The 56,718-nt window shown below is 59.2% G+C and carries 50 protein-coding genes (1 of these 50 only partly in view); 31 read left to right on the plus strand and 19 right to left on the minus strand.

Annotation, left to right across the window (positions count from 1 at the left end):
• The 9 genes from AC19YQ_RS06840 to AC19YQ_RS06880 all read left to right on the plus strand — a co-directional run.
• Positions 1-606, plus strand: a 606-nt coding sequence (locus tag AC19YQ_RS06840; protein WP_500594851.1) for a tellurite resistance TerB family protein, incomplete at its 5' end; no start/stop codon positions are given.
• 209 nt (positions 607-815) lie between these two features.
• Complete coding sequence (locus AC19YQ_RS06845; RefSeq protein ID WP_326397420.1) at positions 816-2,486, plus strand: acid phosphatase; 1,671 nt, start codon at positions 816-818, stop codon at positions 2,484-2,486.
• 278 nt (positions 2,487-2,764) lie between these two features.
• The gene (locus AC19YQ_RS06850) at positions 2,765-4,387 is read left to right on the plus strand and encodes a methyl-accepting chemotaxis protein (RefSeq protein ID WP_133077767.1); all 1,623 of its coding nucleotides are present in this window, start codon (positions 2,765-2,767) and stop codon (positions 4,385-4,387) included.
• Positions 4,387-4,902, plus strand: coding sequence for a chemotaxis protein CheW (locus AC19YQ_RS06855; protein ID WP_133077766.1), 516 nt, complete (start codon positions 4,387-4,389; stop codon positions 4,900-4,902). The genes AC19YQ_RS06850 and AC19YQ_RS06855 overlap by 1 nt, the downstream gene beginning before the upstream one ends.
• Positions 4,899-6,173 carry a CheR family methyltransferase gene (locus AC19YQ_RS06860; protein WP_133077765.1) on the plus strand — a complete coding sequence of 425 codons (1,275 nt, stop codon included), beginning with the start codon at positions 4,899-4,901 and terminating at the stop codon, positions 6,171-6,173. The genes AC19YQ_RS06855 and AC19YQ_RS06860 overlap by 4 nt, the downstream gene beginning before the upstream one ends.
• Positions 6,170-6,856 (plus strand): chemotaxis protein CheW, encoded by a 687-nt coding sequence (locus AC19YQ_RS06865; protein ID WP_133077764.1) that lies wholly within the window; start codon positions 6,170-6,172, stop codon positions 6,854-6,856. Before AC19YQ_RS06860 ends, AC19YQ_RS06865 begins: the two co-directional genes overlap by 4 nt.
• Entirely contained in the window at positions 6,853-9,165 is a 2,313-nt protein-coding gene (locus AC19YQ_RS06870) for a hybrid sensor histidine kinase/response regulator (RefSeq protein ID WP_133077763.1), read from the plus strand. Before AC19YQ_RS06865 ends, AC19YQ_RS06870 begins: the two co-directional genes overlap by 4 nt.
• Positions 9,162-10,172, plus strand: coding sequence for a chemotaxis response regulator protein-glutamate methylesterase (locus tag AC19YQ_RS06875; protein WP_500594852.1), 1,011 nt, complete (start codon positions 9,162-9,164; stop codon positions 10,170-10,172). The genes AC19YQ_RS06870 and AC19YQ_RS06875 overlap by 4 nt, the downstream gene beginning before the upstream one ends.
• A gap of 52 nt (positions 10,173-10,224) precedes the next feature.
• The gene (locus AC19YQ_RS06880; RefSeq protein WP_133077761.1) at positions 10,225-11,226 is read left to right on the plus strand and encodes a response regulator; all 1,002 of its coding nucleotides are present in this window, start codon (positions 10,225-10,227) and stop codon (positions 11,224-11,226) included.
• A gap of 313 nt (positions 11,227-11,539) precedes the next feature.
• Here the strand turns inward: AC19YQ_RS06880 and AC19YQ_RS06885 are convergent, their stop codons facing one another.
• Entirely contained in the window at positions 11,540-11,875 is a 336-nt protein-coding gene (locus AC19YQ_RS06885; RefSeq protein ID WP_326397424.1) for a DUF3077 domain-containing protein, read from the minus strand.
• A 377-nt stretch (positions 11,876-12,252) separates the two neighbouring features.
• Between AC19YQ_RS06885 and prfB the strand changes: the two genes are divergently transcribed.
• The 7 genes from prfB to AC19YQ_RS06920 all read left to right on the plus strand — a co-directional run bounded on the left by prfB (position 12,253) and on the right by AC19YQ_RS06920 (position 19,081).
• Positions 12,253-13,348, plus strand: a protein-coding gene (gene prfB / locus AC19YQ_RS06890; protein ID WP_133077759.1) for a peptide chain release factor 2 whose coding sequence is annotated in 2 segments (ribosomal slippage) — positions 12,253-12,324 and positions 12,326-13,348 — 1,095 coding nt in all. Because the reading frame shifts where the segments join, the coding sequence is not laid out codon by codon here.
• Between the two features lie 113 nt (positions 13,349-13,461).
• Positions 13,462-14,964, plus strand: coding sequence for a lysine--tRNA ligase (lysS, locus tag AC19YQ_RS06895; protein ID WP_133077758.1), 1,503 nt, complete (start codon positions 13,462-13,464; stop codon positions 14,962-14,964).
• Between the two features lie 178 nt (positions 14,965-15,142).
• Entirely contained in the window at positions 15,143-15,859 is a 717-nt protein-coding gene (locus tag AC19YQ_RS06900; RefSeq protein ID WP_326397426.1) for a TetR/AcrR family transcriptional regulator, read from the plus strand.
• Between the two features lie 12 nt (positions 15,860-15,871).
• The gene (locus AC19YQ_RS06905) at positions 15,872-16,420 is read left to right on the plus strand and encodes a hypothetical protein (RefSeq protein WP_326397428.1); all 549 of its coding nucleotides are present in this window, start codon (positions 15,872-15,874) and stop codon (positions 16,418-16,420) included.
• Positions 16,421-16,445: 25 nt separating this feature from the next.
• Positions 16,446-17,723: a flavohemoglobin expression-modulating QEGLA motif protein gene (locus AC19YQ_RS06910; RefSeq protein WP_133077755.1), complete on the plus strand. Its 1,278-nt coding sequence runs from the start codon at positions 16,446-16,448 to the stop codon at positions 17,721-17,723.
• 123 nt (positions 17,724-17,846) lie between these two features.
• Positions 17,847-18,758 (plus strand): alpha/beta hydrolase, encoded by a 912-nt coding sequence (locus AC19YQ_RS06915; RefSeq protein ID WP_326397430.1) that lies wholly within the window; start codon positions 17,847-17,849, stop codon positions 18,756-18,758.
• The gene (locus tag AC19YQ_RS06920) at positions 18,755-19,081 is read left to right on the plus strand and encodes a PA3694 family proteiin (protein ID WP_019822129.1); all 327 of its coding nucleotides are present in this window, start codon (positions 18,755-18,757) and stop codon (positions 19,079-19,081) included. The genes AC19YQ_RS06915 and AC19YQ_RS06920 overlap by 4 nt, the downstream gene beginning before the upstream one ends.
• 78 nt (positions 19,082-19,159) lie before the next feature.
• On the opposite strand, the gene lptF is transcribed toward AC19YQ_RS06920, so the two are convergent.
• Positions 19,160-19,939, minus strand: coding sequence for a lipotoxin F family OmpA-related lipoprotein LptF (gene lptF, locus AC19YQ_RS06925; RefSeq protein ID WP_326397431.1), 780 nt, complete (start codon positions 19,937-19,939; stop codon positions 19,160-19,162).
• 66 nt (positions 19,940-20,005) lie between these two features.
• A complete protein-coding gene (locus AC19YQ_RS06930) occupies positions 20,006-20,419 on the minus strand; it encodes a DUF4398 domain-containing protein (protein WP_019822131.1) in 414 nt (137 codons plus the stop codon).
• A gap of 270 nt (positions 20,420-20,689) precedes the next feature.
• On the opposite strand from AC19YQ_RS06930, the gene ppc reads away from it, so the two are divergent.
• From ppc to AC19YQ_RS06955, 5 genes are all read left to right on the plus strand, one after another.
• Positions 20,690-23,320, plus strand: coding sequence for a phosphoenolpyruvate carboxylase (gene ppc, locus AC19YQ_RS06935; protein WP_219261643.1), 2,631 nt, complete (start codon positions 20,690-20,692; stop codon positions 23,318-23,320).
• 287 nt (positions 23,321-23,607) lie between these two features.
• A complete protein-coding gene (gene adk / locus AC19YQ_RS06940; protein ID WP_095001284.1) occupies positions 23,608-24,255 on the plus strand; it encodes an adenylate kinase in 648 nt (215 codons plus the stop codon).
• Positions 24,256-24,350: 95 nt separating this feature from the next.
• On the plus strand, positions 24,351-25,034 hold the full coding sequence (gene tsaB / locus AC19YQ_RS06945; RefSeq protein WP_133077751.1) for a tRNA (adenosine(37)-N6)-threonylcarbamoyltransferase complex dimerization subunit type 1 TsaB: 684 nt from the start codon (positions 24,351-24,353) through the stop codon (positions 25,032-25,034).
• A 125-nt stretch (positions 25,035-25,159) separates the two neighbouring features.
• Positions 25,160-25,456 carry a hypothetical protein gene (locus AC19YQ_RS06950; protein ID WP_019822138.1) on the plus strand — a complete coding sequence of 99 codons (297 nt, stop codon included), beginning with the start codon at positions 25,160-25,162 and terminating at the stop codon, positions 25,454-25,456.
• Between the two features lie 3 nt (positions 25,457-25,459).
• The gene (locus AC19YQ_RS06955; protein WP_133077750.1) at positions 25,460-26,329 is read left to right on the plus strand and encodes a DUF72 domain-containing protein; all 870 of its coding nucleotides are present in this window, start codon (positions 25,460-25,462) and stop codon (positions 26,327-26,329) included.
• Here AC19YQ_RS06955 and AC19YQ_RS06960 read toward each other — a convergent pair.
• The gene (locus AC19YQ_RS06960) at positions 26,326-26,946 is read right to left on the minus strand and encodes an energy transducer TonB (RefSeq protein WP_326397433.1); all 621 of its coding nucleotides are present in this window, start codon (positions 26,944-26,946) and stop codon (positions 26,326-26,328) included. The genes AC19YQ_RS06955 and AC19YQ_RS06960 overlap by 4 nt on opposite strands.
• 93 nt (positions 26,947-27,039) lie before the next feature.
• Between AC19YQ_RS06960 and AC19YQ_RS06965 the strand changes: the two genes are divergently transcribed.
• Complete coding sequence (locus AC19YQ_RS06965; RefSeq protein ID WP_219261638.1) at positions 27,040-27,822, plus strand: class I SAM-dependent methyltransferase; 783 nt, start codon at positions 27,040-27,042, stop codon at positions 27,820-27,822.
• Positions 27,823-27,841: 19 nt separating this feature from the next.
• Here the strand turns inward: AC19YQ_RS06965 and AC19YQ_RS06970 are convergent, their stop codons facing one another.
• Complete coding sequence (locus tag AC19YQ_RS06970) at positions 27,842-28,480, minus strand: TetR/AcrR family transcriptional regulator (protein WP_133077747.1); 639 nt, start codon at positions 28,478-28,480, stop codon at positions 27,842-27,844.
• Positions 28,481-28,569: 89 nt separating this feature from the next.
• Between AC19YQ_RS06970 and AC19YQ_RS06975 the strand changes: the two genes are divergently transcribed.
• A complete protein-coding gene (locus AC19YQ_RS06975) occupies positions 28,570-29,670 on the plus strand; it encodes an efflux RND transporter periplasmic adaptor subunit (RefSeq protein WP_326427317.1) in 1,101 nt (366 codons plus the stop codon).
• A 5-nt stretch (positions 29,671-29,675) separates the two neighbouring features.
• Positions 29,676-32,750 carry an efflux RND transporter permease subunit gene (locus tag AC19YQ_RS06980; RefSeq protein WP_326397437.1) on the plus strand — a complete coding sequence of 1,025 codons (3,075 nt, stop codon included), beginning with the start codon at positions 29,676-29,678 and terminating at the stop codon, positions 32,748-32,750.
• 110 nt (positions 32,751-32,860) lie between these two features.
• On the opposite strand, the gene AC19YQ_RS06985 is transcribed toward AC19YQ_RS06980, so the two are convergent.
• From AC19YQ_RS06985 to plsB, 3 genes are read right to left on the minus strand one after another with little or no spacing between them, the layout of a single operon-like run.
• Entirely contained in the window at positions 32,861-33,550 is a 690-nt protein-coding gene (locus AC19YQ_RS06985; protein ID WP_326397439.1) for a DUF4197 domain-containing protein, read from the minus strand.
• A 14-nt stretch (positions 33,551-33,564) separates the two neighbouring features.
• Positions 33,565-33,963: a YbaY family lipoprotein gene (locus tag AC19YQ_RS06990; RefSeq protein WP_326397440.1), complete on the minus strand. Its 399-nt coding sequence runs from the start codon at positions 33,961-33,963 to the stop codon at positions 33,565-33,567.
• Between the two features lie 11 nt (positions 33,964-33,974).
• On the minus strand, positions 33,975-36,485 hold the full coding sequence (gene plsB, locus AC19YQ_RS06995) for a glycerol-3-phosphate 1-O-acyltransferase PlsB (protein ID WP_500594853.1): 2,511 nt from the start codon (positions 36,483-36,485) through the stop codon (positions 33,975-33,977).
• 240 nt (positions 36,486-36,725) lie between these two features.
• Here plsB and AC19YQ_RS07000 point away from each other — a divergent pair, with 240 nt between their 5' ends.
• Complete coding sequence (locus AC19YQ_RS07000; protein WP_219261633.1) at positions 36,726-36,935, plus strand: cold-shock protein; 210 nt, start codon at positions 36,726-36,728, stop codon at positions 36,933-36,935.
• 111 nt (positions 36,936-37,046) lie between these two features.
• On the opposite strand, the gene AC19YQ_RS07005 is transcribed toward AC19YQ_RS07000, so the two are convergent.
• The 4 genes from AC19YQ_RS07005 to AC19YQ_RS07020 all read right to left on the minus strand — a co-directional run bounded on the left by AC19YQ_RS07005 (position 37,047) and on the right by AC19YQ_RS07020 (position 42,161).
• Positions 37,047-37,424: a hypothetical protein gene (locus AC19YQ_RS07005; RefSeq protein ID WP_133077740.1), complete on the minus strand. Its 378-nt coding sequence runs from the start codon at positions 37,422-37,424 to the stop codon at positions 37,047-37,049.
• An 80-nt stretch (positions 37,425-37,504) separates the two neighbouring features.
• Entirely contained in the window at positions 37,505-38,314 is an 810-nt protein-coding gene (locus tag AC19YQ_RS07010; protein WP_326397443.1) for a putative RNA methyltransferase, read from the minus strand.
• Positions 38,314-39,465: a succinyl-diaminopimelate desuccinylase gene (gene dapE / locus AC19YQ_RS07015; RefSeq protein WP_219261630.1), complete on the minus strand. Its 1,152-nt coding sequence runs from the start codon at positions 39,463-39,465 to the stop codon at positions 38,314-38,316. The genes AC19YQ_RS07010 and dapE overlap by 1 nt, the downstream gene beginning before the upstream one ends.
• A gap of 104 nt (positions 39,466-39,569) precedes the next feature.
• Positions 39,570-42,161 carry a glycosyltransferase gene (locus tag AC19YQ_RS07020; protein WP_326397444.1) on the minus strand — a complete coding sequence of 864 codons (2,592 nt, stop codon included), beginning with the start codon at positions 42,159-42,161 and terminating at the stop codon, positions 39,570-39,572.
• Positions 42,162-42,436: 275 nt separating this feature from the next.
• Here AC19YQ_RS07020 and tcdA point away from each other — a divergent pair, with 275 nt between their 5' ends.
• Positions 42,437-43,246, plus strand: coding sequence for a tRNA cyclic N6-threonylcarbamoyladenosine(37) synthase TcdA (gene tcdA / locus AC19YQ_RS07025; RefSeq protein ID WP_133077736.1), 810 nt, complete (start codon positions 42,437-42,439; stop codon positions 43,244-43,246).
• 175 nt (positions 43,247-43,421) lie between these two features.
• Here tcdA and AC19YQ_RS07030 read toward each other — a convergent pair whose 3' ends face one another.
• Genes AC19YQ_RS07030 through AC19YQ_RS07045 form a run of 4 tightly spaced genes read right to left on the minus strand, consistent with a single transcriptional unit; the run spans position 43,422 to position 46,465 of the window.
• Positions 43,422-43,826, minus strand: coding sequence for a SufE family protein (locus AC19YQ_RS07030; RefSeq protein WP_133077735.1), 405 nt, complete (start codon positions 43,824-43,826; stop codon positions 43,422-43,424).
• Positions 43,823-45,028 (minus strand): aminotransferase class V-fold PLP-dependent enzyme, encoded by a 1,206-nt coding sequence (locus AC19YQ_RS07035; RefSeq protein ID WP_219261629.1) that lies wholly within the window; start codon positions 45,026-45,028, stop codon positions 43,823-43,825. The genes AC19YQ_RS07030 and AC19YQ_RS07035 overlap by 4 nt, the downstream gene beginning before the upstream one ends.
• A gap of 58 nt (positions 45,029-45,086) precedes the next feature.
• Positions 45,087-46,121 carry a 2,3,4,5-tetrahydropyridine-2,6-dicarboxylate N-succinyltransferase gene (dapD, locus tag AC19YQ_RS07040; protein WP_133077733.1) on the minus strand — a complete coding sequence of 345 codons (1,035 nt, stop codon included), beginning with the start codon at positions 46,119-46,121 and terminating at the stop codon, positions 45,087-45,089.
• A gap of 35 nt (positions 46,122-46,156) precedes the next feature.
• Positions 46,157-46,465 (minus strand): arsenate reductase, encoded by a 309-nt coding sequence (locus AC19YQ_RS07045; protein ID WP_228795906.1) that lies wholly within the window; start codon positions 46,463-46,465, stop codon positions 46,157-46,159.
• A gap of 282 nt (positions 46,466-46,747) precedes the next feature.
• On the opposite strand from AC19YQ_RS07045, the gene AC19YQ_RS07050 reads away from it, so the two are divergent.
• Positions 46,748-48,394 carry a Na+/H+ antiporter gene (locus AC19YQ_RS07050; RefSeq protein ID WP_500594854.1) on the plus strand — a complete coding sequence of 549 codons (1,647 nt, stop codon included), beginning with the start codon at positions 46,748-46,750 and terminating at the stop codon, positions 48,392-48,394.
• 155 nt (positions 48,395-48,549) lie between these two features.
• Here the strand turns inward: AC19YQ_RS07050 and dapC are convergent, their stop codons facing one another.
• Genes dapC through map form a run of 3 tightly spaced genes read right to left on the minus strand, consistent with a single transcriptional unit; the run spans position 48,550 to position 53,388 of the window.
• A complete protein-coding gene (dapC, locus tag AC19YQ_RS07055; protein WP_326397445.1) occupies positions 48,550-49,749 on the minus strand; it encodes a succinyldiaminopimelate transaminase in 1,200 nt (399 codons plus the stop codon).
• A gap of 26 nt (positions 49,750-49,775) precedes the next feature.
• Positions 49,776-52,478, minus strand: a complete 2,703-nt coding sequence (locus tag AC19YQ_RS07060; protein ID WP_219261627.1) for a [protein-PII] uridylyltransferase — start codon at positions 52,476-52,478, stop codon at positions 49,776-49,778.
• 55 nt (positions 52,479-52,533) lie between these two features.
• Complete coding sequence (gene map, locus AC19YQ_RS07065) at positions 52,534-53,388, minus strand: type I methionyl aminopeptidase (RefSeq protein ID WP_326397448.1); 855 nt, start codon at positions 53,386-53,388, stop codon at positions 52,534-52,536.
• Between the two features lie 490 nt (positions 53,389-53,878).
• Here map and rpsB point away from each other — a divergent pair, with 490 nt between their 5' ends.
• From rpsB to frr, 4 genes are all read left to right on the plus strand, one after another.
• Positions 53,879-54,622, plus strand: coding sequence for a 30S ribosomal protein S2 (gene rpsB, locus AC19YQ_RS07070; RefSeq protein WP_016781981.1), 744 nt, complete (start codon positions 53,879-53,881; stop codon positions 54,620-54,622).
• A gap of 206 nt (positions 54,623-54,828) precedes the next feature.
• The gene (tsf, locus tag AC19YQ_RS07075) at positions 54,829-55,698 is read left to right on the plus strand and encodes a translation elongation factor Ts (protein ID WP_133077728.1); all 870 of its coding nucleotides are present in this window, start codon (positions 54,829-54,831) and stop codon (positions 55,696-55,698) included.
• A 208-nt stretch (positions 55,699-55,906) separates the two neighbouring features.
• Entirely contained in the window at positions 55,907-56,650 is a 744-nt protein-coding gene (gene pyrH, locus AC19YQ_RS07080; protein ID WP_003440426.1) for a UMP kinase, read from the plus strand.
• A protein-coding gene (gene frr, locus AC19YQ_RS07085; protein WP_019822187.1) for a ribosome recycling factor crosses the window boundary here: on the plus strand, positions 56,647-56,718 show its 5' portion. 486 nt of this gene lie beyond the right edge of the window; only the first 72 of its 558 coding nucleotides appear in the window; the start codon lies at positions 56,647-56,649; its stop codon lies beyond the right edge, outside the window. Before pyrH ends, frr begins: the two co-directional genes overlap by 4 nt.

Genomic DNA, 56,718 nt, shown 5'->3' on the forward strand with positions numbered 1-56,718 from the left:
CTGCTGGGGGGGGGCGGTGGGCTGGGCGGCTTGCTTTCAGGTGCCGGTGGCGGCGCACTGGCGGCCAGTGCACTGGGCCTGCTGCTGGGTAACAAGAGTGCGCGCAAATATGGCGGGCAAGCTCTGACTTACGGCGGTCTGGCCGCGCTGGGCGTGCTGGCCTACAAGGCCTACGGCAACTGGCAGGCCAGCCAGGGCACTGCACCGCAAACCGAGCCGCAAACCATTGACCGAGTACCGGCGCCACAGGTTGAGCAACACAGCCAGGCGATTCTCAAAGCCCTGGTAGCGGCCGCCAAGGCCGATGGTCATGTGGATGAGCGCGAGCACCAGTTGATCGAGGGCGAACTCAGCAAACTCAACGGCGACCCTGCACTGCGGCAATGGCTGCAGGCCGAGCTGAACAAACCCCTGGACCCGGCCGAAGTGGCCAGTGCTGCCAGCACCCCGGAAATAGCCGCCGAAATGTATATCGCCAGCCTGATCCTGGTGGATGAAGAGCACTTCATGGAGCGTGCCTACCTGGAAGAACTGGCCAAACAGCTCAAGCTTGACCCGGGCCTCAAGCTTGAGCTCGAAGCTCAGGTCAAGCAGGCGAGCAGCTAAAGTCCTTCTGCAGCCCTATGGGGGCAGGCTTCACCCCATGTTTTTTTCAGCGCCCCGGTCCGCAATGGTCCGGGGCGTTTTTTATGTGTGAAAACACCACACGAGCCAATTCGTGGTTCTTTTCTTCGAACCGTTGCCACTTCCTCGTCATAATCCCCTGATAGCGTGCCCGCAAGAAACATTTTGTTACGCTTGATCAGGAATGTGTAATGAGTGACGAGAAAGACAAGGCTCTCCAGGTCGATAGCAGCCGCCGTCGTTTCCTGGCCGGTGCTGCGGCACTGGGCGCAGGAGCGGCCACCTTGAGCGCTTGTGGAGGTTTTGAGCACGACGCTCCCACCAATCCGCAGCCATTGTCCCCGGTCGAGCTGGACAAAAAGCTCCACGAACAGGTCAAGACCATCGTGGTGATCTATGCCGAGAACCGCAGTTTCAACAACCTGTTCGCCAACTTTCCGGGTGTAGAAAAACCGTTGTCGGCACTCAAGCCCGCCGACTATCAGCAGCGCGACCGCGATGGCAGCCTGTTGCAGACCTTGCCGCCAGCCTGGGGCGGGGTGGTGCAAGTGGGGCCGCAGACGGTCGATGGCGTGACCTATGCTCCAGGTGTGCAGTTCCAGGAAAACCTGCCCAATGCCCCCTTCGCCCTGAAGGGGCCGAATCAGGAAGACCTGCCGCTCAACCTGATCACCCGCGACTTGTGGCACGTGTTCTATCAGAACCAGATGCAGATCAATGACGGCAAGAATGATCAGTTCGTTGCCTGGGGAGACTCCGGTGGGTTCACCATGGGCTATTACGCCCAGTCCCAGTATTCCCTGCGTCTGTGGGACGTTGCCCGTGAGTTCGTGCTGTGTGACAACTTCTTCCAGGGCGCCTTTGGTGGCTCGTTTCTCAACCACCAGTACCTGATCAGCGCCACCGTGCCGTTCTATCCCAACGCGAACACCTCAGTGGCCGAGGCCCAGATCGCGGTGTTGCAAGGTGATGATCCCACCGGCACGCGCCTCAAACCCCTGGGCAAGTCCCCGGCCAGCGCCATGACCGGTGCTCCTCAGTTCGGCCCCAGCGCCCTGACGCCGGACGGCTTCGCGGTGAACACAATGGCCCCGCCCTACTGGCCGACCTGGATTCGCGACCCTGAACGACCGGACTACGCCAAGCCCGACCTGCCCAGTGTGCTGGTGCCACAAAGCCACGAGCATATTGGCGACAAGCTGAGTAAAAAGAACATCGACTGGGCCTGGTACGCTGGCGCCTGGCAGGCCACGCTGGAGCAGTATAAAGGGTCTGAAAGCCTCCCCAGGATCCCTAACTTCCAGTACCACCATCAGCCGTTCAACTACTTCGAGCGACAAGGCCCGCACAACCCGACAGAGCGCAACAAGCGGCTGCGCGACGGTGGCCTGGGCGACGAGGCGACCACCAACCGCTTTCTGGCCGACGCCGAAGCCGGAAAACTGCCCGCAGTGAGCTTTTACAAGCCCCAGGGCAACCTCAACCTGCACGCGGGCTATGCCGATGTGGCCGCCGGTGATCGCCATCTCGACCGCACACTCAAGGTGCTGCGTAACAGCCCTCAATGGAAAAACATGGTGGTAGTGCTCACGGTGGACGAGAACGGTGGCTGGTGGGATCACGTTGCACCGCCCAAGGGGGACCGTTGGGGGCCGGGTACGCGAATTCCTGCCTTGGTGGTATCACCCTTCGCACGCAAGAGGACGGTGGATCACACGGTGTATGACACTGCTTCGATCCTTCGCCTGATCACCCGCGTGCACGGGCTGGAAGTCCTTGATGGGCTCAAACAGCGTGACGATGCAATGAAAGCGCGCGGACAGACGCCGATGGGTGACCTGACCAATGCCCTGATGTTTTGACTGGCAACCCCCGGATTGTATGAGTGACCCCTGACCTGTGGGAGCGGGCTTGCTCGCGATGAAAGCAACGCGGTTTGCCAGATCCACCGCGTCGCCTGAATCGCGAGCAAGCCCGCTCCCACAGATTGAGCACAATTTGTGATCTCCTACTTATTTAGTCTGTTTTTATGCGTAGGCTTTTTTGTTTGTTGCTGTGAGATCTGTCTCAACGTCTGTACGAATCCTTGCGTACCCTCGGCTATACTCGCCTTCATTTGAATGGCTCCCGAGGATCGACTGTGAAGAACTGGACGTTACGCCAACGCATCTTGGCGAGCTTTGCTGTAATCATCGCCATTATGTTGCTGATGGTTGTGGCGTCTTACTCGCGCCTGCTCTCAATCCAAAGCAGCGAAGAGAAGGTGCAAACCGACTCGATCCCCGGGGTTTATTACAGCTCGATGATTCGCAGTGCCTGGGTCGACAGCTATGTCTTGACCCTGGAACTGGTGGGTTCGCTCAACCAGCGTGATCTGACCAACGAAGACCAAAAGCTGTACGCCAATTACGAAGACCGCTTGAACAGGGAACTGAAGAACTATCGCAGCACCATTTTTGAAGGTGACGACAACGCTCACTACGAGAGCTTCGTACGTCTTCATGAGGAATACGGCCTGGTGTTGGCGAAGGTTCTGGACCTGTATCAGAACAAGGACTTTGCACAGGCCCACAAGGTGCTTGGCGAGGAACTTGCCCCGGCCTGGATGGCTGGACGCAAGGCCCTCAACGATATTATCGATGGCAATCGCGAGTCCGCTGTTCTTGCAACCGACAACATTGGTCAAGCGGTAATGACTGCCAAGATCAGCATGATTGTTTCGCTGGTGATTGCCGTACTGGCCGCGGCGCTGTGTGGCTTCCTGTTGCTGCAGGCGATCATGTCGCCGATGCAGCGCATCGTTTCGATTCTCGAAGTCATGCGCTCCGGTGACTTGAGCTCGCGCTTGAACCTGGAGCGCAAGGACGAGTTCGGTGCAGTTGAAACCGGCTTTAACGACATGATGGCGGAGCTGACTTCGCTGGTATCCCAAGCCCAGCGCTCTTCGGTGCAGGTCACCACCTCGGTCACTGAAATCGCCGCCACCTCCAAGCAGCAACAGGCCACGGCCACTGAGACCGCTGCGACCACTACCGAGATCGGCGCCACGTCCCGTGAAATTGCAGCCACGTCCCGTGACCTGGTGCGCACCATGACCGAAGTGACTTCGGCAGCGGATCAGGCTTCGATACTGGCCGGTTCCGGGCAGCAAGGCCTGGCCCGCATGGAAGAAACCATGCACTCGGTCATGGGCGCCGCCGATCTGGTCAATGCCAAGCTGGCCATCCTCAACGAGAAGGCCGGCAACATTAATCAGGTGGTCGTGACCATCGTCAAAGTGGCCGACCAGACCAACCTGTTGTCGCTCAACGCCGCCATCGAAGCTGAAAAAGCCGGTGAATATGGCCGTGGTTTCGCCGTGGTCGCCACGGAAGTCCGGCGTTTGGCTGACCAGACCGCTGTGGCCACTTACGATATCGAGCAGATGGTGCGCGAAATTCAGTCGGCGGTCTCTGCAGGCGTGATGGGCATGGACAAGTTTTCTGAAGAGGTGCGTCGCGGCATGTCCGAGGTGCAGCAGGTGGGCGAGCAATTGTCGCAAATCATCCATCAGGTCCAGGCCCTTGCGCCGCGTGTGCTGATGGTCAATGAGGGCATGCAGGCTCAGGCCACGGGTGCCGAGCAGATCAACCTCGCGCTGGTACAACTGGGTGATGCCAGCAGCCAGACCGTCGAGTCCTTGCGCCAGGCCAGCTTTGCGATCGACGAACTCAGTCAGGTTGCCGTCGGGCTGCGCAGCGGCGTTTCGCGCTTCAAAGTCTGATGAGCGAGCCTCTAGCCAAGCACGCGGGCGCGAAGGTGCCCAAGCAACGCCTGTTTCTGGTGTTTTACATTGGCAACGAGCGCTATGCCCTGGCCGCCACCGATGTCGTCGAGGTGCTGCCGCGCTTGCCGCTCAAGCCCATTGCCCATGCCCCTGCGTGGGTGGCCGGGGTGTTCGCTCACCGTGACCGAATGATTCCGGTGATCGATATCAGCGCCATGACGTTTGGCACCGACGCCGTGGCCCGCACCAGCACCCGTTTGGTGCTGGTCAACTATCGCGGGCAATTGCTCGGTCTGCTGCTTGAGCAGGCCAGCGATACCTTGCGCTGTGATCCCGCAGAGTTTCAGCCCTATTGCATCGATAACTGCGATGCGCCTTATCTGGGGCCCGTGCGCAAAGACGAAGCGGGGCTGTTGCAGTGGTTGAGCGTCGATGAGTTGCTGAGCCCGGCGGTGTATGCGTTGCTTTTTGCCCAAGGTGAAGATGATGCCTGCGCGCAGGTGAGCCCATGAGTACCGATCAACGCTTTTTCGATTTTCTGAAGCAGCGAATCGGCCTGGATGTGGCTTCGGTCGGTCCGGCCATTATTGAACGTGCCGTTCGCCAGCGTTGCATTGCGCTGCACATGGTCGACAACGATCGCTACTGGCAGCACCTGCTCAGCTCCCAGGATGAACAGCAGGCCCTGATCGAATCCGTGATCGTGCCCGAAACCTGGTTTTTTCGTTATCCCGAGTCCTTTGTCACGCTGGGACGCCTGGCCAGACAGCGCCTGGCCCAAATCGGCAATCGGCGCGCCCTGCGAATCCTGAGCGTGCCGTGTTCGACCGGCGAAGAGCCGTATTCGATTGCAATGGCGCTGTTCGATGCCGGTTTTGCTGCGCATCAATTTAAAGTCGAAGCGCTGGATGTCAGCCCGCTTTCAGTCCAAAGGGCCCAGACTGCCCTGTATGGCAAAAACTCTTTTCGTGGTCAGCAAACTGATTTTCGCGAGCGCTACTTCAGCCTTGAGACTGACGGTTATCAACTGTCCGGGCGGGTCTGCGAACAGGTCCGCTTCACTGTCGCCAACTTGCTGGACCCGGCGCTGGCAGGCAGTCATGCGCCTTATGACTTTGTGTTCTGCCGCAACCTCTTGATCTACTTTGATCTTAAAACCCAGCAGAAAGCACTGGATGTGCTCAAGCGTCTGACCTGTGAGGACGGCGTTTTGTTTATTGGCCCGGCCGAGGGCAGCCTGCTCAGCCGCTTGGGCATGCGTTCGATCGGTGCGCCACAGTCGTTTGCCTTTTGCCACAGCCACGAACCTGCTCCTGCGGCTCGTCCTGTACTGGCAGAGTTCAAACCGCTGATGCGCCCCCAGCCACCAACCCCGTTGCCTCCACCGGCCAACCGACCCTTTGCGCCGAGGCCCCAGGCCCATGCGGCGCCAAAAGCCCCTTCGACGGCTGAAGATCCGATGGTTTTGCTGGAGCGGATCGCCACCCTGGCCAACGAAGGTAAAAGCACAGAGGCCCGTGCGGTCTGCGAGCAGTTCTTGCAGCGCCATGACCCGCAGGCAGAAGTCTTTTACTGGCTGGGCCTGCTCAGTGATGTTCAGGGCCAGACGGCCGAGGCCCAGGTTTTTTATCGCAAGGCGCTGTACCTGGAACCCCAGCATTCGCAGGCATTGGCCCATCTGGCGGCCCTGCTGGCTTCGCAAGGCGATACGGCAGGCGCTCAGCGCTTGAACGAGCGCGCTGCCCGTAACGGGCGTTCGGCCCAAAGTGAGCGTAAACAATGAGCACTTTAGCCGCACAGAGCTTGATCCACTCCGAAGCGCAGGCTATCGATGACTGCTGGAACCGCATTGGTATCTACGGTGACAAGAGCTGTACGGTGTTGCCCCAGCATATCCATTGCCGTAACTGCGCCGTGTATTCGAGTGCTGCGACCCGTTTGCTGGATCGCTACGCCTTTGAGCACGAGAGCCAGGAAATACAGGCCTCCCAGGGGCATGAGCAGAAAGTGGCGACCTGCTCGCTGGTGATTTTTCGTTTGGGCGATGAATGGCTGGCGCTGGTCACGCGGTGTCTGGATGAAGTCGCGCCGATGCAGTCGATCCACTCCTTGCCTCACCAGCGCTCCAGCGCCTTGCGCGGGGTGGCGAATGTGCGCGGCACCCTGGTGCCGTGCCTGTCACTGGTTGAGCTGTTGGGGCTCGACCCGGGAGTGCCCGGTGCAACATCGCTGCGGGTCATGCCGCGCATGTTGATTGTGGCGGCCCACGGCGGAGCGGTCGTGCTGCCGGTGGATGAAGTGGATGGCATCCACAATATCGCCGAGGGTGACATCAACGCAGCGTCAGTCTCTGGCGGGCATGCCAGCGCCAAATACACCCGGGGAGTGCTGCAGTGGAAAACCCGCAGTCTGCGTTTATTGGATGAAGAGCAACTGTTGAGTGCAATCACCCGGAGCCTTACATGACCCCTGAGCAAATGCGCGACGCCTCGTTGCTTGAGCTGTTCAGTCTTGAGGCCGAGGCGCAAACCCAGGTGCTCAATGCCGGTTTGCTCGCGCTGGAACGTAACCCGACCCAGGCCGACCAGCTTGAAGCCTGCATGCGTGCCGCCCATTCGCTCAAGGGTGCGGCACGGATTGTCGGGGTGGACGCCGGGGTCAGCGTGTCCCATGTCATGGAAGATTGCCTGGTCAGTGCCCAGGAAGGCCGTTTGTACCTGCAGCGCGAGCATATTGATGCCTTGCTGCAAGGGACTGACCTGCTGATGCGTATCGCGACCCCCGGCAACACGGTGGGCCCGCAAGACATCGACGCCTATGTGGCGCACATGAATGAACTGCTGGACCCTTCGGCCCCGGTGGCTCCGTCTGTACAGGTAGCGCCCCCCGATTTTGACGTGTCGCAACTGCTGCTGATGCCGACGCCGGTTGCGCCAGAGCCCGTGATTGACGTGCCTGCGCAGGCTCAGGTCGAGCCCCAGGTGTCGCCAGAGCCGGTGCGTCGCCCGCAACGCCTGACCGAAAGCGGCGAACGGGTCTTGCGGGTCACGGCGCAGCGCCTGAACAGCCTGCTGGATCTGTCCAGTAAATCCCTGGTGGAAACCCAGCGGCTCAAGCCCTTTCTGGTGACATTGCAGCGCCTTAAACGCATGCAGAGCACCAACCTGCGGGCGATGGACACCCTCAGTGAGCAGCTTAAGGTCATGGGGCTTGGCCATGAAGCTGAAGAGGCGTTGATAGACGCCCGGCGGATCCTGGCGGAGTCCCAGCAATTGCTTGGCGAGCAGACCGCCGAGCTCGACGAGTTTTGCTGGCAGGCGGGTCAGCGTGCGCAAATGCTCTACGACACGGCCCTGGCTTGCCGCATGCGCCCGTTTGCCGATGTTCTGGTGGGGCAGGAGCGCATGGTGCGTGATTTGGGCCGCGCCCTGGGTAAACAGATTCGCCTGGAAATCGAAGGCGAGAAAACCCAGGTTGACCGCGATGTGCTGGAAAAGCTCGAAGCGCCATTGATCCATTTGCTGCGCAATGCCGTCGATCACGGCATTGAGACGCCGGAGCAGCGACTGCTGGCCGGCAAGCCGGCCGAAGGCCTGATTCGCTTGCGCATCTCCCATCAGGCCGGGCTGTTGGTGTTGGAGTTGAGCGATGACGGAGCCGGTGTCGACCTGGAACGTTTGCGCCGCACCATCGTTGAGCGTCAGCTGTCCACCGAGCTTACAGTGGCGCAACTGAGCGAAGAGGAACTGCTGAGCTTTCTGTTTTTACCGGGCTTCAGCCTGCGCGACACCGTGACCGAAGTCTCGGGGCGCGGCGTGGGGCTGGATGCCGTTCAGCACATGGTGCGCCTGCTGCGCGGTGCCATTGTGCTGGAGCACACCCCTCAGCATGGCAGTCGCTTCCATCTGGAAGTACCGCTGACCTTGTCAGTGGTGCGCAGTCTGGTGGTGGAGGTCGCAGACGAGGCTTACGCGTTCCCGCTGGCGCATATCGAGCGCATGCGCGATGTGCATCCGGATGACATTGTGCAACTGGAGGGGCGCCAGCATTTCTGGCATGAGGGTCGGCATGTGGGGCTGGTGGCCGCCAGTCAATTGCTGCAGCGCCCGCCCAGTCAGAGCGATGACGAAACCCTCAAGGTGGTCGTGATTCGCGAGCGCGACGCCGTGTACGGCGTGGCTGTCGAGCGCTTTGTGGGTGAGCGTACCCTGGTGGTATTGCCCCTGGACCCGCGTTTGGGCAAGGTGCAGGACATTTCGGCCGGGGCCTTGCTTGACGATGGCTCGCCGGTGCTGATCGTGGATGTCGAAGACATGCTGCGATCGGTGGACAAACTGCTCAACACCGGGCGTCTGGAACGTATCGACCGGCGCAACCGGCACACCGCCGAACTGACTCGCAAACGTATCCTGGTCGTGGATGACTCCCTGACAGTGCGCGAGTTGCAACGCAAGTTGCTGCTCAATCGTGGCTATGAAGTCGCTGTGGCGGTTGACGGCATGGATGGCTGGAATGCCTTGCGTGCCGAACACTTTGATCTGTTGATCACCGACATCGATATGCCGCGCATGGATGGCATCGAACTGGTTACGCTGTTACGTCGCGACAGTCGATTGCAATCGATGCCGGTGATGGTGGTGTCTTACAAAGATCGTGAAGAAGACCGTCGGCGCGGCCTGGATGCAGGAGCCGACTATTATCTAGCCAAAGCCAGTTTCCATGACGATGCGCTGCTTGATGCAGTGGTTGAGCTGATTGGAGGAGCCCAGACATGAGAATAGCCATCGTCAACGATATGCCCTTGGCGGTTGAAGCCTTGCGTCGAGCCCTTGCATTCGAGCCTGCCCACCAGGTGGTCTGGGTCGCCAGTGATGGCGAAGAGGCCGTGCGCCTGTGTGCCGAAAACACGCCAGACCTGATCTTGATGGACCTGATCATGCCGGTCATGGACGGGGTCGAAGCGACACGCCGGATCATGGCCGAAAGCCCGTGTGCCATCGTCATTGTGACCATCGACCGTGAGCAGAATGTCCACCGGGTGTTCGAGGCCATGGGCTTTGGCGCGCTGGATGTGGTGGATACCCCCGTGCTGGGTGGCAGCAATCCCAAAGAGGCCTCGGCGCCACTCCTGCGCAAGATCCTCAATGTCGGCTGGTTGATGGGCCAAAGCGAAAAACGGGTCTCCCCGGTTTCTGCTCAGCCACGTGTTCCGGGTGTACGGGGCGGGCTGGTGGCTATCGGTTCGTCGGCGGGCGGTCCGGCAGCGCTTGAAACATTGCTCAAGGGCCTGCCGAGGAACTTTGGTGCGGCCATCGTGCTGGTCCAGCATGTGGATCAGGTCTTTGCTGCCGGGATGGCCGAGTGGCTGAGCAGCTCGTGCGGGCTTGACGTGCGTTTGGCCCGTGACGGCGAAACCCCTCAGGTGGGGACAGTCCTGCTGGCAGGGACCAACCACCACATACGGTTATTGAAAAACGGCACGCTGGCCTATACCGCCGAGCCGGTTAATGAAATCTACCGACCTTCGATAGATGTTTTTTTTGAAAGTGTTGCCCAGTACTGGAATGGTGATGCGGTAGGGGTGCTGTTGACCGGCATGGGACGTGACGGGGCTCAAGGTCTCAAACTCATGCGTCAGCAGGGTTTTCTCACCATTGCCCAGGATCAACAGAGCAGCTCGGTGTACGGCATGCCCAAAGCGGCGGCCGCCATCGATGCAGCGGTTGAGATCCGCCCCTTGGACAAGATTGCGCCACGCTTGCTGGAGAAATTTGCCAACTGACTGGTAAAACCCGGCAGGTCTGGCTTGAAGGAAGTAATTCAGGTGAACGCGCATGAGCGACTTGCAGTTGGACGACGTTAAAACTGACGAAAACGCGGCCATGGTGTTGCTGGTGGACGATCAGGCAATGATCGGCGAAGCCGTGCGCCGTGGGTTGGCCCTTGAGCAGAACATTGATTTTCACTTTTGTGCGGACCCGCATCAGGCCATTGCTCAGGCCATCCGCATCAAGCCCACGGTGATCTTGCAGGATCTGGTGATGCCGGGTCTGGACGGGCTGAGCCTGGTGCGCGAGTACCGCAATCACCCTGCGACCCAGAACATCCCGATCATCGTGCTTTCCACCAAAGAAGACCCGCTGATCAAGAGCGCGGCGTTTTCGGCGGGGGCCAATGATTACCTGGTGAAACTGCCGGACAACATCGAACTGGTGGCGCGGATCCGCTATCACTCGCGGTCCTACATGACACTGTTGCAGCGGGATGCCGCCTACCGTGCGCTACGGGTCAGCCAGCAGCAGTTGCTGGACACCAACCTGGTGCTGCAGCGGCTGATGAATTCCGACGGCCTGACCGGACTGTCCAACCGTCGGCACTTCGATGAGTACCTGGAGCTGGAGTGGCGCCGAGCCCTGCGCGAGCAAACCCAGTTGTCGTTGCTGATGATCGATGTTGATTACTTCAAGTCCTACAACGACACCTTTGGTCATCTGGACGGTGATGAAGCGTTGCGCAAGGTAGCAGGGGCCATTCGTGATGCCAGCAGCCGACCGTCTGACTTGCCGGCCCGCTACGGTGGCGAGGAGTTTGCCATCGTGCTGCCCAATACGTCCCAGGGTGGCGCCCGACTGGTGGCTGAAAAACTGCGGATGTCGGTTGAAGCCATGAACATTCCGCACATTTCGCCGGTCGCTGGCAGCAGCCTGACCATCAGCATTGGTCTGTCGACCATGACCCCGCAGCAGAACAGCAACTGCCGCGAGCTGATTTCGGCAGCGGACAAGGGGCTTTATCTGGCCAAGAAGAATGGGCGTAATCGGGTGGGGATTGAGTAGAGGGGCGAGGTACGCCGATCTTTGTAGTCGCTGACGAGCCGTGCGAGGCTGCGTTCGGTTGCGAAGCGACCGTAAAACCTGAGTCCGGGTTTTACCTGAACGACCGTAGTATCCGGTTTTACGACTGCAACGTCGCAGTGGCGCACCAAACCGGACGCAGCCTAGTTCTACTCGTCAGCTGCTACAGATTTTGCGCAGGCTTCTGTGACGCATTTTTAAGAGCGAAACCCATCTTCCAGTTGGACGGCAATGCTGGATATGTACTCGGTATTGCAGTGAAAACCACCGAGTACAAACCCAATCGGTGCATCACTTACCCGGCACGTTCCAGCAATGAGTCCACCACGGCGCGCGCCATTTCGACCGAGTGCACCATCGACCAGATCAGGCCGCGTTCAACACCGCTGCCCAACTCGGTAATGTCATCACTGGTTTGTTCCGCGCAGAGCAAAAGCAATGAAACATGGGCCAGCGCATCCTGTGCGCTGATACCGGCACGCAAGGTGAACATGGGTTGCAAGGTCGAGTCGACCGGGCCGAAGGCACGTTCGGTGGTCGCGGGAAGGGTTGAAACAATCGCGGGGGCAGGGGCTTTAAATGCTTTGAGTACGCGGGTTTGGGTAGTTTTAAGGGTTTGAAGTGTCGGCAAGTTGGGGATTTTTTTTTCAAGAGGTGAAAGCTCCGTTGGTTAATTACCGTGTGCTTGATTAGCTTCGGACTTCCACTTCCGTCCGCTGAGAGGTCAGCGAAGAGCGCACACTAAACCTCCGTTTTTCCAAGGTGCAAGCTGATCTGGACCGGGGACAAACTTCCAGGATCTAGCCTTCACCGGAAAGAGGAAATCTCTGACGGAATTCGTCAATAAGCTATTACCCCTGATCATCTGTGAGCGAGATCGTTCGAGATTGGATCGGTGCGGTTTATCTGCACTTTCCTGCCCAGAACCCCGCCAGGCGGGCTGCTGATACGCTCTGTTTACGGTATACTCCCCGGCTTTGTAAAAATCGCCTACGAGTGCCGCCAGCCATGGAAATCAACCCGATCCTTAACAGCATCAAGGACCTGTCAGAGCGCTCCGAAACCATTCGGGGGTATCTTTGACTACGATCAAAAGCATGAGCGTCTGACTGAAGTCAATCGCGAGCTTGAAGATCCGAGTGTCTGGAACAACCCTTCGTACGCCCAGGAACTGGGGCGCGAGCGCTCCCTGCTGGCGCAGATCGTTGAAACCCTCGATGAGATGCACACGGGTCTGGCCGACGCCAAAGACCTGCTGCTGATGTCTGCCGAGGAAGAAGATCAGGCCGCTGTAGATGACGTTGCCGCTGAAGTGGAACGTCTGCGCGAAGCCCTTGAAAAACTCGAATTCCGCCGCATGTTCAGCGGTGAGATGGATGCCAACAACGCTTACCTGGACATCCAGGCCGGCTCCGGTGGCACCGAAGCGCAAGACTGGGCCAATATCCTGTTGCGGATGTATTTGCGTTGGGCCGACAAGCGCGGCTTCGATGCCACCATCATGGAATTGTCTGCCGGTGAAGTGGCCGGGATCAAAGGCGCAACCGTACACATCAAAGGCGAATACGCGTTTGGTTGGTTGCGTACCGAGATTGGCGTCCATCGTCTGGTTCGCAAAAGCCCGTACGACTCGGGCAACCGTCGTCACACCTCGTTCTCGGCTGTATTCGTTTCGCCGGAAATCGACGACAACATCGAAATCGACATCAACCCCTCCGACCTGCGGATCGACACCTATCGTTCCTCCGGTGCGGGTGGTCAGCACGTAAACACCACCGACTCGGCCGTACGTATCACTCACGTACCGACCAACACCGTGGTGAGCTGCCAGAACGAACGTTCGCAGCATGCGAACAAAGACACCGCGATGAAAATGCTGCGGGCGCGTCTTTACGAGCAGGAAATCCAGAAGCGCAATGCCGCTTCCCAGGCCCTGGAAGACACCAAGTCGGACATCGGCTGGGGTCATCAGATCCGCTCGTACGTACTCGACGCCTCGCGTATCAAGGATTTGCGTACCAACATCGAACGCAGCGATTGCGACAAGGTGCTCGACGGCGATATCGACGAATACCTGGTAGCCAGCCTGAAACAAGGGCTGTAAGTCGCGCAACAAAACGTGTGCGAAGCCAGTGCGATGCCCACAAGGCGCGCTAAAGCCCGCTTCCCCCTGCCGCCAGGCGGGGGCAACGAACCTGTGATGGAATTTTTAAAGACATGAGCGACCAACAACTCGACCCGCAAGACCTGCAACAGGAAGAAAACGCCCTGATCGCCCTGCGCAAGGAAAAACTTGCAGCCGAGCGCACCAAGGGCAATGCCTTCCCAAATGACTTCCGCCGTGACAACTACTGCGCCGACCTGCAGAAGAAGTACGCCGAAGCCACCAAGGAAGAGCTGGCTGAAGCCGCCATCCCGGTCAAGGTTGCTGGTCGCATCATGCTTAACCGTGGCTCGTTCATGGTGATCCAGGACATGACCGGTCGCATCCAGGTCTACGTCAACCGCAAGACCCTGCCGGAAGAAACCCTGGCCGAAGTGAAAACCTGGGACCTGGGCGACATCATCGCCGCCGAAGGCACCCTGGCCCGCTCCGGCAAAGGCGATCTGTACGTTGAAATGACCAACGTGCGCCTGCTGACCAAATCCCTGCGCCCGCTGCCGGACAAGCACCACGGCCTGACCGACACCGAGCAGCGCTATCGCCAGCGTTACGTTGACCTGATCGTCAACGAAGACGTGCGCCACACGTTCCGTGTGCGTTCGCAAGTGATCGCCCACATCCGCAGCTTCCTGATGGCGCGTGATTTCCTTGAAGTGGAAACGCCGATGCTGCAAACCATCCCGGGCGGCGCGGCAGCCAAGCCGTTCGAAACTCACCACAACGCTCTGGACATGGACATGTACCTGCGCATCGCGCCGGAACTGTTCCTCAAGCGTCTGGTAGTGGGTGGTTTTGAGAAAGTGTTCGAGATCAACCGCAACTTCCGTAACGAAGGTGTTTCGACTCGTCACAACCCTGAATTTACCATGTTGGAGTTCTACCAGGCTTACGCCGACTACGAAGACAACATGGACCTGACCGAAGAGCTGTTCCGTGAGCTGGCTCAGCTGGTTCTGGGCACGACCGACGTGCCGTACGGCGACAAGGTATTCCACTTTGGCGAACCGTTTGTGCGTCTGTCGGTATTCGACTCGATCCTCAAGTACAACCCTGAGCTGACCGCTGACGACCTGAACGACATCGACAAGGCTCGTGCCATTGCCAAGAAAGCCGGCGCCAAGGTGCTGGGCTTCGAAGGCCTGGGCAAGCTGCAAGTGATGATTTTCGAAGAGCTGGTCGAGCACAAGCTGGAGCAGCCGCACTTCATCACCCAGTACCCGTTCGAAGTGTCGCCGCTGGCCCGACGCAATGACGAGAACCCGAACGTCACTGACCGCTTCGAGCTGTTTATCGGTGGCCGTGAAATCGCCAACGCCTACTCCGAGCTCAACGACGCCGAAGATCAGGCCGAGCGCTTCATGGCGCAGGTTGCTGACAAGGATGCAGGCGACGACGAAGCCATGCACTACGACGCAGACTTCGTACGTGCCCTGGAATACGGCATGCCACCGACTGCCGGTGAAGGTATCGGTATCGACCGTCTGGTGATGTTGTTGACCAACTCGCCGTCGATTCGTGACGTGATCCTGTTCCCGCATATGCGCCCACAAGCGTAACGATGCAGAATAAAAAGCCGCCGTCAAAGGCGGCTTTTTATTGTCTGGCGTTTCCTGTAGTCGCTGCCGCAGGCTGCGAAGGGTTGCGTAGCAAACCGTTTTCTCGAAAACACTACGGTCCCCTCGCAGCCTTCGGCAGCGACTACAAGGTTCCCATCAGCATTAAAAGGATTTTCCCGTGAATCTCGTCAAGTCATCTCAAGGCGCAGCAAATGTCGCGGTGGCGCTCGCGCACAGTGTTGAGTATCAGGGCCGCAAGGCCAGCCGCCATGGCAGCGAACAGCGTCGCCAATTGATCCTCGATGCCGCCATGCGCATTGTCGTGCGCGACGGCGTACGTGGTGTACGCCATCGGGCCGTGGCGGCTGAAGCCGGGGTGCCTCTGTCGGCAACCACTTACTACTTCAAGGACATTGACGATTTGCTCAATGACACCTTCGCCCAGTATGTGGAACGCAGCGCGGCCTATATGGCCAAGCTATGGCAAAGTACTGAAGGCAAGCTGCGTGAACTGGTGGCCAAGGGCGATGGCAGCCAGCAGTCGCGCGCCATGCTGGCCGACGAGATCGCACAGATGACCGCGCATTACCTTCATCACCAGATGCTGACCCGTCGCGACCAGTTGATGGCCGAGCAGGCCTTTCACCAGGCGGCGTTGATCAACCCCCGGCTGGCGGTGCTGGTACGTGCCCATCAGCAGATTTTCCTGCAGGGCGCCTGCCAGATCTTCGAGGTGCTAGGCTCCAGGCAACCTCGCCAGGATGCCAAAGTCTTGACGGCGATTATCGGTCGGATGGAATATCAGGCCCTACTTGATGGCGCGCAGCCAGAGGCGGATGACGACCGGCTGGCTATTCTTGCGCGTTATATGCACTTGGTGCTGGCCGCTCTATAGAAGGATGCAGGCATGAAAGCTTGGCGCGTGATGCTCATGGCATTGTCGTTTTTTATGTTGAACGGATGCCTGGTAACTTTTAGTCAGGCGCCGCTTGTGGCACAGCCGGCACCCAAACAGCTGCTGGGTAAATGGGTCAGCAAGGACGCCTGGGGGCAAGCCCGCAATCTCGAAATCAGTGCCGTCGACAAAACGCGTTACCAGGCGGTGGTCTATCCCAAAGGTGAGCCCAAGGCCCGTGAGCGTTATGTGTTCATTGTTGCCCGCCACGGCAGTCGCTGGTATGCCTCGGCTGCGATACCGGCCAAACTGGGGGGCAATCACACGCTGAGCGGTTTCGAGTTGACCGATAACGGCGAACTGGTGATCTACGATCTGGACCTGGAGCAAGTCAAGCAGGCCATCGGCCAGTCCGTATTGAACGGCGACCCGGTTGAAACCGCCGAAGGCCCTGGCACCTTGATCAAAAGCCCGTCGGCTGAAGTCTTTGCCTACCTGGACGACCCGGCCAATTCCGACGTATTTGTCGAAGCGGCCCGCTATAAACGTGTGGCCAAGTAACGCTCTTAATTAAAGGAAGCTTCCGGTGGACGACTACCAGCGCACGATACGCACGTTGTCTGACCGCATCGTGCTGGCACAAACACCGATCCGCGTGCTGGATGCGGTGAAGTGGGACGACAGCATCCGCCAAGGCTTTTTAAAGGCCAAGGGCAAGGAAATGCCCGCGGTCAATCGCGACTATTACCTCGGCCGGCCGCTGTCCTTTGATTCGGCGGCGGTGAAGTCCGAGTTTCAGAACATCGAGCGTGATATCACTCGCCAGCTGGGGCAGTTCAACCCGGTCGGGCAGATCATGCGCCGTATGTGCAAAGAGTACCGGATGGTGGTGCGCATGCTTGAAGCGCGCGGCACTGAAGATTTCGGTCTGATCTCCCAGGAACTGTATGGCGCGGCCTCCGACGCGTTCCATGCCGGCGACCCGACCCTGGCCGACCTGGGCCTGATGATGTCCGACTACCTGGACAACATCGACGGGCGTGGCGCGCTCAAGGACGAAGCCAAGACCCTGACGGCCAAGGATGCCGTGAACCTGCTGCAAAGCCGTCTGAACAAGGTGTTTGGCGAGGCCGAAGAGACCATCCGCGTGTTCGAGTCCGACGGCATTGTCGCGGATGCGGCGGCGGGGGCCGATTACATCAAGATCCGCACGGATGCGATGTTCAACGAACGCGACGTGCGAGCGCTGGAAGTTCACGAAGGGCTGGTGCATGTGGGCACCACGCTCAATGGTCTGAACCAGCCGATCTGCACCTTCCTGTCCAAGGGGCCGCCGTCGTCCACCGTGACCCAGGAGGGGCTGGCGATTCTGATGGAGATCATCACCTTTGCCTCCTACCCCAGCCGCCTGCGCAAACTGACCAACCGCACCCGTGCCATTCATATGGTGGAGGAGGGCGCGGACTTTATGCAGGTGTACGAGTTCTTCCGTGAGCAAGGCTTTGAGATGCCAGAAAGCTATGGCAATGCGAGTCGGGTTTTCCGTGGGTCGGTGCCAAACGGCCTGCCATTCACCAAAGACTTGTCCTACCTCAAGGGCTTCATCATGGTTTACAACTACATTCAGCTGGCCGTGCGTAAAGGCAAGCTGGAACAAGTGCCGCTGTTGTTCTGTGGCAAAACCACGCTGGAAGACATGCGTACCTTGCGCCAGTTGGTGGATGAAGGATTGGTGGTAGCACCCAAGTACTTGCCGGATCAGTTCAGGGACATGAACGCGCTCTCGGCCTGGATGTGTTTCTCCAACTTCCTCAACCATTTGAGCCTTGATCGTATCGAAGCGGATTACTCCAACATTTTGTAAGCAACACAAAACCTGTAGTCGCTGCCGAAGGCTGCGAAGGGTTGCGCAGCAAGCCGTTTTTATTGAAGGCCCCACAAACCCCATCGCAGCCTTCGGCAGCGACTACATAGGGTAGCTAGTAAGATGAAAACCCTGGCTGCACTCTGCCTGCTGTTGAGCCTCAGCGGATGCAGTTCATTGCTGTTCTATCCCGAGCCCGGTCTGCCGATCACCCCGACGGCGGCAGGCCTTGAATATCGTGACGTGACCTTGACGGCCGCCGATGGCACGCGCCTGAGTGGCTGGTGGTTGCCGGCCAAAAAAGGTGTACCCCTCAAGGGTACCGTGCTGCATCTGCACGGCAATGGCGGCAACCTGGCCTATCACCTTGGCGCTACTGCGTGGCTGCCAGCCCAGGGCTATCAGGTGCTGATGCTTGATTATCGCGGCTACGGCCTGTCCCAGGGCTCGCCGGGCTTGCCAGGGGTGTATCAGGACATCGACGCGGCGTTCGAGTGGTTGCAGCACCAGCCGCACACCCAGGGCTTGCCGCTGATTGTGCTGGGGCAAAGCCTGGGCGGCGCGATGGGGATTCACTACCTGAGCGAGCACCCGCAGCAGCGGGCGCGAATCACGGCCATGGTGCTCGATGGCGTTCCGGCCAGTTACCGCGAAGTGGGGCAGTTTGCCTTGAGTACGTCCTGGCTGACCTGGCCGTTGCAAGTGCCGTTATCGTGGCTGGTGCCCGATGCCGACAGTGCCATCTATGCCATGCCGCACATGGGCGGCGTGCCGATGCTGATCTTCCACAGCCTGGATGATCCGGTCGTGCCGCTTTCCAATGGCCTGCGCCTGTATCAAGCTGCGCCCCTGCCCAAGGTGCTGCAACTGACCCGTGGTGGTCACGTACAGACATTTGCCGACCCGACCTGGCGTCAGGTGATGCTGCGTTACCTGGATGACCCCCAACATTTCAATGGCGTGCGGCGACTGGGCGAAATCGCCAATTACCCCGCCTCACCGAACACCGAACGTGAACCCGAGAGCCAACAATGAGTGAAGAACGCAACGCCATCCCCCTGATCATTACCGGTATCTGCAGCATCATCGGCACAGTGGGGGCCCTGTGGTACTACGGCTACCTGCACTTCGCCAAGCCTGAAGACGCCTTGCTGCTCAGTGACTACACCATGCTCAAGACCATCCCGGGCGAAGACTATAAAGTCTCCCTCACCCCGGCCAATCAGGTGGCGAAGTGCATTGACGGCATCATCGTGTTGTTCGATACCGAACAAAAAGGCCTGACCGGGGTACTGGTCAACAACAAGAAACAGGCGGTGCGTTGCCTGGACCAGGAAACACCGAAGCTGCAGCAGTAAAGCGCCACAGTTGTGGATTTATCTGCGCCCAAAAAAAGCCCCGCCTGATCACTCAGGCGGGGCTTTTTTTACAGGGGGTTACTGCATCGAGGAGCGCGGAGCTACAGGCTGGTTGTCATTGGAGATGGTCACTTCAACGCGACGGTTCTGGGCACGGCCCGAATCGGTGCTGTTGCTCGCGACAGGGTATTCCTTGCCATAGCCCTGAGCCACGATGCGGGTCGGGTCTACGCCTTTGCGCACCAGTGCATTACGCACCGATTCAGCACGGCGCTCAGACAACGTCTGGTTGAAAGCTGCCGAACCGACACTGTCGGTGTAACCCTCGACAATCACCTTGCGGTCCGGGTTCTGGATCAGGTACTCGGCCAGGGTATTGATATTGCGCATGCCGTTGGGCTGCAGGTCGGACTTGCCGAACTGGAACAGCACATCACCAAAGGTGACCAGCGTGCCGCGCTCGGTTTGCTTGGCGCTCATGCCCTTGAGTTGCTTGATCTGCGCATCACGGGCATCAAGCAATGCCTGGTTACGGGCTGCGCCTGCGTTCTTCAGGTTGTTTTCAGCGGTGCGCAACGCGATGGTTTGCTTGGCCACTTCAACACGCTGATTGGTCAGGTAAGCCAGTTGATCAACCTTGGACTCGTCTTCCTTGTTCAGGTAAGCCTTCTCGGCCTTGTCCAGCCATTCGCTGGCGTCCTTGGTTTCCAGCGCTGCAACCTTGGTCGACTCAGGGTTGGTTTGCAGGGCCGAGAAGTTGGTCTTGGCGTTTTCCAGGTTGACGTTCGGCTGGTGCGAGCACGCCGCCAGGCCAACGCTCAGAGCTAACAGGGCGGGGATCATTACTGTATTGCGCATGATATTTAGTCCTTTCTATCGATTAGGAGTGCTGTGTCGCCAGGTGCAGTCAAAAAGGGGCAGCGTTTATTGAACGCTGCGCATGCCTTCCTGACGCAGTTGCTGAACGGCATTCTGAGCATCCTGAACGGCCTTCTCTGCCTTGGCGGCCTGGGCTTTGCGCTCTGCTACGCGAGCGTCCCATTCCGCTTGCTCGGAGAGACGACGGGCTTCATCGTATTTTTTGTCATGCATGGCCAGCTCGGCCTGCTTGAGCTTGTCCTGAGCCGACTTCATTTCTACCGGTGCATATTCAGTAGCGCCTGCGCTCACGGCGTTGTTCACGGCCGATTGGGTCACGGCGTACTGCTCTGACGGTGGATTTCCAGCACAACCGGCCAAAACGAAGCTGGTGCCGATTGCCAGCGCAGCCAGTTTTAGCCCGCGCAGGCGAGGGGAGGTGGTTTTGACAGTGCGGGTCATCATGGTCTTCAACTCCATTGGGAAACTCCTTAATAACAGCTAATTCCATCACGACTGGTGGCGTCACCCGGAGTGTTGGAACACGAGTTCCAGCGGTGATGGTTAATGGCTGTGACCGAAACGATTTTTGAATAGTTCAAAAAAAGATGGCAAATGGCCTAAAAGATTTTTGACCGATTGGTCAGGCGCCTATTTACGTTTTGCCCCGTGCAAGACTTGTCAAAAGCAGGCGTTGCAAAGCACTCTTGGGGACGAGCTGTCCCCCGGATACTGCTGGAGAAACTGCTGATGACCGATATTGATGCACGCTTGCGCGATGATGTTCACCTGCTGGGTGAGCTGTTGGGTAATACGATTCGTGACCAATATGGCGAAGCTTTTCTCGCCAAGATCGAGCGCATTCGCCAGGGGGCCAAGGCCGACCGGCGCGGCACTACCGGCGAAGAGCTGAGTGCGATTCTGGATGCCTTGAGCGACGATGAAGTGCTGCCGGTTGCGCGAGCGTTCAACCAGTTTTTGAACCTGGCGAACATTGCCGAGCAGTACGAGCTGATCCACCGCCGTGAAGAAGGTCAGGCCGAGCCTTTCGAGGCGCTGGTCCTGCCTCAATTGCTCGAACGGCTGCTGGCCGAAGGGCATGACCCCGAGTCGCTGGCGCGGCAGGTCAGCCGTCTTGACATCGAACTGGTGCTCACCGCACACCCCACCGAGGTGACTCGTCGCACGCTGATTCAAAAGTACGACGCAATCGCTGAGCAGTTGGCTGCCCAGGACCATCGTGACCTGACCCTTGCGGAAAAATCCGAAATCGAACAGCGCTTGCAGCGGCTGATCGCTGAAGCCTGGCACACCGAAGAAATCCGTCGCACCCGCCCCACACCTGTCGATGAGGCCAAGTGGGGGTTTGCTGTGATCGAACACTCCTTGTGGCACGCCGTGCCGCACATGCTGCGAAAGGCTGACAAGGCGCTGCATGCGGCGACCGGGTTGCACCTGCCCCTGGAGGCGGCACCGATTCGCTTTGCTTCCTGGATGGGCGGCGACCGCGATGGCAACCCCAACGTCACCGCCAGCGTGACCCGCGAAGTGTTGCTGCTGGCGCGCTGGATGGCCGCTGACTTGTACCTGCGCGACATCGATAAACTGGCCGCTGACCTGTCGATGCAACAGGCCACCCCGCAGCTGTTGGCAGTCGCAGGGGAGAGTGCCGAGCCGTACCGCGCCGTGCTCAAGCAATTGCGTGAGCGCCTGCGGGCGACCCGCAGCTGGGCCCATAGCGCCCTGAACAGCACGCAGCCTGCACCGAGCGATGTGTTGCAGGACAATCGCGAGCTGCTGGAGCCGCTGCAGCTTTGCTATCAATCACTGCATGCCTGCGGCATGGGCGTGATCGCTGATGGCCCATTGCTCGATTTCCTTCGCCGAGCCGTGACGTTTGGCCTGTTTCTGGTGCGCCTCGATGTGCGTCAGGACGCGGCCCGTCACGCCTCGGCCATGACCGAAATCACCGACTACCTGGGCCTTGGCCGCTATGAAGACTGGGACGAAGATGCGCGCCTGATCTTCCTGATGCGCGAGTTGAACAACCGTCGCCCGTTGTTGCCCAGCTACTTCAAGCCCGGTGCCGACACCGCCGAAGTACTGGCGACCTGTCGCGAAGTGGCAGCCGCACCGGGGGCTTCCCTGGGGTCCTATGTGATCTCGATGGCCGGTGCCGCCTCTGATGTTCTGGCCGTGCAACTGCTGCTCAAAGAGGCCGGGCTTGAGCGCCCGATGCGTGTGGTTCCGTTGTTTGAAACCCTGGCCGACCTGGACAACGCGGGACCGGTGATCGAGCGGCTGTTGCTGTTGCCGGGTTATCGCGCACACCTGAAGGGCCCGCAGGAAGTGATGATCGGCTACTCCGACTCTGCCAAGGATGCGGGCACCACTGCGGCGGCCTGGGCGCAGTACCGGGCGCAGGAGTCACTGGTCAATATCTGCCGCGAGCAAGGCGTTGAATTGTTGTTGTTCCATGGTCGTGGCGGCACCGTGGGGCGCGGCGGTGGCCCGGCTCACGCGGCGATCCTGTCGCAGCCGCCGGGCTCTGTCGCGGGGCGCTTCCGTACCACGGAACAGGGCGAAATGATCCGTTTCAAGTTCGGCCTGCCGGACATTGCCGAGCAGAATCTCAATCTCTACCTGGCGGCCGTACTGGAAGCCACCTTGCTCCCGCCGCCCCTGCCGGAACCTGGCTGGCGGGTACTGATGGACGAATTGGCAGCTGACGGGGTCAAGGCCTACCGTGGGGTGGTGCGTGATAATCCACAGTTCGTGGAGTACTTCCGCCAGTCAACGCCGGAGCAGGAACTGGGGCGATTGCCGCTGGGAAGTCGTCCGGCCAAACGCCGGGCAGGCGGGATTGAAAGCCTGCGGGCCATCCCGTGGATTTTCGGCTGGACCCAGACCCGCCTGATGCTGCCCGCCTGGCTGGGTTGGGAAACCGCACTGAGCCAGGCACTGGCACGGGGCGAAGGCGAGCAGTTGGCACAAATGCGCGAGCAGTGGCCGTTCTTCCGTACCCGCATCGACATGCTGGAAATGGTCCTGGCCAAGGCCGATGCCGATATCGCCCGGCTCTACGACGAGCGTTTGGTGAGCCCGGAACTGCTGCCATTGGGTGCGCACTTGCGCGACCTATTGTCGCAGGCGTGCTCGGTGGTGCTGGGCTTGACCGGTCAGGCGCAGTTGATGGCACACAGCCCCGAGACCCTTGAATTCATCCGCTTGCGCAACACTTACCTCGATCCTCTTCATCTATTGCAGGCCGAGCTTCTGGCACGTTCGCGACGCCAGCAAGCGGCGCAGGACAGCCCTCTGGAACAAGCGTTGCTGGTGACTGTGGCCGGGATCGCGGCAGGCTTGCGTAACACCGGTTAAAGCAAAAGAGCGGCGAATGTCGCGCCAAGGCAGGCGGGGGGCCGGGCCGGATTGATGCCGACCCCCGTGCGGGCGCGACACTTTATTGTGGGGTTGCGACCTGTGACACCCGGCCGCAGAGGCCGGTTTGCCTGTAATTTTTCCTACTTTGGGCGGCTTGTGTGGGCCGGGCCTGCTGTGTATCTTGATCAGCCCTTGGCCGTTTTGATGGCCATAATCCGATTTTGAGACTGGCCCAAAGAGGCGAGTCTGTTGTCATTTAAATAAAAAATTTGAGGAGCACATCGATGCGCGTAATTCTGCTGGGAGCTCCCGGGGCCGGTAAAGGTACTCAGGCAAAGTTCATCACTGAAAAATTTGGCATCCCGCAAATCTCCACCGGCGACATGTTGCGTGCAGCCGTTAAAGCCGGCACCGAGCTGGGCCTGATCGCCAAAGGCGTAATGGACAGCGGTGGTCTGGTATCCGATGACCTGATCATCAACCTGGTGAAAGAGCGCATTGCTCAGCCAGACTGCGTCAACGGTTTCCTGTTCGACGGTTTCCCGCGCACCATTCCGCAAGCTGAAGCCCTGGTAAAAGCCGGTGTGGAGCTGGACCACGTGCTGGAAATCGCCGTTGAAGACGAAGAGATCGTTCAGCGTATTGCCGGCCGTCGTGTACACGAAGCTTCGGGCCGCGTTTACCACACCGTCTACAACCCGCCAAAAGTGGAAGGCAAGGACGATGTGACCGGCGAAGACCTGGTACAGCGCAAGGACGACACCGAAGAAACCGTTCGTCACCGCCTGTCGGTCTACCACTCGCAAACCAAGCCGCTGGTGGACTTCTACCAGAAGCTGGCTGCTGCCCAGGGCAAGCCCAAGTACAGCCACGTTGAAGGTGTTGGCTCGGTCGAATCGATCACGGCCAAGGTGCTTGAAGCGCTGAGCTGATAAGTCGATTTTGCGTCATCACAACAGCCCGCTTGCGGGCTGTTGTTGTTTATACTGCTGCACTTTTTTCAATTCTGATTCTGACGGGAACACCGATGAGCACCTTGCTGGCCCTGGATACCGCGACTGAAGCTTGCTCAGTTGCCTTGTTGCACGATGGCAAGGTTACTAGCCACTACGAGGTGATCCCGCGCCTGCACGCGCAAAAGCTGTTGCCGATGATCAAAGACTTGCTGGCTGCGGCCGGGATCGAGTTGTCGGCGGTCGATGCCATTGCTTTTGGCCGCGGTCCTGGCGCCTTTACCGGTGTGCGCATTGCCATTGGCGTGGTCCAGGGGCTGGCCTTTGCGCTGGAGCGCCCGGTGTTGCCGATCTCCAATCTGGCGGTACTGGCCCAGCGAGCCCATCGCGAGCACGGCGCGACCCAGGTGGTGTCGGCCATCGATGCGCGAATGGACGAAGTGTATTGGGGTTGCTATCGCGAGCAGGCGGGGGAGATGCGTCTGCAAGGCGCTGAAGCCGTGCTCGCACCGGAAGCAACTGCCTTGCCGGATGGCGCCAGCGGTGACTGGTTTGGCGCCGGGACTGGCTGGGGGTATGCCGAGCGCTTGAACGTCAAGCCGTACGCAATGGACGCAGGCATGTTGCCTCACGCCGAAGACCTGCTGACCCTGGCCCGATTTGCCTGGGCCCGTGGCGAGGCCATCCGGGCCGATGATGCACAGCCGGTGTACTTGCGCGACAAGGTGGCAGCTACAAAAGCTGAACGTGGCGTTTGATCCGCTGTTGTAGCCGCTGACGAACGCAGCCTCGTTCCTTCGGCAGCGACTACAAAATAGCCGGCCCATTTGCTTAGTCTTGCCAGCGCCGCTAAATTGTAACTATCGCTAACGAGCTTGTTGCCATGCGCATTGACGGCTTTTCTTCCCAGTCCTACCCGATCAAGCGCAAGCCGCGTAAAGGTCAGCCGCTGGTCGATGAGTCGGTTGACGACAATGAAGCCTCGTTCGAAAACACCCCCCAGGCTGCCCGTACCCCACCTTCCGGTGAGCGCATCAGCCAGTTGCCGGTCCGTTCCCAGGACATGATCTTCCAGCGTGCCATGAGCAAAAGCGCAGCCAGTGCCCTTGCCAGCTACCTGACCACCGCAGGCTTCGTCGATTGGGAAACAGAAGTGCTGGGGCTGGATCTGTATATTTGAGCCATGACCCTCACGTCCCTCCCTTATTACCTCGGTTGTCCGTCCTGGAGTGAAAACGCCTGGCGCGAAGGCCTGTACCCGCAGAACGCGCGTTCAACTGATTTCCTGAGCCTGTATGCGCAGGTCTTCAATGCCGTCGAAGGCAACACCACGTTCTATGCCCGCCCGGCACCGGCCACGGTTGAACGCTGGGCGCAAAGCCTGCCTGAACACTTCAGGTTCACCGCCAAGTTTCCACGGGATATCAGCCACGGCGGCGATTTGCGTGAGCAGTTGCAAGCCGCTGAAGATTTCTTGCAACTCATGGGGCCCCTGGGGGGGCGGGTAGCGCCGTTTTGGCTGCAACTGCCAGCCAGTTTCGGGCCTCAGCGCTTGAGCGAGCTGGTGAGCTTCATGGACACCTTGCAGCGCCCGCTGGCCATTGAGGTTCGTCATCCGGAGTTCTTTGCCAGGGGCGATGCCGAGCGGCTGCTCAACCGCTTGCTGATGGATCGCGGTGTCGAGCGTATCTGCCTTGATCCCCGGGCACTGTTCAGTTGCCACTCGACCGATCCTGCCGTGCTCCACGCTCAATCGAAAAAGCCCAAAGTGCCGCCTCGCCCGGCGGCCTTTACCCAATGTCCGCAGGTGCGATTTATTGGCCGCCCGGAGCTGGAGGCCAACGATCCTTATTTGTTGCCCTGGATTGAAAAAGTCGCGGGCTGGATCGAGGAGGGGCGTACGCCCTACGTGTTTTTGCATACGCCGGACAATCACCGCGCTCCTGAGCTGGCGCGGCGTTTTCATCGCCAATTGAGTGAGCGCTTACCGGGCCTGCCCCCACTGCCCGAGTTGCATCAATCCCAGGCTCGCGAGCAACTGGGCCTGCTTTAAGCGGCCAGGCGCAGGTTGTTGATGACAATCGGGCGGGCCCAGCCCAGGTCGAAGTCCATCGCCCGTTGTTGCTCTATCAGCGTAATGGCGTCGAATGGCTCGGCGGGGGGTGGCAGCAAGTCCTGTTCAAACTCGGCTATGGGCAGATGCAAAGGTCGTGGCTCAGGCCCCGGGCCTGGATCGGGCAGCGGATGACCCTGGGTCATGACGATCGGGCGCACCCATGTGTTGTTGAAATCTTGCTGGTGCTGTTGCTCGACAATGTCTTCAGGCGGGTAGGGCACGGCGGGTGGCGGCAGCAGGTCCAGTTCGAATTCGGCAATGGGCAAGAACAGGGCTTCAGGCGGGCGCAGTTCGGTGTCCTGAACCTCGCAGTGGCGCTGGATCACGATAGTGCCCAACAGGTGGGTGCCACCACGGGGCTCGGCGTTTTCAGTACTGGCTGGCAGCTCGGCATCCATGGCCGCCAATGCATCGGTACCGGACTGTTCTGCCAACGCCTGGGCGTAGAAGTCCTTCCACAGGTGATTGACGCTGCCTGTGATCTGCGAATTGTGGCGGCCAAAGTCGCCAATTGGCGCAATAAAGCCGATAGGTGCGCAATGAATGTCTGACATAGCTCTCGGTCGACGCCCAGCTCTGGCAAAATGGCGGATATTTCATTTATCGGCAGCCTTTGCCGATCATTAAATTTTTGAGCGTGTTTTTAGATGATTGAGCAAGCAGCGGGCTGTCGTATCAAAGTCGAAGCGCTGGACGAGGCCTTTCAGGCCTTGGCCGAGCAATGGGCTGAGCGCCTGGGTTTGCCTCTGGATGAGCCTGACGCGGAGTTCGCCTTGCAGTTGAGCGCCCAGGGTTTGCAGTTGCAGCAACTGGGGCCGGATGCGCCAGGTCCGGTGCGGGTCGACTTTGTCGAAGGCGGTGCGGCCCATCGTCGTTTGTTTGGCGGCGGTACGGGGCAGATGATTGCCAAGGCGGTGGGTATTCAGCAAGGCGTGCGCCCACGGGTGCTGGATGCCACGGCGGGCTTGGGCAAGGACGCGTTCGTGCTGGCAAGCCTGGGCTGTGAGATGAGCCTGATCGAGCGCCAGCCGCTGATCGGTGCCTTGCTTGAGGACGGGCTGGCCCGTGGCCTGGATGACTTTGAAGTGGCGCCAATCGTGTCGCGCATGCACTTGCTCAAAGGCAACTCGATTGAAGTGATGCGCAATTGGGAGGGGGAGCCACCGCAGGTGATCTACCTGGACCCCATGTTCCCCCATCGTGAGAAAACCGCGCTGGTGAAAAAAGAAATGCGCCTGTTTCGCCCGTTAGTGGGCGATGACAATGATGCTCCGGCCCTGCTTGAAGCTGCGTTGGCGCTGGCGACCCACCGTGTGGTGGTCAAGCGGCCCCGCAAGGCACCGTGCATTGCGGGGCCCAAGCCAAGTCATGCGCTGGATGGCAAATCGAGCCGGTACGATATCTATCCGAAGAAAGCACTCAAGCCCTGAACATGTGGGAGCGGGTGTTTCACTCTGGTCGATAAGCCCGCATGAACATCCCCACCACTTCCTGCACATGGGCTTCGCTTTCCTGCGGCCCCAGCGGTTCACCGCCGCCAAACAGCAGGCGAAAGTTGGGGGCGCCTTTGAGCATGCAGAAGAAGTGTTCTGCCGCGTAATGCGGGTCGTCGATCCGCAGCGCGCCGCTCTGATCCATCTTGCGCAGCAACCCCTCCATCTCGTGCACCACGCGCTCCGGTCCGGCCTCAAGGAAGATCTGCGAAAGCTTTGGATCCTGGCTGCCGAGGGTGACCATCAATCGGTGCAGATTCAGTGATTCTTCACTGTTGATCAGGACTTGAAAGCCTCGGGCAATGTTCAGCAACACCCCTTCAATGGGCTTGCCGGCCGGCAGCTCAAAAAACAGTACCGGTAGCTGCTCTGTGCATTTGGACATGATCGCCGAAGAAAACAGGGTCTCCTTGTCGGTGAAGTGACTGTAGACCGTCAGTTTTGACACGCCCGCCAGGCCCGCAACGGCATCCATGCTGGTGTTGGCATAGCCCTTGGTCAAAAACAGGGTTTTGGCGGCGTCGAGGATGGACTGGCGTTTTGCCAGGTCCTTGGGGCGGCCGAGAGCGTTAGGGGGTAAAGGATGGTCAGACATAGCCGTTTATTACTGGACTGGTGAGTTTAGTATTAATAACATGCTGCCAGTATAAATATTCCAAGCCCCTTTAGCGAAAGGTCGTCAACATGTTGCGCCATGCCTTGTCCCGCGCTGTGCCTGTCTGTCTGGTGTTTTTATTGTCTGGATGCGGGCAGCAAGAGCCTGCAAAAATCAGCATCAGCCCGGCGATGGTGGTGCATCCGCAGCCTTCAGCGCTGGCAAGTCAGAGCTATCCCGGCGAAGTGCGCGCGCGTTTCGATCCGCAACTGGCGTTTCGTATCGCAGGCAAAGTCACCAGGCGCCTGGTCGATGAAGGTGAGCGGGTCAAGGCCAATCAGCCCCTGGCAGAGCTGGACCCGCAAGACGTGCGCCTGCAACTGGACGCTACCCGTGCTCAAGTGGCGGCAGGGCAGGCCAATCTGAACCTGGTGCGTGCTGAGCGCGATCGCTACAAGACCCTGCTGGATCGGCAGATGGTCAGCCGCTCACAGTTCGACAACGCCGAAAACCTCTACCGCTCTGGCGTTGCCAAGCTCCAGCAGCTCAAGGCCGAGCAGGATGTGGCCAGCAATCAGGCCAGCTATGCCGTGTTGCGCGCCCCACAAGATGGCGTGATCGCCCAGCGCCAGGTTGAAGTGGGGCAAGTGGTCAATGCCGGGCAAACCGTGTTCACCCTGGCAGCCGATGGTGAGCGTGAAGTGCTGATCAGCCTGCCGGAGCAGGATTTCAGCCGCTTCAAGATCGGTATGCCGGTGGCGGTTGAGTTGTGGTCGCAGCCCGGCCAGCGTTTCAGCGGCCGTATCCGCGAGCTGTCGCCATCGGCAGATCCAAAGTCACGTACCTTTGCTGCCCGTATCACGTTCACCTCTGGCAAGGTGCCTGCCGAACTGGGCCAAAGTGCCAGGGTTTTCATTCAGGGCGAAGGCGACAGTTCGCTGTCGGTGCCGCTGTCAGCCTTGACCGCCGAGAACGGCGCGGCCTACGTGTGGCGAGTCGGCCAAGGCAACAAGCTTGAGCAAGTGCCGGTGCGTGTGGGGCCTTTTGGCGAAAAAAGCGTGCCGGTTCTCGAAGGCCTCAAGGCCGATGACTGGATCGTCGCTGCCGGCGTGCATGTGCTGCATCCCGGGCAAGAGGTGCGGCCGATTGATCGCTCCAACCGGGCAATCAATGTTTCGGCCAAGGAGTAACCCCCATGGGCTTTAACCTTTCTGCCTGGGCGTTGCGCAATCGCCAGATCGTCCTGTTCCTGATGCTGTTGCTAGCTATTGTCGGCGGGCTTTCGTACACCAAATTAGGGCAAAGCGAAGACCCACCGTTCACCTTCAAGGCCATGGTCATTCGCACCCTGTGGCCGGGTGCTACGGCTGAGGAAGTCTCTCGGCAGGTCACCGAACGTATTGAAAAAAAGCTGATGGAGACCGGTGAGTACGAGCGCATTGTTTCGTTCTCGCGCCCTGGCGAGTCGCAAGTGACCTTTATGGCCCGCGATTCGATGCACTCGAATCAGATTCCGGAGCTGTGGTATCAGGTTCGCAAAAAGATCAGTGACATTCGCCACACCTTGCCGCCTGATGTGCAGGGGCCGTTTTTCAACGATGAATTCGGTACGACCTTCGGCAATATCTACAGCTTGAGCGGTGAAGGTTACGACTACGCGGTGCTCAAAGACTACGCCGACCGCATCCAGATCCAGCTACAACGGGTCAAGGATGTAGGCAAGGTTGAATTGCTGGGGCTGCAGGACGAAAAAATCTGGATCGAGCTGTCCAACCTCAAACTGGCCACCTTGGGCTTGCCGCTGGCCGCCGTGCAAAAAGCCCTTGAGGAGCAAAACGCAGTGTCGACTGCGGGCTTCTTTGAAACACCGACAGAACGGGTGCAACTGCGCGTCAGCGGTAATTTCAAGACGGTAGAGGAGATCGAACGTTTCCCGATCCGCGTGGGCGAGCGCACCTTTCGCATCAGCGACGTGGCGGATGTGCGTCGCGGCTTTAATGATCCACCGGCACCGCGTATGCGCTTTATGGGCCAGGATGCGATAGGTCTGGCCGTGGCTATGAAAGACGGTGGCGATATCCTGGTGCTGGGCAAGGCGCTGGATACCGAGTTCGAACGGATCCAGAAGAACCTTCCGGCCGGGATGCAATTGGGCAAGGTCTCTGACCAGCCAGCGGCTGTGAAAACCAGTGTCGGCGAGTTCGTTCAAGTGTTGGTGGAAGCCCTGGTGATCGTGCTGCTGGTCAGCTTCTTCTCCCTGGGTGCGCGCACCGGCATGGTGGTGGCACTGACCATCCCGCTGGTGCTGGCAATGACGTTTGCCGCCATGCATTACTTCGGGATCGGCCTGCACAAGATTTCACTGGGGGCGTTGGTGCTGGCCCTGGGCTTGTTGGTGGACGACGCGATCATTGCCGTGGAAATGATGGCGATCAAGATGGAGCAGGGTTACGACCGGATGAAGGCGGCGAGCTTCGCCTGGACCAGTACCGCGTTCCCCATGCTCACCGGTACGCTGATCACGGCAGCAGGCTTTTTGCCGATTGCCATGGCGCAGTCGAGCACGGGTGAGTACACCCGCTCGATTTTCCAGGTGGTGACCATTGCCCTGTTGGCGTCGTGGATTGCGGCGGTGGTGTTTGTGCCGTATCTGGGGGCGCTGTTGTTGCCGGACCTGGCGAAAATTCATGCCGCCAAACACGGTTCGGGCGCAGGTGCTCCCGACCCTTACGCCACACCGTTTTACCAGCGGGTCCGACGGTTGGTGGAGTGGTGCGTCACCCGGCGCAAGACCGTGATTGCATTGACGGTGCTGCTGTTCCTGGGGTCGGTCGTGCTCTTCAAGTTTGTTCCGCAGCAGTTCTTTCCCGCGTCCAGCCGACTGGAATTGATGGTCGACTTGAAACTGGCCGAAGGCGCTTCGTTGAGCAATACCACCGATCAGGTCAAGCAACTCGAAGCACTGCTCAAGGACCATCCGGGTATTGCCAATTATGTGGCGTATGCCGGGACCGGCTCGCCACGCTATTACCTGCCACTGGATCAGCAGTTGCCAGCGGCCAGCTTTGCCCAGTTTGTGGTACTGGCCAAGACCATTGAGGACAGGGAAGAACTGCGCACCTGGTTGATTGACACCCTTAACGAACAATTCCCGACCGTACGCTCGCGGGTCACGCGTCTGGAAAACGGTCCGCCTGTGGGCTATCCGGTGCAGTTCCGGGTGACGGGCGAACATATCGAAGAGGTACGGGCACTGGCGCGCAAGGTGGCGGCCAAGGTTCGCGACAACCCTCATGTGGTGAACGTGCACCTGGACTGGGAAGAACCGAGCAAGGTGGTGTATCTCAACATCGATCAGGACCGTGCGCGGGCCCTGGGTGTGAGCACGGCCAACCTGTCGCGCTTTTTGCAAAGCACGTTGCTGGGATCCACCGTCAGCCAGTACCGCGAAGACAACGAGTTGATCGAAATCCTGTTGCGCGGCACGCCTCAGGAACGCACCGAGCTGGCGTTGCTGCCTAGCCTGGCGGTACCGACCGACAACGGCCAGAGCGTTGCCCTGTCGCAAGTTGCGACGCTGGAATATGGCTTCGAAGAGGGCATCATCTGGCACCGTAACCGCCTGCCGAACGTGACCGTGCGTGCGGATATCTACGGCAAGGAGCAACCGGCGACACTGGTGCAGCAGATTCTGCCGACCCTTGAGGGCGTTCGCGCCGAGCTGCCGGATGGTTATCTGCTGGACGTGGGCGGTACGGTCGAAGACTCCACCCGTGGCCAGGACTCGGTGAAGGCCGGTGTGCCGTTGTTTATCGTGGTGGTGCTGACCCTGTTGATGGTGCAGCTGCGCAGTTTCTCGCGCATGGTGATGGTGTTCCTGACGGCGCCGCTGGGGCTGATCGGGGTCACGCTGTTTCTGCTGTTGTTCGGCAAGCCGTTCGGCTTTGTGGCGATGCTGGGCACCATTGCGTTGTCGGGGATGATCATGCGCAACTCGGTGATCCTGGTGGATCAGATCGAACAGGACAAGGCGGCGGGGCTGGACCCGTGGCGGGCGATCATTGAAGCGACGGTACGGCGTTTCCGCCCGATCGTGCTGACCGCACTGGCGGCGGTACTGGCGATGATTCCACTGTCACGCAGTGTGTTCTTCGGCCCGATGGCGGTTGCCATCATGGGTGGGCTGATTGTGGCGACTGCACTGACCTTGCTGTTCTTGCCGGCGCTGTATGCGGCGTGGTTCAAGGTCAAGAAGCCAGCAGAGGCTTGAAGCCCCTGTGGGAGCGGGCAAGCCCTGCTCCCACAGGGTTTGTGTGGCTCACATCATCCGGGCCTGGGCACCCATTGTTGTGGAGGCGGGCAAGCCCGCCTTCGCAAGGGTTACAGCGTTCCGAAGACTTTTTTCGCCAAACTGGTAGCAGCCGCTGCCGGGTTCTGGCGGATGGTTTCTTCCTGTTTGCCGATCATTTCGAACAAGCCGTCCAGGGCCTTTTCGGTCACGTAGCTTTCGATGTTGGCGCTTTTGGCGTCCACCACACCCAGCGTGGCGGCTTGCCCTGCAAATGAGTTGTACTGCTGGGCCAGACCGACCTTGTCCGTGGCGGCCTTGACGATAGGCAGGAACTTGGCGCGGATCTGGTCCCGGCTACTTTTGCTCAGGTATTGGGTCGCCGAATCCTGGCCGCCGCTGAGGATGCCCTTGGCATCCGCCACGGTCATTTTCTTCACCGCATCGACCAGCAGGGCTTGCGCCTGTGGCACGGCCGCTTCTGCGGCTTTGTTCATGCTGGTTTCGAGTTGATCGACCTGATCGCCCATGCCGAATTGCTTCATCTTTTTCGCGACTTTGCCAAGGTTGCCCGGCAGCTCGATCTTGACTTCGGGGTTATTGCTGAAGCCCCCGGGGGTGCCCAGTTGCTTGACCGCAATTTGCGCACCTTGGGTCAGGGCATCTTTGAGGCCGCCCGTGGCGTCGCCTTGGGACAGATCGCTCAGCGATAACGCCAGGGCATTGGCCGAAATCAACAGGCCTGCGCAGAGGCCCGCAAAGCGTATGGAAAGTCGCAGCATGGCAAACTCCTTGATTAGCGAACCTGATCGACACGCAGGCGGACAGGTTGCTGGGTTTTTGCAGTCAGATCGACGCTGTTGCGCTCTGTGCTGATAAACAGCAACTGGCCGTTCTCTTCGATCCGCGCACTCACCGCGTAGGTATGGCCGGGTTTGATCTGCGCCGGGTCATAGGTCAAGTGAAATGGCAGGGGTACCTGGCCCTTGATTGGGCCACTTTGCTTGGCAAGTGTCACCGCTGGAGCGTCGGCCAGCGATACATCCTGCAAGTTAACTTCCAGTGTAGCTGTAGGCGGCAGGGCAATACGCTGCAGGTAGAACACTTCGCCATCGAGGGATGCTTGAGGGGTCGAGGTCATAGAGCTACAGGCTCCAAGCAGGGCGGTGAGGCTGAGTAAAAGTACTTTTTTCATGGATTTCTCCTTCAAGATGTTTTTTCGAGCGAGAGCGGTGGCTGCTCGTGGGTGTCTTCACTGCGGTGCAACGCAACCTGGCGAATCGACAGGCGAATTTCGGCAGGCAACACACGCTTGGCAGCACCTTCGGCCAGTTCGCCAAGCAGTTCGTGATAGCTCAACTTGCCGTTGGCATCGCGGCGCAGCACGTCTTCTTCAAGCAATGTCTGGATAAAGTGGCGGAACAGGCTCTTGTCGAAGAACTCCGGAGCGTTGAGACCATGCAAAATCGACAGGCGTTGGGCCATCATGGTGCACAGGTCTTCCAGTTCTTCGGCGCTCAGGGTGTTTTGCCCGCTGTTGAGCAGCAGGGAAATGGCCATGTAGAAGCGTTGCAGGGTTTGCGCAATGCTCCTGGACAACAGCGTCAGCAATACAAAGTGTCGCGAACTCGGCGCCGGGCGCAGGTACACGCCGTTCTCAAAGCGCAACAAACCTTGCTCGACAAAGGACTCCAGCCACTGGTCGACCACGGCGTCCAGTTCCTCTGCTGACCAGCGAATAAACAGCTCTGATTGCAGGTAGGGATAGAGCGCGTGGGTGTAGCGCAGGATCTGTTCGCGGCTCATGCGCGAGGCGCTTTGGAAAAAGCTGGCCAGCAACGAAGGCAATGCAAAAATATGCAGCACGTTGTTGCGGTAGTACGTCATCAGCACCGCGTTCTGCTCATCCAGATAGAGGATCTTGCCCAGCGCATCGCTTTGCTCGGCCAGCAGGTTCATGTCCTTTACATGGTTGATCAGCGCCTTGCCATCGCCTTCGGGCAAGGTGGTGTAGGACGAGTAGGGGACACGGCGCAGCAGGGCCAGATACAGATCCAGCACCCGGGCCATGGCCTGTTCGTCCAGTGCCAGCCGGGTGGTTGAAAGCAGGGCCAGTGCCACCAGGTTCACCGGGTTGATGGCTGCCGCTTCATTCAGATGCTGGGCAACCTTTTCGCCCAGGCGATTGGTGGTCGGGCTCAGCCAGTCAGGACGATACAGGGGCGCAAGCTCCTGCTGGCGCCAGCCCGGCTGCTCCTGTTCAAGGAACTCGGCGAGTTTGATCGGTTCACCAAAGTTGACTGCGACCTGACCGAACTTCTGTTTCTTGAGGGCGCCGATCACTTTGAAAATGTCGAAAATCGACTCTTTCTTCTTGCTGGCGCCGCGCAGTTCGCCCAGGTAAGTGCGGCCTTCGAGCACACGCTCGTAACCGATATAGACCGGGACAAACACGATTGGCGTACGGGAAGAGCGCAAGAAACTGCGCACGGTAATGGCCAGCATCCCCGTTTTCGGTTGCAGCATGCGCCCGGTGCGCGAGCGGCCGCCCTCGACGAAGTACTCCACCGGGAAGCCCTTGGTGAACAGGGTATGCATGTACTCGTTGAACACTGAGGTGTACAGCGGGTTGCCCTTGAACGTTCGGCGCATGAAAAAAGCCCCGCCACGGCGCAGCAGGCGGCCCAGCACCGGCATGTTGAGGTTGATCCCGGCGGCAATGTGCGGCGGAGTCAGGCCGTTGCGAAACAGCAGGTAGGACAGCAGCAGGTAGTCGATATGGCTGCGGTGGCACGGCACGTAAATGATCTCGTGACCCTGGGCAACCTTCTGCACGCTCTCGATATGGTTGACCTTGACCCCGTCGTAAATCTTGTTCCAGAACCAGCTCAGGAGCACTTCAAAAAAACGGATCGCGGTGTAGGTGTAGTCCGAGGCGATTTCATTGGCGTAGCGCAGTGCTTGGGCACGGGCCTTGTCCGGCGAGATGTTCTCGCGCTCGGCTTCGTCAAGGATGGCCTGGCGCACGGCGGGTTCATTGACCAGCCCCTTGACCAGGTTGCGACGGTGGGAAAGGTCCGGGCCGATGGTGGCGGTTTTCAGGTTGCGAAAGTGCACGCGCAAAATACGCTGGGCCATGCGCACGGTGCGTTCATGACCCTTGTTGAGGTCGACCAGTTCGCGCAAGTGAATGGGGGCCGAGAATTGCACGCGGGTTTTGCGACCCAGGATCAGGATGCGCAGCAAGCGGCGCAGGCGCCCGGTGACGGCCCAGCTGTCGGCAAACAGCAGTTTCCAGGGGCTGGACTCGCTGTCGGGTGACTGCCCCCAAAACACGCTGACCGGAATGATTTGCGCATCCTCGCCCGGGTTTTGGGTCAGGCCGTCGACCAGGCGGGTCAAGGTTGGCGGAGCTCCGCGCTTGTCCTGTCGCCCCAGCCAGTCGGGCTCGGGGGTCAGGTAGAAAAAGGCGGCAGGCTCGATCATCTCTCCCACTGCAACCGGCAATACCGGGCGCGGCAGGCCGGCCTTGGAACACTCGGTATCGATCACGGCCAGTTCGGTCAGCGAGGGCGATTGCAGTACGTAGAACACGGGTCGGCTGCGATCCAGGTTCAGGGTCAGGGAAGACTGATTAATGGTCTCCGAGCGCACCCACAGGTACAGCAAGCGACGCAGGGCGCCAAATACAAGGCGGCGGAATGGGGAGGGGGTCATACGGCTTCTGCGTTAGTGGATAAAACGAGCGTTTACTCGGCCGGGTAGTGTGCCGTATCTCCCGAAAATCGGCAAAAAAGCGGCGAACTAATATTGATTGAGTGTTTTTTTGCCTGACTTATACTCGGTGGTCTTTCGCGACACCGCGCAAGACCCAGTAGTGAAGCGTCAGGTTCAAACACTAGTTCTCAAAGGGCCAATTAACGAGCCCGATCAATAATAAAAAGGGGGGAAGGATCCATGACAACGCGCGTAACAGGCAGTGTGAAGTGGTTCAACGATGCCAAGGGCTACGGCTTTATTCAGTGTGAAAACGGGGCGGATGTGTTTGTGCATTACCGCGCCATTCGCGGTGAAGGCCATCGCAGCCTGGCTGAAGGCCAGCAGGTCGAGTACACCCAGGTCAAAGGTGACAAGGGTTTGCAGGCTGAAGATGTAGTGGGGCTGTAATGCAGTTCCTGTAGTCGCTGCCGAAGGCTGCGATGGGTTGCGAAGCGACCCTGAAGGTCCTTCGGCCCTTGTCGCAGCCTGCGGCAGCGGCTACAGGGTGTTATTTGCAGCTCAGGAACCGGTTTTCCAGGTGATTTCTTCCTGGCCGTCTTCACTGATGCGGATCCAGCGATCAGCATCAGCCTCGCCCTGTTCCTCGACCCAGCTGCCCGGCGCGCAACGCACTTCGATCTTCAGTGCGTCAAAAGCGGCCTTGGCACAGGCAATGTCGTCTTCCCACGGTGTCTGGTCGCTGTCCAGGTACAGGCTGTTCCATTTGCCGACGGCTTTTGGCATCCAGGTAACGGGTACGTCACCTGCGGTGCACTTCCAGGTTTCGCCTTTCTTTTTCCATTCGGTGCACGGGCCCAGCACGTTGGCCAGCCAGGCTTCGACGTCCTTGTAGGTGACCGCTTCTTTCAGGTAGATCTCGATATCGGGTTGGCGCATGGATGTCCTCACTGCGGGTCTGAAAAATCCACTCGCGGATTAATCGGGCCAAGGGCGTGTGCCCTTGGCCGTAAAGTTGGTTATTGAAGCACGAAGTAATCGTAGCGCATCGACACCGTCACCACTAAAGGCTCGGGGTGTTCGATGACCTGGGCGCGACGCTCGGCACTGGCGCGCCAGCCATGGGGGGTCATGGCCAGCAGATTGGCGCGATCCTGGGGCTCACTCAGGCTGAGGGTGAATTCCAGTGTCTCGCTGTGCTGCACCTGCATGCCTTCGGGCACCAGGGCCAAATGCTTGTCGTCTGAATAGTCGCGCACTTCGTCGTACAGCCGTTCGCGCAGCTCCATCAAGTGCCCGCGAGTCGGGCCAACACGCATCAGGCCGCCCCCCGGGCTGAGCAGGCGTTTTGCTTCAAGCCAGTCCAGCGGGCTGAAGACGCTGGCCAAAAACTGGCAGCTGGCATCGGCCAGTGGCACGCGGGCCATGCTGGCGATCAACCAGGTCAGTTGCGGGCTGCGCTTGCAGGCGCGCTTGACCGCCTCGCGGGAGATATCCAGTGCGTAGCCATCGGCGTTGGGCAGTGCCTCGGCGATTTGCGCGGTGTAGTAACCCTCGCCACAACCGATGTCGAGCCAGCGTTGCGGCGCTCGTTCCCTCGCCAGTTCGGCCAGGCGCTTGGCCACGGGCGCGTAATGGCCTGCATTGAGAAAGTCGCGGCGGGCTTCAACCATTGCCTGGTTATCGCCAGGGTCACGGCTGTTCTTGTGTTGCACGGGCAGCAGGTTCAAATAACCCTGGCGGGCGCGGTCAAAGCGATGCCCGGCCGGGCACGCCACGCCGTTGTCGACCGCGTTCAGCGGTGCACTGCAAATTGGGCAGGCGAGCATCAGGCGAGCAACTTGATCAGGGTTTGGTAGTAGATCTCGGTCAGTACATCAAGATCGCTGGCCAGAACCCGCTCGTTGACCTGGTGAATGGTCGCGTTGACCGGTCCCAGTTCGACGACCTGGGTACCCAGGGTCGCGATAAAGCGCCCGTCCGAAGTCCCGCCGCTGGTAGAAGCTTTGGTTTCGCGGCCAGTGACCTGCTTGATGCTCGACGACACCGCGTCCAGCAGGGCGCCCGGCTCGGTCAGGAACGGCAGGCCGGACAGCGCCCAGTCGATGTGCCAGTCCAGGTCGTGCTTGTCCAGTATGTCCGCCACGCGCTTTTGCAGGCCTTCAACGGTGGACTCGGTGGAGAAGCGGAAGTTGAAGACCGCCACCAGATCCCCCGGGATCACGTTGGTTGCGCCCGTGCCGGAGTTCAGATTGGAAATCTGGAAGCTGGTCGGCGGGAAGAAGGCGTTGCCGTTATCCCAATGCTCGGCGGCCAGTTCGGTCAGCGCAGGTACTGCCAGGTGAATCGGATTCTTGGCCAGGTGCGGGTAGGCCACATGGCCTTGAACGCCGCGAACGGTGAGCTTGGCGCCCAGGGAGCCGCGACGGCCGTTTTTGACCACATCGCCCACCAGGGAAGTGCTTGACGGTTCACCGACGATGCACCAGTCCAGACGCTCGTTACGGGCAGCAAAGCGCTCGATCACGGCCTTGGTGCCGTGATGGGCCGGGCCTTCTTCGTCACTGGTGATCAGAAATGCGACCGAGCCCTTGTGGTCCGGGTAGTCGGCGACGAAACGCTCGGCCGCCACCAGCATGGCGGCAAGGCTGCCTTTCATGTCTGCGGCGCCACGGCCGCAGAGCATGCCGTGTTCATCGATCAGCGCGTCGAACGGGTCGTTTTGCCAGGCTTGCACCGGGCCGGTCGGTACCACGTCAGTGTGGCCAGCGAAGCACAGTACCGGGCCTTCGTGTTTGCCGTGGGTGGCCCAGAAGTTGTCTACGTCCTCGATGCGCATCGGCTCAAGCTTGAAGCCGGCATCGCCCAGGCGCTGCATCATCAGCTTCTGGCAGTCGGCGTCGATCGGGGTCACGGAAGGGCGACGGATCAGATCGCAGGCAAGTTGCAGGGTCGGCGAAAGGTCGGCGTGGGCCGTCATGGTGTGGACTCCGAAGCAGGGCATGTGCGGGGCGGGCGAGAAAGGGCGGTTATCTTAAAGCAAAACGGCGGCCAGAGGCCGCCGTTTAGGAGGTTGCAGTCAATTTATGCAGCCGGTTGCTCTTGTGCCGCGTCCACCGGTTTGGGCAGCGAAGACATAAAGGCCATGATCAGCGCCGCCAGATACGGCAGCGACTGCACCAGCAACATCACCACCCAGAAGCGCATGTCGTTGCTTGGCAGACCCTGGACCAGGAAGATCCCCAGCGCCGCGCCCCAGAGCAACAGCATGATGAACACTTCTTCACGGGCTTCCGAAATGGCGACCCAGAAGCCGTGGTTATCGGCGTTCTTGGGTGTCCGGAAGAACGGAATGCTGGTGGTGAAGAATCCGTACAGCACCGCTTTCGCGATGGTGTGGGACAACGCCAGCCCGGCCAGTGCTGCCGCAAACGCATCCTTGAGGTTAACCCCCACGGCACGGCGGTACAGGAAGATGATCTTGCCGACCTTGAACACGAACAGTGCCAATGGCGGGATGGCGAAAATCAGCAGCGGCGGATCGACCCGCGTCGGCACGATAATCATCGCCGCCGACCACAACAGGGCGCCCACGGTGAAGAAGATGTTCATGCCATCGGCCACCCACGGCAGCCAGCCCGCGAGGAAGTGATAGCGCTGGCCACGGGTCAGTTCAGTGTCTTTACCGCGCAACAGGCTTGAGGTGTGACGCTTGATGATCTGAATCGCACCGTAGGCCCAGCGGAATCGCTGTTTCTTGAAGTCGATAAAGGTGTCAGGCATCAGGCCCTTGCCGTAGCTGTTGTGGGAATACGCTGCGGAATAGCCTTTTTCGAATACGCGCAGGCCCAGCTCGGCGTCTTCACAGATGCACCAGTCCGCCCAGCCGAGCTCTTCGAGCACGGAGCGTCGGGTCATGGTCATGGTGCCGTGCTGAATGATCGCGTCGCGGTCGTTGCGGGTGACCATGCCGATGTGGAAGAAACCCTTGTATTCCGAGTAGCAGAGCTTCTTGAAGGTGCTTTCGTTCTGGTCGCGGTAGTCCTGGGGCGATTGCACAATGGCGATTTTCGGATCGGCAAAGTGCGGCACCATGTGCTTGAGCCAGTTGCGATCCACACAGTAATCGGAGTCGATCACAGCAATCACTTCGGCATCCGGCGCGGTGTGCGGGATCAGGTAGTTCAGCGCGCCGCCCTTGAAGCCGGCCAGGGGTGCCACGTGGAAGAACTTGAAGCGCGGGCCCAGGGTGGCGCAGTAGTCGCGCACGGGCTCCCAGACTGCCGGATCCTTGGTGTTGTTATCGATGATCAACACTTCGAAATCGGGGTAGTCGAGGTTCGCCAGGGCATCGAGGGTCTGTTTGACCATCTCTGGCGGCTCGTTGTAGCAGGGCACATGGATCGAGACTTTCGGGCGATAGGCGTCGTCGCTTTCGACCGGCAGGAACTCTCGTCGCCGCTTATGCGTCCAGACCGCCTCGGCCAGCTCATGGGCCTCGGTCAGCAGGACAATAAACACCCCGAGCGCGCCCAGTCCGAGCAGGAAGCCGACGGTCAGGCTGAACCATGTGCTGTATTGCTGGCTGTAGTCGTAACCGATCCACACCAGCACCGATCCGCACAGGAACGCGGTGAAGGTCAGGAAGGTGCGACCCCGCTGGCGCAGTGCGGAGCCGTCGATCAGCAGCAGCGCCAGCGACAGCAAGCCCATCACCACCGAACCAATGGCCAGTACGCGCCATTGCGGGATGGCGACCACCGGGCCTTCAAAGTTGAATTTTTGCTGGCGTGCAGCGTTGTACACGCCCCAGTACGCGCCTACGGAGCCTTCATCGCTGGCCTTCCATGGCTGGTCGAAGGCTTCGATCACAAAGTAGTTGTAGCCGCGACGGTTCAGGGTGTTGACCAGCGTACGCAGATAAATCGCCTGGTCGGCCGGGGTGGCATCAGCGCCACCGCGCATGCGGCCATTGCTCGGCCAGCCAACCTCCGACAGCAGCAGGGGCTTTTTCGGGAACAGTTTTTTCAGGTCGCGGGCACGGTCCAGTACGAACTCACCGGCCTTGTCCACCGGGATAAATTCCCAGTACGGCAGGATGTGCGCGGCGATCAGGTCAACGTGCTTGGCCAGTTGCGGGTATTTCTCCCAGATATGCCATTGCTCGGACGTGGTGACAGGCACCTTGACCGCGGCCCGGACACGATCCAGCAGCACGATCAGGTCTTCTGGCGTGATCTCTTCACGGAACAGGGCTTCGTTACCCACCACAACCCGCACGACGCTGCGCGAGTTATTGGCCAGCTCGATGGCTTTCTGGATTTCGCGCTCGTTGCGCTCCAGATCAGGGCTGATCCAGATCCCGATGGTCACGCGCAAACCGAACTCTTCCGCCAGCTTGGGGATATTACCCAAGGTGCCGTCGACCGAGTAGGTCCGAATGTTGTCGGTCAGCTTGCTGAGGATCTCCAGGTCGCGACGCATTTCATCGTCGGTCGGGTACTGGTCTTTCTGCGGGTACTGGCCTTGTTGGAACGGCGAATACGAAAAACCGGAGATTTGATCGGGCCAGTTGGGTGCAGACACCGGGCGATTGATCAGCGCCCAGAAGCCTGTGAACAGTGCGGCAATGGCCAGTACCACCACCAGGTTGAGTCCAAATTTACGCGATGACATAACTATTTCGGGTTCCAAAGGGAGTGGAACGAAGATCGGTCGGCGGGTGCCAAGCGGCGCGCATCCTACACTGTGCTCAGACCTATCGTATAGCTGATGGAATTGGGTCTGGCATTTGGCAGTTGCAGCGAACTTAAGTTCTTTATTTATTTCTTGTAGCTCTTGTCTTCCTACTCTATAGGCCATTAAAGCAGTCTTGGTCGGATAGCTTGTAGGAAAAATACTCAATGTCATGTCATCCCCCTATAATGCGCGCCGGTTTTTGGGGGTTGGTCATGAGTACAGAAGATCCACGTTTTGCCGGTGTAGCCCGGTTATATGGGCTGGAAGGCCTTGAACGACTGAAGGCGGCACATGTGGCGATCGTCGGTGTGGGCGGTGTCGGGTCCTGGGCTGCGGAAGCGATTGCGCGCTGCGGTGTGGGCGAAATTTCGCTGTTTGACCTGGATGACGTTTGCGTCAGCAACAGCAACCGGCAGTTGCACGCCTTGAGCACGACCATTGGTCGGGACAAGGTCGAGGTGATGGCCGAGCGTCTGCGTCAGATCAACCCGGACTGCATCGTTCACGAAGTCGCGGATTTCGTGACGCGCGAAACCATGGCCGAGTACATCACCCCGAATATTGACTGCGTGATCGACTGCATCGACAGCGTCAATGCCAAGGCGGCACTGATTGCCTGGTGCAAGCGCCGCAAGATCCAGATCATCACGACCGGTGGTGCGGGCGGGCAAATCGACCCGACGCTGATTCAGGTCTGTGACTTGAACCGCACGTTCAATGACCCGCTGGCCTCGAAAGTTCGTTCGACCTTGCGCCGCGACTATGGCTTTTCGCGGACCATGACGCGCCATTACAGCGTGCCATGCGTGTTCTCCACCGAGCAGCTGCGCTATCCCAAGCCGGACGGCAGTATTTGCCTGCAGAAGAGCTTTGTCGGTGATGGCGTCAAACTGGACTGCGCCGGTGGTTTTGGCGCGGTGATGATGGTGACGGCGACCTTCGGCATGGTCGCGGCCACCAAGGCGGTGGACAAAATCGTAGCGGGCGTGCGCCGGCCTTCGGAGCGGGTCAAGCCTGAATGAGTGCGATGCGGTCCTTGTAGTCGCTGACGAGGAACGAGGCTGCGATCGGGGTGAGTAGCACCCCGTACAGTCTGAATCCTCGAGATTCCTGCTACACATGAACGGCTAATTCATGACTGCTACGCAGCCAATCGCAGCCTCGTTCCTCGTCAGCGACTACAGGTATCGCTGCGGTTCAGCCTGCCAATTCCCGCATCCGCTGCAGCACGGCGTTCAAGCCATTGCTGCGCGACGGTGATAGCTGGCGGCTCAGACCCAGCTGGTCGAACCAGTCAGGCAAGTCAACCTGTTGCAGTTGCTCGGTGCTCAAGCCATTGACTCGCGCCAGCAGTAACGCCACCAAACCGCGAATCAGTCGCGCATCACTGCTGGCAGCAAATTGCCAATGGCCATCGACCCGTTCGCCCACCAGCCACACCTGGCTTTCACAGCCATGCACGCGATGAGCATCGGTTTTGTCGGCGTCGCTCAATGGCGCCAGGCGCTGGCCCCATTGCATGAGCAGGCGTGCGCGCTGCTCCCAGCCCGAGCAGTGCTCAAAACTGTCGAGTGCGGCCTGGGCGTCGGCGGGCAGGGTCATTGCAAAAGCTCCAAAGCCTGATCAAGGGCGTCGAAGAAGCGTTCCAGATCTTCCGAGTCGTTGTACAGCGCCAGCGAGACACGGATGGCACCGGCCAGCCCAAAGCTTTTCAGTAGCGGCATGGCGCAGTGATGCCCGGCGCGAACGGCAATCCCCTGTTCGGTCAACAAGTGGGCCAGGTCGGCGTTGTGCACGCCCTCAACCACAAAGCTGACCAGCGCCAAGTGTGGCGACCCGAGCAGTTGAATGCCTTGGCGCTGTTTCAAGCCATCGACCAGTAGCGCGTGCAGCGCTGCTTCGTGGGCTTGGACGGCGGCCTGATCGAGGTTGGCCAGGTAGTTTAGGGTTGCCCCCAGCCCGATCACGCTGGCAATCGGCGGAGTGCCAGCCTCAAACCCGAGCGGGGCGGGGCGGAAGGTGGCGTGCTGGTAGTCGGCTTCTTGCACCATCTCGCCGCCAAACTGCCAGTGCTGCAATCGGGCCAGTGCTTCGTGGCGACCGAACAGCACGCCCAGCCCGTCGGGACCGTAGAGTTTGTGGCTGGAAAATACGTAGAAGTCGCAGCCCAGCGCTTGCACGTCATGCCGGCCATGGACCACCCCTTGTGCGCCATCAACCACCGTCAGTGCATGTTGTGCCTTGGCCAGGGCCAACAGCGCGGGCAAGGGCTGCCACACGCCGAGTACGTTGGACAGTTGGCTCACGGCCAGCAGGCGGGTGCGCGGGGTGATCAGGCGAGCGGCCGCATCGAGGTCGATGACGCCATCGGCATCCAGTGGCAATACCACCAGATTCAGTTGTTTACGCTGGGCAAGCTGTTGCCACGGCAGCAGGTTGGCGTGGTGTTCCAGGGCGCTGATAACAATGTCATCGCCCGCATTGAATTGGTGCTCCAGGCCATAGGCCAGAAGGTTCAGGGCCGAGGTGGCGCCGTGGGTGAAAACGATTTGCCCGCATTCGCCGGCATTGAGCCATTGCGTCACTTTGTGGCGGGTGTTTTCGAATGCCTGGGTCGCGTGAGCGCCCGGCAGGTGTTGGGCCCTGTGCACGTTGGCTGCGCCGTTGGCGTAGTAGTGCGTCAGTGCGTCGAGCAGGGCTTGGGGTTTTTGCGTGGTTGCAGCGTTGTCCAGATAGGTCTGGTCCTGACGTTGCAAGGCGGCGATGGCTGGGAAGTCAGCGCGCCAGGGAGAAGGCAAAAGCATGGTGTTCGGGCTCTGTTGACGAGGCTGGAAACCAGCCACGTCAGTGGCAGATAAACGCTTAGTTGTGAGCGTGCAGTGCTTCGTTCAGCTCGATGGCCGACTTGTGGGTTTTGCATTCCACAGCGCCGGTTTGCGAGTTGCGACGGAACAGCAGGTCAGGTTGGCCTGCAAGGTCACGGGCTTTAAGTACTTTAACCAGCTGGTTGTTTTCGTCCAGCAGCGCCACTTTGGTGCCAGCCGTCAGGTACAGGCCGGATTCAACCGTGTTGCGGTCGCCCAGCGGGATGCCGATACCGGCGTTAGCGCCGATCAGGCAGCCTTCGCCCACCTTGATCACGATGTTGCCACCACCCGACAGGGTGCCCATGGTGGAGCAACCGCCGCCCAGGTCCGAACCCTTGCCGACGAATACGCCAGCCGAGACGCGGCCTTCGATCATGCCCGGGCCTTCGGTGCCAGCGTTGAAGTTGACGAAACCTTCGTGCATCACGGTGGTGCCTTCGCCGATGTAAGCACCCAGGCGAAGACGGGCCGCGTCAGCGATACGCACGCCAGCAGGCACCACGTAGTCGGTCATTTTCGGGAACTTGTCGACCGAGAACACTTCCAGCAGTTCGCCACGCAGGCGCGCTTCGAGTTGACGCTCGGCCAGCTCGCTCAGGTCGATGGCGCCCTGGCTGGTCCAGGCCACGTTCGGCAGCAGCGGGAACACACCGGCCAGGTTCAGGCCGTGGGGCTTGACCAGGCGATGGGACAGCAGGTGCAGCTTGAGGTAGGCCTCTGGCGTTGAGGTCAGCGCGGCATCTTCGGCCAGCAAAGTGGCGACCAGCGGCTTGTGGCTTTCGGCCAGACGGGTCAGCAGGGCTGCTTGAGCTGCATCGACCGGTTTAACGGCTTCAGCCATTTGTGCTGCTTGCGCGGTGGTAAAGGTGATTGCCTGATTGCCGCCGGTGTAGCCCAGGATTGGGGCTACGGCTGCGATCAGCTCGGCCGATGGATTGATCAGGGGTTGTGCGTAGAACACTTCCAGCCATGCGCCTTGACGGTTTTGGGTGCCGACGCCGAAGGCTGCGCTGAACAGGGTAGTAGACATGCAATTACCTCTTACAAAAATAAATGGGCGGTCGCTTAAAGAAGGGCCGCCGCATAAAGATCTGGCTTGAAGCCAATCAGGGTTTTGTCACCGAGATCGAGCACAGGGCGCTTGATCATCGAGGGTTGGGCGAGCATCAGTTCAATGGCTTTGGCTTGGTCGAGATCGGCTTTGCGTTCGTCGTCGAGCTTGCGAAAGGTTGTACCTGCGCGATTGAGCACCACTTGCCAGCCGTGCTCGTTGCACCACTGGGTCAGGTGTTCACGGTCAATGCCGCTGCTTTTGTAGTCATGGAAGTCGTAGCGCACAGCATGTTCATCCAGCCAGGTGCGAGCCTTTTTCATGGTGTCGCAGGCTTTGATGCCGAAAAGGTGCAACGTCTTGCTTGAATCGGTCACGGAAATTGCCCCCCTTGGAGATGCGTGAAAATGATCAGCCGCGGATTATGCCATGGGCAGCGTGCTTGGGCGTGGATGGCTTGAGCATCTCATGTTCTTGTGACATGTCGTCGCACTGCGACTTATGTTCAGGCTCCAGATGTATCGCCAGCGGCTACTATGACCTGCAATGCAAAAATGTTGCTAGCTGTGTCTAGTAGAAGCTGATTGTTTGGGAACCTTGTCGATATGCAAACCGCCTATACCGTCCTCATCCTGCTGATGCTGGTGGGAGTCTCGCGTCTATTGGGGCGTTTGATTCCCTTGCCTTTGCCATTGGTGCAGATTGCTGCTGGCGCTGTACTGGCCTGGCCGACCCTGGGCCTGCACGTGGCCCTGGAGCCAGAATTGTTCCTGTTTCTGTTCCTGCCGCCGCTGCTGTTCTCGGATGGCTGGCGCATGCCCAAACGCGAGTTCTGGCGCCTGCGCGGGCCGATCCTGACGCTGGCGGTCGGGTTGGTGCTGTTCACGGTGGTGGGTGCAGGTTATTTCATTCACTGGCTATTGCCGACCATCCCCTTGCCGGTGGCGTTTGCGCTGGCGGCGGTGCTGTCACCCACCGATGCCGTGGCGGTATCGGCCATCGCGCAAAATCGTTTGCCCGCACCCTTGATGCACATGCTTCAAGGCGAGGCATTGATGAATGATGCGACGGGCCTGGTGACATTCAAGTTTGCACTGGTGGCCGCCATTACCGGGGTGTTTTACCTGACCAATGCCAGCCTGGCGTTTGTGTTGGTGGCGTGCGGCGGTTTGGCCATCGGTGTGGCCCTGAGCTGGCTGGTGGGGCGCCTGCGCTCGTGGATGATCGCCCGTGGCTGGGATGACCCGGCAACCCACGTGGTGTTTATGTTGCTGCTGCCTTTTGCGGCCTATGTACTGGCCGAGCGCCTGGGCGCGTCGGGTATCTTGTCAGCCGTTGCCGCAGGGATGATGCAGAGCTGGCTGGACCTGTTGCCGCGCCAGACCAGCACCCGGATGCTTAACCGCAGTGTGTGGTCGCTGCTGGAGTTTGCGTTCAACGGTTTGATCTTTTTGCTGTTGGGCCTGCAACTGCCGGACATCATCAAGGCTGTGGTCCACCTGGAGCCAACACTGTGGCCCGCCTTGATGTATCGCTGCCTGGATGTCGTGGCGATTTTTCTGGTGTTGCTGGCGCTGCGATTTATCTGGGTACAGAGCATCTGGCGTTTGTCTGGCCTGTTGCGCCGCCTGCGCGGCAAGGGTGAGCTGACAATGGTGCCGACTGCACGCTCCTGCTGGCTCTTGACCGTTGGGGGTGTGCGCGGCGCAGTGACGCTGGCGGGTGTGATGTCCATACCGCTGTTACTGAACGAGGGGCTGGATTTTCCCGAGCGTGACCTGCTGATCTTTATTGCTGCGGGGGTGATCCTGCTGTCTCTGGTGGCGGCTTGCATTGCGCTGCCCTTGTTGTTGCGCGGGATTGAAAAAAGCCCGGACGATGCCATGCGCAATGAAGTGCGAGAAGCCTGGCGACGCACTGCCGAGGCGGCGATCCACGCGCTGGAAGCTGAAGACGTGGTCGAGGCAGTTGGGCAGCAGGATGCCGCTCAGGCAGCGTTGGCGGCTGAGTTGAAGGCGCGGATCATGTCCGAATATCGTCATCAACTTGAGGTGTATAACGACACGGCGCAGGCGCAGGAACTGGCGACCCAGATGGACCAGCTGGAAAGCCGGCTGCGACTCAAGGCGCTCAGGGCGCAACGGCTGGAGCTTTACAGCTTGAGACGTCATCACGAAATCGGGGATGACGCATTGAGCGAGATTCTCAAGGATCTGGACTTGAGCGAGGCCAATCTGGGGTCGGTGAAGTGATACACCAGCCTTGTGTGGGAGCGGGCTTGCTCGCGATTGTATCGCCGCGGTTTGTCAGTCAGACCGAGTTGATGGCATCGCAGGCAAGCCCGCTCCCACCGGTTTTATAGCGCCTTGCAGTGCCATTGTGTGGGAGCGGGTCAGTGTCGAGGGGTTCAGCCCCGGCGCTGGATAAAGTCGCGAATGCGCTCGGCGGCTTCTACGCACTCAGCCAGTGGCGCGACCAGTGCCATGCGTACCCGTCCTGCTCCAGGGTTGAAACCGTCGACTTCACGGGACAGGTAAGAGCCCGGCACCACGGTCACGTGCTCTTGCGCAAACAGGTCGCGGCAGAACTCGGCGTCGTCGCCCTCAACCCTTGGCCACAGGTAAAACCCGCCATCCGGGCGCTGTACGTCCAGTACCGGGGCCAGGATCGCCAGCACCGCATCGAATTTCTCGCGATACAAATCGCGGTTGGTGCGTACGTGAGCCTCGTCATTCCAGGCGGCAATGCTGGCCAGCTGGGTTTGTACCGGCATGGCGCAGCCGTGGTAGGTGCGATACAGCAAAAATGCCTTGAGGATCTCGGCGTCGCCCGCCACGAAGCCTGAGCGCAGGCCTGGCAGGTTCGAGCGCTTGGACAGGCTGTGGAACACCACGCAACGCTTGAAGTCTTCACGGCCCAGTGCCACGCAAGCGCTGAGCAGGCCCACTGGCGGCGTTTGCTCGTCGAAGTACAGCTCGCTGTAACACTCGTCGGCGGCGATCACGAAATCGTGTTCGTCGGCCAGGGCGATGAGTTTTTTCAAGGTGTCGAGGGGGATCAGTGCGCCGGTCGGGTTGCCCGGTGAGCACAGGAACAGAATCTGGCAGCGCTTCCAGGTCTCGGCCGATACCGCGTCGAAATCCGGGTTGAAGCCATGTTCGGCCAGGCATGGCAGGTAGTGCGGCTGGGCCCCGGCAAGGAAGGCTGCGCCTTCGTAGATCTGATAGAACGGGTTCGGGCTGACGACCAGTGCGTCGTCGCCACGGTTGACCACGGTTTGGGTGAAGGCGAACAGGGCTTCACGGGTGCCGTTGACCGGCAGGATATTGCGCGCCGGGTCTAGCCAGCCTTTTGGCACGTTGAAGCGACGCTCGGCCCAGCCAGCGATGGCTTCACGCAGCGCGGGGATGCCCAGGGTGGTCGGGTAGACCGCCATCTGGTCGAGATTGTCAGCCAGTGCCTTGGCCACGAAGTCCGGCGAGCGGTGTTTCGGTTCGCCAATCGACAGCGCAATCGGTCGCTTGTCGGCATTGGGCTGCACGCTGCCAAGCAGGGCGCGCAGTTTTTCGAACGGGTAAGGCTGAAGCTGGTTTAGAGCGTTGTTCATGGGGTGCGGGTCTCACTCGGCGGCGGTTAAATGCTAAGGCGCCACGGTTCTGGGGTTGAATCCTGGTTGACCGTCAGTTGTTCGACGATCGCTTCCTGCAGGCGCATGCACAGCTGTGGGTCGGACAACGGTTGGTTGTGTGCATCGGTAATGAAAAATACGTCTTCGACGCGCTCGCCCAGGGTGGCGATCTTGGCGTTTTGCAACGACAGGTCGAACTCCAGAAAGATCATCCCGATCCGGGCCAGCAGGCCCGGGCGGTCTGGGGCGCTGAGTTCCAGTACGGTGACCGGGCGCTGGGCGTCGTTGTGGATTGTCACTTGGGGCGCGAAGGCAAAGTGTTTCAGTTGGCGCGGTACCCGGCGCTGGATAATGGTCGGGTAGTCGTCCGGGTTGCGCAGGGCTTCGGTCAGGCCCTTGCGGATTTTTTCAATGCGCGCCGGATCGTTGCCGATGGAGCCGCCGTCGTTGTCGAGCACGATATAGGTGTCGAGGGTGAACTGGCTGCTGGACGTGATGATGCGTGCGTCATGGATGTTCAGGTTGAGCTGGTCCATGGCCGCCACGGTCACGGCGAAGAAGTCGTGCTGATCGGGTGCATAGATGAAGATCTGCGTGCCGCCCTCGAACTCGCGCTGGGTGGTTTCCTTGATCAGCACCAGCGGCCCGCCATCGGCGGGCTGTTGCAGGATGGCTTCGGTGTGCAGGGCTACGTCGGCCGAGGTGTGGCGCAAGAAGTAGTCATCACCCAGTTGTGACCAGAGCTGCTCCACATCATCCTGATCGTTGCCATTGCGTACCAGGGTGTCCAGCGCAGCACTTTGGGTCTGGCGAATCTGTTCTTCGCGGTCTACCGGGTTTTCCAGGCCGCGACGCAAGGCGCGCTTGGTTTCGGTGTAGAGCTGGCGCAACAGGCTGGCGCGCCAGGAGTTCCACAGCGTCGGGTTGGTGGCGTTGATGTCGGCGACGGTCAGTACATAGAGGTAGTCGAGATGAGTTTCGTCGACCACGATCTGGGCAAAGTCATGGATGACCTGCGGATCTGACAGGTCTTTGCGTTGAGCGGTGGTGGACATCACCAGATGGTTTTGCACCAGCCAGACGATCAGGCGCGTGTCCCACAGCGGCAACTGGTGGCGAATGCAGAACACCTCGGCATCCACTGCGCCAATTTCGGAATGGTCGCCGTGTCGGCCTTTGCCGATGTCGTGGTACAGCCCGGCCAGATAGATCAGTTCGGGTTTTGGCAGCTTGGCCATCAGCTTGCTGGCCAGCGGGAATTTCTCTGATACCTGGGTGTATTGCAGCTTACGCAGGTGCTTGATCAGGTTCAGGGTATGGGCGTCGACCGTATAGATGTGGAACAGGTCGTGCTGCATCTGCCCGACGATAAAGCCGAATTCGGGCAGGTAGCGTCCGAGAATGCCGTAGCGGTTCATGCGGCGCAGGTTGCGGTGGATACCGATCTTGCACTTGAACAGCTCGATAAACAGGCTGGTATTGCGAATGTCTTTACGGAAATCGTCGTCGATCAGGTAGCGATGTTCGCGCAGCAGGCGGATTGTATCGGCCCGTACGCCCTTGATTTCAGGGTGTTGGGCCATCAGCAGAAAAATTTCGAGCATGGCGAAGGGCGTACGCTTGAACACGTAGTCGCTGGTGGCTTCGATATAGCCATCGTGCAACTGGAAGCGTGAGTTCAAGGGCGTTGGCGGCGCTTCGTCTTCGGGAGCGAGGATGATCTCTTCGAAGTGCTGGATGATCAGGTCGCTGAGCTGGGCAATGCTCATGACCACCCGGTAGTACTGCTGCATGAAGTTTTCGATGGTTTGCTTGGCATCTTCGCCGGCAAAGCCCAGCAATTCGCCGATGCTGCGCTGATGATCGAACAGCAGGCGGTCTTCGGAGCGGCCTGCGAGCATGTGCAGGGCGTAGCGCACCTTCCACAAAAACTCCTGGGATGAGGCGAGCAGGGCGTGCTCGCTTTCGACCAGAAAGCCTTCGCCGGCCAGGGCGCGCAGGTTCAGGGTCCCGTACTGGCGGCGGGCTACCCACAACAGGGTCTGGATATCGCGCAGGCCGCCAGGGGAGCCTTTGACGTTGGGTTCCAGGTTGTATTCGGTGTCGTTGTACTTGTGGTGGCGAGCCTTCTGCTCGGCGCGCTTGGCCAGGAAAAAGTCTTTGCTGGGCCACATGTGCTCGGTGCTGGTGACGTCCAGCATGCGCTGGCGCAGATGCTCGGGACCAGCAACGGTGCGGCTTTCCATCAGGTTGGTGATGATGGTCAGGTCGGCACGGGCTTGCTCTGCGCACTCGGCCACCGACCGCACGCTCTGGCCGACTTCCAGGCCAATGTCCCAGAGAAGCGTCAGAAAACGCTCAATGGAATCGCGGAAAATTTCGTGGTCGGCGTTGTCCAGCAGGATCAGCAGGTCGATGTCGGAGTAGGGGTGCAGTTCGCCGCGGCCATAACCGCCGACTGCGACCAGAGCGATGTCCGCCTGGTCGCTCCAGGTGAACTGATCCCACGCCTGTTGCAGGATGTTGTCGACGAACCATGCACGATCTTCGATCAGGCGGCGAATATCGCGCCCTTTTTTGAAGCGTTCGTCGAGCACCTCGCGTGCCTGGCGGATCGCCTTTTTGAAAGCGGCAATGGGGCTTGCCTTTAATGCCAGCTCGGCCTGGAACTGGCCGCGGTCAAAAAGTTCTGGATCCACCTGCGGCATCGATTGGCATTCCTATCGTGGTTTTTTCTGTTTAAACGGTGGCAACATGCAAGTATCAGGCCGAAACGCGCGGGATGGTGTCATCGCTGCGCAGGGTGAAGATCTCGTAGCCGGTCTCGGTCACCAGCAGGGTGTGCTCCCACTGTGCGGACAGCTTGCGGTCCTTGGTGATGGCGGTCCAGCCATCGCCCAGCACCTTGGTGTCGGCCTTGCCCTGGTTGATCATCGGCTCGATGGTGAAGGTCATGCCTGCCTTGAGCTCCATACCGGTGCCAGCGCGACCGTAGTGCAGGATTTGCGGTTCTTCGTGGAAGACCTTGCCGATACCGTGGCCGCAGAACTCGCGAACCACCGAGAAGCCGTTCTTTTCAGCGTGCTTCTGGATCACTTCGCCGATATCGCCCAGGCGGCAGCCCGGTTTGACGATCTCGATGGCCTTGTACATGCATTCCTGAGTCACCTGCGACAGGCGCTCGGCCCAGACCGGTACCTTGCCGACGTGGAACATGCGGCTGGTGTCGCCGTGGTAGCCGTCCTTGATCACGGTGACATCGATGTTCAGGGTGTCGCCGTCTTTCAGGACCTTGTCGCCAGGGATGCCGTGGCACACCACGTGGTTGATCGAGGTGCAGATAGACTTCGGGAAGCCTTTATAGTTGAGCGGAGCAGGGATGGCGTGCTGCACGTTGACAATATAGTCGTGGCAGATGCGGTCCAGCTCTTCGGTGGTCACGCCGGGCTTGACGTGCTCGGCGATCATTTCCAGGACTTCGGCGGCCAGTTTGCCGGCGACACGCATTTTTGCGATGTCCTCGGGGGTTTTGAGGGTGACGGTCATTCGGGCTCTCTTCGCGCGTTGGCGCTCATCATCAGGATTGCGGGTGTGCTGTTTGTCGCTGCACACCGTCATAAAAACGCGATTCTAACAGACGGTCGGCGTTAATCATGGGCCTGTTGCCATCGCTTCTATTAATAGAATGGACAGTCTGGTTCTATTTCAGGGCTTGGGTAAAAAAGGTGCAGGTCCAATGAATCAGATTTTGATCTGGTTTTTGATCTCTTCGTAAGGGCGCAACCTGTAGAAAGCCGTGATGCATCGAATGGATATGTACTCAGTGGTGTTTGGAATATTTCAGTGGCGGCAGTAACATTGTCAGGTCAGCGGCAAGCGCAAAATCTGACGTAAACCCTTGCCATGCAACGGCTTGGCAATAAAATCAGAATCCGTGCTTCGTTTATTGACCATCTTGTGGTATAAAATGCGCCGCTTTGCGGGTATAGCCCGCAGAGCACAAACCCACACACGTGTCGACACGATGACCTGGGTGCCTTCAGCTTTGAAGCTGCTGGTTGGTCGTTGGGATACGTGGAGGCCTAACCCGACTTATTAAGGAACTATCATGTCCCAAGTCAACATGCGCGATATGCTGAAGGCCGGTGTGCACTTCGGTCACCAAACCCGTTACTGGAACCCGAAGATGGGTAAATACATCTTTGGCGCGCGTAACAAGATCCACATCATCAACCTTGAAAAAACCCTGCCAATGTTCAACGAAGCTCTGACTTTCGTAGAGCGTCTGGCCCAGGGCAAAAACAAGATTCTGTTCGTCGGCACCAAGCGTTCCGCTGGCAAGATCGTTGCTGAAGAAGCAGCACGTTGCGGTTCGCCGTACGTGGATCACCGCTGGTTGGGCGGCATGCTCACCAACTTCAAAACCATTCGTGCTTCGATCAAGCGTCTGCGTGACCTTGAAATCCAGGCAGAAGACGGTACTTTCGCCAAGCTGACCAAGAAAGAGGCGCTGATGCGCACTCGCGATCTGCAGAAGCTGGATCGTAGCCTGGGTGGTATCAAGGACATGGGCGGTCTGCCAGACGCTCTGTTCGTTATCGACGTTGACCACGAGCGTATCGCGATCACCGAAGCTAACAAGTTGGGTATCCCGGTAATCGGCGTTGTCGATACCAACAGCAGCCCAGAAGGTGTTGACTACATCATCCCGGGTAACGATGACGCAATCCGCGCTATCCAGCTGTACATGGGTGCGATGGCTGATGCTGTGATCAAAGGCCGTAACCACGTTGCTGGCGGCACCGACGTTTTCGTCGAAGAAGCTCCAGCTGCAGCGGTAGTTGAAGGCTGAGTAATTAACGCCTAGCGTTTACTCAGTACGCAAAAAGGGGGCTTGGCCCCCTTTTTGCCACCTCGAAATCCATTTGTTGTAACCATGTTTGTCGTATCTGTATCAGATGGCGACCTGCACAGTTGATTCGGGGTGCGCTTCAAACGAATTGAACGCCCGTTCGGTCGGGTGGAATGGTTGAAAACCTATCCAAGAGGAATTTTGAAATGGCAGAGATTACTGCAGCGTTGGTTAAAGAACTGCGTGAGCGTACTGGCGAAGGCATGATGGATTGCAAGAAAGCCTTGACCAAGGCTGGCGGCGACATCGAAAAAGCCATTGATGACATGCGTGCTTCGGGCGCCATCAAGGCAGCCAAAAAAGCAGGCAACGTTGCTGCTGAAGGCGCTATCGCAGTTAAAGTTGCGGACGACAACAAGTCGGCCGTCATTCTTGAAGTCAACTCGCAAACCGACTTCCTGGCTCTGCAAGAAGACTTCAAAAACTTCGTCGCTGCCAGCGTTGAAAAAGCGTTTGCTGACAAACTGACCGACGCAGCTCCGCTGATCGCCGCTCAAGAAGAAGCTCGTCTGATTCTGGTTGGTAAAGTAGGCGAGAACGTTAACATTCGTCGCCTGGCGCGCATCGAAGGTGACGTTGTTGACGCTTACCTGCACGGCAACAAGATCGGTGTTGTAGTGGCTCTGAAAGGCGGCAACGCTGAGCTGGCTCGTGACATCGCCATGCACGTAGCTGCAAGCAACCCTGAGTTCCTGCTGCCATCGCAAGTTTCCGCTGATGCTATCGAACGCGAAAAAACCGTGTTCATGAGCCTCAACGAAGACAAGATCAAAGGCAAGCCAGCAGAAATCGTTGAAAAAATGGTTGCCGGTCGCATCAGCAAGTTCCTGGCCGAAGCCAGCCTGGTTGAGCAAGCTTTCGTTAAGAACCCGGAAATCAAAGTCGGCGACCTGGCCAAGAAAGCCGGCGCTGAAATCGTTTCCTTCACTTACTTCAAAGTAGGTGATGGCATCGAGAAGCCAGTTGATGACTTCGCTGCAGAAGTTGCTGCACAAGTGGCTGCAAGCAAGCAATAAGACGGTTTACAACTGTCGACCCGAAGAGGCTGCCCGCTCACGCGCGCAGCCTCTTTTCAAATGGGAGGGGTTTTTCCCTTCTCGACGGAACCGGTTTGCAAAATCGTGTTCCGATGGTGCTGCTGTGCAGTACCACAGCTAGAGTATGCGCAGGCTGCAAAATGGCCTCGCACAGATTTTTAATAAAACGCGGCAGGAGAGATTCGCAATGGCTCAGCAGGGCAGTGGTTATCAAGCTCGCTATAAACGCATTCTACTCAAGCTAAGCGGCGAAGCCCTGATGGGCTCTGAAGAGTTCGGGATCGACCCCAAAGTACTCGACCGCATGGCGCTGGAAGTGGGCCAGTTGGTCGGCATCGGCGTTCAGGTAGGATTGGTAATTGGTGGTGGCAACCTGTTCCGTGGTGCCGCATTGAGCGCCGCCGGTATGGACCGTGTAACGGGCGACCATATGGGCATGCTGGCTACCGTGATGAACGCCCTGGCCATGCGCGATGCGCTGGAACGTGCGAATATCTCTGCCATCGTTATGTCGGCTATTTCCATGGTTGGCGTGACCGATCATTACGATCGTCGTAAGGCCATGCGTCATCTCAATGCCAAAGATGTGGTGATTTTCGCTGCGGGTACCGGTAATCCATTCTTCACGACGGATTCGGCTGCCTGCTTGCGCGCCATTGAAATCGACGCTGATGTGGTGCTCAAGGCAACCAAGGTTGACGGCGTGTATACCGCAGATCCATTCAAAGATCCCCATGCCGAGAAGTTCGATCATCTGACTTACGATGAAGTTCTGGATCGCAAACTGGGTGTGATGGACCTGACGGCTATCTGCCTGTGCCGCGACCACAAAATGCCATTGCGTGTATTTAATATGAACAAGCCTGGCGCCCTGCTTAATATTGTCCATGGCGGTGCTGAAGGCACTCTGATCGAGGAAGGTCAACAATGATCAACGAAATCAAGAAAGACGCTCAAACGCGCATGCAGAAATCGCTGGAATCCCTGGCCCATTCATTT

The sequence above is a fragment of the Pseudomonas sp. MF06569 genome (assembly GCF_059862735.1).

Excerpts from the sequence above, each read along its gene's own strand:
- dapC (WP_326397445.1), bottom strand. The coding sequence starts at position 49,749 with ATGAACAACGCTCTAAACCAGCTTCAGCCTTACCCGTTCGAAAAACTG.
- AC19YQ_RS06950 (WP_019822138.1), top strand. The coding sequence starts at position 25,160 with ATGCGCATTGACGGCTTTTCTTCCCAGTCCTACCCGATCAAGCGCAAG.
- tsaB (WP_133077751.1), top strand. The coding sequence starts at position 24,351 with ATGAGCACCTTGCTGGCCCTGGATACCGCGACTGAAGCTTGCTCAGTT.
- AC19YQ_RS07045 (WP_228795906.1), bottom strand. The coding sequence starts at position 46,465 with ATGAAAAAGGCTCGCACCTGGCTGGATGAACATGCTGTGCGCTACGAC.
- AC19YQ_RS07050 (WP_500594854.1), top strand. The coding sequence starts at position 46,748 with ATGCAAACCGCCTATACCGTCCTCATCCTGCTGATGCTGGTGGGAGTC.
- AC19YQ_RS06855 (WP_133077766.1), top strand. The coding sequence starts at position 4,387 with ATGAGCGAGCCTCTAGCCAAGCACGCGGGCGCGAAGGTGCCCAAGCAA.
- dapD (WP_133077733.1), bottom strand. The coding sequence starts at position 46,121 with ATGTCTACTACCCTGTTCAGCGCAGCCTTCGGCGTCGGCACCCAAAAC.
- AC19YQ_RS07060 (WP_219261627.1), bottom strand. The coding sequence starts at position 52,478 with ATGCCGCAGGTGGATCCAGAACTTTTTGACCGCGGCCAGTTCCAGGCC.
- pyrH (WP_003440426.1), top strand. The coding sequence starts at position 55,907 with ATGGCTCAGCAGGGCAGTGGTTATCAAGCTCGCTATAAACGCATTCTA.
- ppc (WP_219261643.1), top strand. The coding sequence starts at position 20,690 with ATGACCGATATTGATGCACGCTTGCGCGATGATGTTCACCTGCTGGGT.
- dapE (WP_219261630.1), bottom strand. The coding sequence starts at position 39,465 with ATGACGGCCCACGCCGACCTTTCGCCGACCCTGCAACTTGCCTGCGAT.
- AC19YQ_RS07035 (WP_219261629.1), bottom strand. The coding sequence starts at position 45,028 with ATGCTTTTGCCTTCTCCCTGGCGCGCTGACTTCCCAGCCATCGCCGCC.
- AC19YQ_RS06875 (WP_500594852.1), top strand. The coding sequence starts at position 9,162 with ATGAGAATAGCCATCGTCAACGATATGCCCTTGGCGGTTGAAGCCTTG.
- AC19YQ_RS06965 (WP_219261638.1), top strand. The coding sequence starts at position 27,040 with ATGATTGAGCAAGCAGCGGGCTGTCGTATCAAAGTCGAAGCGCTGGAC.
- AC19YQ_RS06970 (WP_133077747.1), bottom strand. The coding sequence starts at position 28,480 with ATGTCTGACCATCCTTTACCCCCTAACGCTCTCGGCCGCCCCAAGGAC.
- AC19YQ_RS06905 (WP_326397428.1), top strand. The coding sequence starts at position 15,872 with ATGAAAGCTTGGCGCGTGATGCTCATGGCATTGTCGTTTTTTATGTTG.
- AC19YQ_RS06960 (WP_326397433.1), bottom strand. The coding sequence starts at position 26,946 with ATGTCAGACATTCATTGCGCACCTATCGGCTTTATTGCGCCAATTGGC.
- AC19YQ_RS06865 (WP_133077764.1), top strand. The coding sequence starts at position 6,170 with ATGAGCACTTTAGCCGCACAGAGCTTGATCCACTCCGAAGCGCAGGCT.
- AC19YQ_RS06870 (WP_133077763.1), top strand. The coding sequence starts at position 6,853 with ATGACCCCTGAGCAAATGCGCGACGCCTCGTTGCTTGAGCTGTTCAGT.
- AC19YQ_RS07020 (WP_326397444.1), bottom strand. The coding sequence starts at position 42,161 with ATGTCATCGCGTAAATTTGGACTCAACCTGGTGGTGGTACTGGCCATT.
- AC19YQ_RS06955 (WP_133077750.1), top strand. The coding sequence starts at position 25,460 with ATGACCCTCACGTCCCTCCCTTATTACCTCGGTTGTCCGTCCTGGAGT.
- AC19YQ_RS06845 (WP_326397420.1), top strand. The coding sequence starts at position 816 with ATGAGTGACGAGAAAGACAAGGCTCTCCAGGTCGATAGCAGCCGCCGT.
- AC19YQ_RS06880 (WP_133077761.1), top strand. The coding sequence starts at position 10,225 with ATGAGCGACTTGCAGTTGGACGACGTTAAAACTGACGAAAACGCGGCC.
- AC19YQ_RS06860 (WP_133077765.1), top strand. The coding sequence starts at position 4,899 with ATGAGTACCGATCAACGCTTTTTCGATTTTCTGAAGCAGCGAATCGGC.
- AC19YQ_RS06920 (WP_019822129.1), top strand. The coding sequence starts at position 18,755 with ATGAGTGAAGAACGCAACGCCATCCCCCTGATCATTACCGGTATCTGC.
- map (WP_326397448.1), bottom strand. The coding sequence starts at position 53,388 with ATGACGGTGTGCAGCGACAAACAGCACACCCGCAATCCTGATGATGAG.
- AC19YQ_RS06985 (WP_326397439.1), bottom strand. The coding sequence starts at position 33,550 with ATGCTGCGACTTTCCATACGCTTTGCGGGCCTCTGCGCAGGCCTGTTG.
- AC19YQ_RS07010 (WP_326397443.1), bottom strand. The coding sequence starts at position 38,314 with ATGCTCGCCTGCCCAATTTGCAGTGCACCGCTGAACGCGGTCGACAAC.
- AC19YQ_RS06930 (WP_019822131.1), bottom strand. The coding sequence starts at position 20,419 with ATGGAGTTGAAGACCATGATGACCCGCACTGTCAAAACCACCTCCCCT.
- AC19YQ_RS07030 (WP_133077735.1), bottom strand. The coding sequence starts at position 43,826 with ATGACCCTGCCCGCCGACGCCCAGGCCGCACTCGACAGTTTTGAGCAC.
- AC19YQ_RS07005 (WP_133077740.1), bottom strand. The coding sequence starts at position 37,424 with ATGCGCCAACCCGATATCGAGATCTACCTGAAAGAAGCGGTCACCTAC.
- AC19YQ_RS06980 (WP_326397437.1), top strand. The coding sequence starts at position 29,676 with ATGGGCTTTAACCTTTCTGCCTGGGCGTTGCGCAATCGCCAGATCGTC.
- lptF (WP_326397431.1), bottom strand. The coding sequence starts at position 19,939 with ATGCGCAATACAGTAATGATCCCCGCCCTGTTAGCTCTGAGCGTTGGC.
- AC19YQ_RS07000 (WP_219261633.1), top strand. The coding sequence starts at position 36,726 with ATGACAACGCGCGTAACAGGCAGTGTGAAGTGGTTCAACGATGCCAAG.
- tsf (WP_133077728.1), top strand. The coding sequence starts at position 54,829 with ATGGCAGAGATTACTGCAGCGTTGGTTAAAGAACTGCGTGAGCGTACT.
- rpsB (WP_016781981.1), top strand. The coding sequence starts at position 53,879 with ATGTCCCAAGTCAACATGCGCGATATGCTGAAGGCCGGTGTGCACTTC.
- AC19YQ_RS06975 (WP_326427317.1), top strand. The coding sequence starts at position 28,570 with ATGTTGCGCCATGCCTTGTCCCGCGCTGTGCCTGTCTGTCTGGTGTTT.
- plsB (WP_500594853.1), bottom strand. The coding sequence starts at position 36,485 with ATGACCCCCTCCCCATTCCGCCGCCTTGTATTTGGCGCCCTGCGTCGC.
- AC19YQ_RS06990 (WP_326397440.1), bottom strand. The coding sequence starts at position 33,963 with ATGAAAAAAGTACTTTTACTCAGCCTCACCGCCCTGCTTGGAGCCTGT.
- tcdA (WP_133077736.1), top strand. The coding sequence starts at position 42,437 with ATGAGTACAGAAGATCCACGTTTTGCCGGTGTAGCCCGGTTATATGGG.
- AC19YQ_RS06915 (WP_326397430.1), top strand. The coding sequence starts at position 17,847 with ATGAAAACCCTGGCTGCACTCTGCCTGCTGTTGAGCCTCAGCGGATGC.
- lysS (WP_133077758.1), top strand. The coding sequence starts at position 13,462 with ATGAGCGACCAACAACTCGACCCGCAAGACCTGCAACAGGAAGAAAAC.
- adk (WP_095001284.1), top strand. The coding sequence starts at position 23,608 with ATGCGCGTAATTCTGCTGGGAGCTCCCGGGGCCGGTAAAGGTACTCAG.